The organism is Demequina sp. NBRC 110053 (genome assembly GCF_002090095.1).
GTDB lineage: Bacteria > Actinomycetota > Actinomycetes > Actinomycetales > Demequinaceae > Demequina.
Window position 1 is genome coordinate 1,745,406 of sequence record NZ_BBRJ01000002.1, and the last position, 55,251, is coordinate 1,800,656.

At 71.2% G+C, this 55,251-nt stretch carries 58 protein-coding genes, 1 tRNA gene and 1 other RNA gene (1 of these 60 cut by a window edge); 36 read left to right on the forward strand and 24 right to left on the reverse strand.

Annotation, left to right across the window (positions count from 1 at the left end; translation table 11 throughout):
- Positions 1-1,523, reverse strand: partial view of an alpha/beta hydrolase-fold protein gene (locus B7K22_RS08170; RefSeq protein WP_234983359.1) — the 5' portion only. 1,120 nt of this gene lie to the left of the window's left edge; only the first 1,523 of its 2,643 coding nucleotides appear in the window; it begins with the start codon at positions 1,521-1,523; its stop codon lies beyond the left edge, outside the window.
- A gap of 362 nt (positions 1,524-1,885) precedes the next feature.
- Between B7K22_RS08170 and B7K22_RS08175 the strand changes: the two genes are divergently transcribed.
- The 6 genes from B7K22_RS08175 to B7K22_RS08200 all read left to right on the forward strand — a co-directional run bounded on the left by B7K22_RS08175 (position 1,886) and on the right by B7K22_RS08200 (position 7,837).
- Positions 1,886-2,587: a GntR family transcriptional regulator gene (locus B7K22_RS08175; RefSeq protein WP_234983360.1), complete on the forward strand. Its 702-nt coding sequence runs from the start codon at positions 1,886-1,888 to the stop codon at positions 2,585-2,587.
- A 245-nt stretch (positions 2,588-2,832) separates the two neighbouring features.
- Complete coding sequence (locus tag B7K22_RS08180) at positions 2,833-3,798, forward strand: sugar phosphate isomerase/epimerase (RefSeq protein ID WP_084039428.1); 966 nt, start codon at positions 2,833-2,835, stop codon at positions 3,796-3,798.
- Positions 3,795-5,549, forward strand: a complete 1,755-nt coding sequence (locus B7K22_RS08185) for a dihydroxyacetone kinase family protein (RefSeq protein WP_084039429.1) — start codon at positions 3,795-3,797, stop codon at positions 5,547-5,549. The genes B7K22_RS08180 and B7K22_RS08185 overlap by 4 nt, the downstream gene beginning before the upstream one ends.
- On the forward strand, positions 5,546-6,007 hold the full coding sequence (locus tag B7K22_RS08190; protein WP_084039430.1) for a ribose-5-phosphate isomerase: 462 nt from the start codon (positions 5,546-5,548) through the stop codon (positions 6,005-6,007). The genes B7K22_RS08185 and B7K22_RS08190 overlap by 4 nt, the downstream gene beginning before the upstream one ends.
- Positions 6,004-6,957, forward strand: a complete 954-nt coding sequence (locus tag B7K22_RS08195) for a 3-hydroxyacyl-CoA dehydrogenase family protein (RefSeq protein ID WP_084039431.1) — start codon at positions 6,004-6,006, stop codon at positions 6,955-6,957. The genes B7K22_RS08190 and B7K22_RS08195 overlap by 4 nt, the downstream gene beginning before the upstream one ends.
- Before the next feature lie 10 nt (positions 6,958-6,967).
- On the forward strand, positions 6,968-7,837 hold the full coding sequence (locus tag B7K22_RS08200) for an SMP-30/gluconolactonase/LRE family protein (RefSeq protein ID WP_084039432.1): 870 nt from the start codon (positions 6,968-6,970) through the stop codon (positions 7,835-7,837).
- Positions 7,838-7,874: 37 nt separating this feature from the next.
- Here the strand turns inward: B7K22_RS08200 and B7K22_RS08205 are convergent, their stop codons facing one another.
- Positions 7,875-8,384 (reverse strand): MarR family winged helix-turn-helix transcriptional regulator, encoded by a 510-nt coding sequence (locus B7K22_RS08205; RefSeq protein ID WP_159448814.1) that lies wholly within the window; start codon positions 8,382-8,384, stop codon positions 7,875-7,877.
- 96 nt (positions 8,385-8,480) lie between these two features.
- Here B7K22_RS08205 and B7K22_RS08210 point away from each other — a divergent pair, with 96 nt between their 5' ends.
- Complete coding sequence (locus B7K22_RS08210) at positions 8,481-8,843, forward strand: DoxX family protein (protein ID WP_084039434.1); 363 nt, start codon at positions 8,481-8,483, stop codon at positions 8,841-8,843.
- Positions 8,844-8,847: 4 nt separating this feature from the next.
- Here the strand turns inward: B7K22_RS08210 and B7K22_RS08215 are convergent, their stop codons facing one another.
- The 4 genes from B7K22_RS08215 to B7K22_RS08230 all read right to left on the reverse strand — a co-directional run bounded on the left by B7K22_RS08215 (position 8,848) and on the right by B7K22_RS08230 (position 12,303).
- Entirely contained in the window at positions 8,848-9,444 is a 597-nt protein-coding gene (locus tag B7K22_RS08215; RefSeq protein WP_084039435.1) for a vancomycin high temperature exclusion protein, read from the reverse strand.
- 19 nt (positions 9,445-9,463) lie between these two features.
- Positions 9,464-10,372 (reverse strand): hypothetical protein, encoded by a 909-nt coding sequence (locus B7K22_RS08220; protein WP_084039436.1) that lies wholly within the window; start codon positions 10,370-10,372, stop codon positions 9,464-9,466.
- Positions 10,373-10,483: 111 nt separating this feature from the next.
- Positions 10,484-10,717: an acyl-CoA carboxylase subunit epsilon gene (locus B7K22_RS08225; protein WP_144276306.1), complete on the reverse strand. Its 234-nt coding sequence runs from the start codon at positions 10,715-10,717 to the stop codon at positions 10,484-10,486.
- Positions 10,714-12,303 (reverse strand): acyl-CoA carboxylase subunit beta, encoded by a 1,590-nt coding sequence (locus B7K22_RS08230; protein ID WP_084039437.1) that lies wholly within the window; start codon positions 12,301-12,303, stop codon positions 10,714-10,716. Before B7K22_RS08230 ends, B7K22_RS08225 begins: the two co-directional genes overlap by 4 nt.
- A 33-nt stretch (positions 12,304-12,336) precedes the next feature.
- Here B7K22_RS08230 and B7K22_RS08235 point away from each other — a divergent pair, with 33 nt between their 5' ends.
- Positions 12,337-13,194, forward strand: a complete 858-nt coding sequence (locus B7K22_RS08235) for a biotin--[acetyl-CoA-carboxylase] ligase (RefSeq protein ID WP_144276307.1) — start codon at positions 12,337-12,339, stop codon at positions 13,192-13,194.
- A gap of 16 nt (positions 13,195-13,210) precedes the next feature.
- Here the strand turns inward: B7K22_RS08235 and B7K22_RS08240 are convergent, their stop codons facing one another.
- Together B7K22_RS08240 and B7K22_RS08245 are read right to left on the reverse strand one after the other, a co-directional pair.
- On the reverse strand, positions 13,211-14,377 hold the full coding sequence (locus B7K22_RS08240) for a serine hydrolase (protein ID WP_084039438.1): 1,167 nt from the start codon (positions 14,375-14,377) through the stop codon (positions 13,211-13,213).
- A gap of 75 nt (positions 14,378-14,452) precedes the next feature.
- Positions 14,453-15,154, reverse strand: a complete 702-nt coding sequence (locus tag B7K22_RS08245; protein ID WP_371327663.1) for an SOS response-associated peptidase — start codon at positions 15,152-15,154, stop codon at positions 14,453-14,455.
- 86 nt (positions 15,155-15,240) lie between these two features.
- Here B7K22_RS08245 and B7K22_RS08250 point away from each other — a divergent pair, with 86 nt between their 5' ends.
- The 8 genes from B7K22_RS08250 to B7K22_RS08285 all read left to right on the forward strand — a co-directional run bounded on the left by B7K22_RS08250 (position 15,241) and on the right by B7K22_RS08285 (position 20,482).
- Positions 15,241-16,473 (forward strand): CpaF family protein, encoded by a 1,233-nt coding sequence (locus tag B7K22_RS08250; RefSeq protein WP_084039440.1) that lies wholly within the window; start codon positions 15,241-15,243, stop codon positions 16,471-16,473.
- Between the two features lies 1 nt (position 16,474).
- A complete protein-coding gene (locus tag B7K22_RS08255; RefSeq protein WP_084039441.1) occupies positions 16,475-17,335 on the forward strand; it encodes a type II secretion system F family protein in 861 nt (286 codons plus the stop codon).
- Positions 17,332-18,255, forward strand: a complete 924-nt coding sequence (locus B7K22_RS08260) for a type II secretion system F family protein (protein ID WP_234983361.1) — start codon at positions 17,332-17,334, stop codon at positions 18,253-18,255. The genes B7K22_RS08255 and B7K22_RS08260 overlap by 4 nt, the downstream gene beginning before the upstream one ends.
- Before the next feature lie 38 nt (positions 18,256-18,293).
- Positions 18,294-18,479: a hypothetical protein gene (locus B7K22_RS08265; RefSeq protein WP_084039442.1), complete on the forward strand. Its 186-nt coding sequence runs from the start codon at positions 18,294-18,296 to the stop codon at positions 18,477-18,479.
- Positions 18,451-18,849, forward strand: a complete 399-nt coding sequence (locus tag B7K22_RS08270; protein WP_084039443.1) for a TadE/TadG family type IV pilus assembly protein — start codon at positions 18,451-18,453, stop codon at positions 18,847-18,849. The genes B7K22_RS08265 and B7K22_RS08270 overlap by 29 nt, the downstream gene beginning before the upstream one ends.
- The gene (locus B7K22_RS08275; protein ID WP_144276308.1) at positions 18,842-19,357 is read left to right on the forward strand and encodes a pilus assembly protein; all 516 of its coding nucleotides are present in this window, start codon (positions 18,842-18,844) and stop codon (positions 19,355-19,357) included. The genes B7K22_RS08270 and B7K22_RS08275 overlap by 8 nt, the downstream gene beginning before the upstream one ends.
- Before the next feature lie 74 nt (positions 19,358-19,431).
- Complete coding sequence (locus B7K22_RS12460; protein WP_371327669.1) at positions 19,432-20,028, forward strand: pilus assembly protein TadG-related protein; 597 nt, start codon at positions 19,432-19,434, stop codon at positions 20,026-20,028.
- A 241-nt stretch (positions 20,029-20,269) separates the two neighbouring features.
- Positions 20,270-20,482 (forward strand): hypothetical protein, encoded by a 213-nt coding sequence (locus B7K22_RS08285; RefSeq protein ID WP_084039445.1) that lies wholly within the window; start codon positions 20,270-20,272, stop codon positions 20,480-20,482.
- A 118-nt stretch (positions 20,483-20,600) separates the two neighbouring features.
- Here B7K22_RS08285 and B7K22_RS08290 read toward each other — a convergent pair whose 3' ends face one another.
- Complete coding sequence (locus tag B7K22_RS08290) at positions 20,601-22,082, reverse strand: ion channel protein (RefSeq protein ID WP_084039446.1); 1,482 nt, start codon at positions 22,080-22,082, stop codon at positions 20,601-20,603.
- Between the two features lie 89 nt (positions 22,083-22,171).
- On the opposite strand from B7K22_RS08290, the gene prfB reads away from it, so the two are divergent.
- The 5 genes from prfB (at position 22,172) to smpB (ending at position 26,987) form a co-directional block, all read left to right on the forward strand.
- Complete coding sequence (prfB, locus tag B7K22_RS08295; RefSeq protein ID WP_084039447.1) at positions 22,172-23,284, forward strand: peptide chain release factor 2; 1,113 nt, start codon at positions 22,172-22,174, stop codon at positions 23,282-23,284.
- Between the two features lie 193 nt (positions 23,285-23,477).
- Entirely contained in the window at positions 23,478-24,170 is a 693-nt protein-coding gene (gene ftsE, locus B7K22_RS08300; protein WP_084039448.1) for a cell division ATP-binding protein FtsE, read from the forward strand.
- Positions 24,170-25,081: a permease-like cell division protein FtsX gene (gene ftsX, locus B7K22_RS08305; RefSeq protein WP_084039449.1), complete on the forward strand. Its 912-nt coding sequence runs from the start codon at positions 24,170-24,172 to the stop codon at positions 25,079-25,081. The genes ftsE and ftsX overlap by 1 nt, the downstream gene beginning before the upstream one ends.
- Positions 25,078-26,421 (forward strand): M23 family metallopeptidase, encoded by a 1,344-nt coding sequence (locus tag B7K22_RS08310; RefSeq protein WP_084039450.1) that lies wholly within the window; start codon positions 25,078-25,080, stop codon positions 26,419-26,421. Before ftsX ends, B7K22_RS08310 begins: the two co-directional genes overlap by 4 nt.
- A 101-nt stretch (positions 26,422-26,522) precedes the next feature.
- Positions 26,523-26,987: an SsrA-binding protein SmpB gene (smpB, locus tag B7K22_RS08315; protein ID WP_084039451.1), complete on the forward strand. Its 465-nt coding sequence runs from the start codon at positions 26,523-26,525 to the stop codon at positions 26,985-26,987.
- Positions 26,988-27,035: 48 nt separating this feature from the next.
- Here smpB and B7K22_RS08320 read toward each other — a convergent pair whose 3' ends face one another.
- From B7K22_RS08320 to B7K22_RS08330, 3 genes are all read right to left on the reverse strand, one after another.
- A complete protein-coding gene (locus B7K22_RS08320) occupies positions 27,036-28,928 on the reverse strand; it encodes an HNH endonuclease signature motif containing protein (RefSeq protein WP_084039452.1) in 1,893 nt (630 codons plus the stop codon).
- 122 nt (positions 28,929-29,050) lie between these two features.
- Complete coding sequence (locus B7K22_RS08325) at positions 29,051-30,019, reverse strand: serine hydrolase (RefSeq protein ID WP_084039453.1); 969 nt, start codon at positions 30,017-30,019, stop codon at positions 29,051-29,053.
- A 22-nt stretch (positions 30,020-30,041) separates the two neighbouring features.
- On the reverse strand, positions 30,042-32,684 hold the full coding sequence (locus B7K22_RS08330) for an MMPL family transporter (RefSeq protein WP_084039454.1): 2,643 nt from the start codon (positions 32,682-32,684) through the stop codon (positions 30,042-30,044).
- A 136-nt stretch (positions 32,685-32,820) separates the two neighbouring features.
- Here B7K22_RS08330 and B7K22_RS08335 point away from each other — a divergent pair, with 136 nt between their 5' ends.
- Positions 32,821-33,381: a TetR/AcrR family transcriptional regulator gene (locus tag B7K22_RS08335; RefSeq protein WP_084039455.1), complete on the forward strand. Its 561-nt coding sequence runs from the start codon at positions 32,821-32,823 to the stop codon at positions 33,379-33,381.
- 87 nt (positions 33,382-33,468) lie between these two features.
- Positions 33,469-33,836, forward strand: a transfer-messenger RNA (tmRNA) gene (gene ssrA / locus B7K22_RS08340).
- Positions 33,837-33,925: 89 nt separating this feature from the next.
- Here ssrA and B7K22_RS08345 read toward each other — a convergent pair.
- Entirely contained in the window at positions 33,926-36,145 is a 2,220-nt protein-coding gene (locus B7K22_RS08345; protein ID WP_144276310.1) for a hypothetical protein, read from the reverse strand.
- A 127-nt stretch (positions 36,146-36,272) separates the two neighbouring features.
- On the opposite strand from B7K22_RS08345, the gene B7K22_RS08350 reads away from it, so the two are divergent.
- Positions 36,273-37,229 (forward strand): aldo/keto reductase, encoded by a 957-nt coding sequence (locus tag B7K22_RS08350; RefSeq protein WP_200807377.1) that lies wholly within the window; start codon positions 36,273-36,275, stop codon positions 37,227-37,229.
- A 213-nt stretch (positions 37,230-37,442) separates the two neighbouring features.
- On the opposite strand, the gene B7K22_RS08355 is transcribed toward B7K22_RS08350, so the two are convergent.
- Both B7K22_RS08355 and B7K22_RS08360 read right to left on the reverse strand, forming a co-directional pair.
- On the reverse strand, positions 37,443-38,444 hold the full coding sequence (locus B7K22_RS08355; RefSeq protein WP_234983414.1) for a DUF389 domain-containing protein: 1,002 nt from the start codon (positions 38,442-38,444) through the stop codon (positions 37,443-37,445).
- A 108-nt stretch (positions 38,445-38,552) separates the two neighbouring features.
- Positions 38,553-39,626, reverse strand: a complete 1,074-nt coding sequence (locus tag B7K22_RS08360) for an acyl-CoA desaturase (RefSeq protein WP_084039459.1) — start codon at positions 39,624-39,626, stop codon at positions 38,553-38,555.
- A gap of 179 nt (positions 39,627-39,805) precedes the next feature.
- Here B7K22_RS08360 and B7K22_RS08365 point away from each other — a divergent pair, with 179 nt between their 5' ends.
- The 11 genes from B7K22_RS08365 (at position 39,806) to B7K22_RS08415 (ending at position 48,187) form a co-directional block, all read left to right on the forward strand.
- A complete protein-coding gene (locus B7K22_RS08365) occupies positions 39,806-40,771 on the forward strand; it encodes a calcium/sodium antiporter (RefSeq protein ID WP_084039460.1) in 966 nt (321 codons plus the stop codon).
- 78 nt (positions 40,772-40,849) lie between these two features.
- On the forward strand, positions 40,850-41,626 hold the full coding sequence (locus B7K22_RS08370) for an ABC transporter ATP-binding protein (RefSeq protein ID WP_084039461.1): 777 nt from the start codon (positions 40,850-40,852) through the stop codon (positions 41,624-41,626).
- Positions 41,608-43,209 (forward strand): hypothetical protein, encoded by a 1,602-nt coding sequence (locus tag B7K22_RS08375; protein WP_144276311.1) that lies wholly within the window; start codon positions 41,608-41,610, stop codon positions 43,207-43,209. The genes B7K22_RS08370 and B7K22_RS08375 overlap by 19 nt, the downstream gene beginning before the upstream one ends.
- Positions 43,210-43,330: 121 nt before the next feature.
- Positions 43,331-43,618: a DUF3039 domain-containing protein gene (locus B7K22_RS08380; RefSeq protein WP_084039463.1), complete on the forward strand. Its 288-nt coding sequence runs from the start codon at positions 43,331-43,333 to the stop codon at positions 43,616-43,618.
- Positions 43,619-43,665: 47 nt separating this feature from the next.
- Positions 43,666-43,953: an ATP-dependent Clp protease adapter ClpS gene (gene clpS, locus B7K22_RS12235; RefSeq protein WP_084039464.1), complete on the forward strand. Its 288-nt coding sequence runs from the start codon at positions 43,666-43,668 to the stop codon at positions 43,951-43,953.
- A complete protein-coding gene (locus tag B7K22_RS08390) occupies positions 43,950-44,609 on the forward strand; it encodes a DUF2017 family protein (protein ID WP_234983363.1) in 660 nt (219 codons plus the stop codon). Before clpS ends, B7K22_RS08390 begins: the two co-directional genes overlap by 4 nt.
- Positions 44,602-45,405, forward strand: coding sequence for a glutamate racemase (murI, locus tag B7K22_RS08395; protein ID WP_084039466.1), 804 nt, complete (start codon positions 44,602-44,604; stop codon positions 45,403-45,405). The genes B7K22_RS08390 and murI overlap by 8 nt, the downstream gene beginning before the upstream one ends.
- The gene (locus B7K22_RS08400) at positions 45,402-46,178 is read left to right on the forward strand and encodes an MBL fold metallo-hydrolase (protein ID WP_084039467.1); all 777 of its coding nucleotides are present in this window, start codon (positions 45,402-45,404) and stop codon (positions 46,176-46,178) included. The genes murI and B7K22_RS08400 overlap by 4 nt, the downstream gene beginning before the upstream one ends.
- A 133-nt stretch (positions 46,179-46,311) precedes the next feature.
- Entirely contained in the window at positions 46,312-47,046 is a 735-nt protein-coding gene (gene rph, locus B7K22_RS08405) for a ribonuclease PH (protein ID WP_200807378.1), read from the forward strand.
- A gap of 20 nt (positions 47,047-47,066) precedes the next feature.
- Entirely contained in the window at positions 47,067-47,675 is a 609-nt protein-coding gene (gene rdgB, locus B7K22_RS08410; RefSeq protein ID WP_084039468.1) for an RdgB/HAM1 family non-canonical purine NTP pyrophosphatase, read from the forward strand.
- A gap of 17 nt (positions 47,676-47,692) precedes the next feature.
- Entirely contained in the window at positions 47,693-48,187 is a 495-nt protein-coding gene (locus B7K22_RS08415) for a mismatch-specific DNA-glycosylase (RefSeq protein ID WP_255372179.1), read from the forward strand.
- Here the strand turns inward: B7K22_RS08415 and B7K22_RS08420 are convergent.
- A complete protein-coding gene (locus B7K22_RS08420; protein WP_084039469.1) occupies positions 48,184-48,726 on the reverse strand; it encodes an NUDIX hydrolase family protein in 543 nt (180 codons plus the stop codon). The two genes, B7K22_RS08415 and B7K22_RS08420, sit on opposite strands and share 4 nt — an antisense overlap.
- A 127-nt stretch (positions 48,727-48,853) precedes the next feature.
- Here B7K22_RS08420 and trxA point away from each other — a divergent pair, with 127 nt between their 5' ends.
- Positions 48,854-49,222 (forward strand): thioredoxin, encoded by a 369-nt coding sequence (gene trxA, locus B7K22_RS08425; RefSeq protein WP_084039470.1) that lies wholly within the window; start codon positions 48,854-48,856, stop codon positions 49,220-49,222.
- Positions 49,223-49,328: 106 nt separating this feature from the next.
- Here the strand turns inward: trxA and B7K22_RS08430 are convergent, their stop codons facing one another.
- The 8 genes from B7K22_RS08430 to B7K22_RS08460 all read right to left on the reverse strand — a co-directional run bounded on the left by B7K22_RS08430 (position 49,329) and on the right by B7K22_RS08460 (position 55,234).
- Positions 49,329-50,225 carry a metal ABC transporter permease gene (locus B7K22_RS08430; protein WP_084039471.1) on the reverse strand — a complete coding sequence of 299 codons (897 nt, stop codon included), beginning with the start codon at positions 50,223-50,225 and terminating at the stop codon, positions 49,329-49,331.
- Positions 50,222-51,154, reverse strand: coding sequence for a metal ABC transporter permease (locus tag B7K22_RS08435; protein ID WP_084039472.1), 933 nt, complete (start codon positions 51,152-51,154; stop codon positions 50,222-50,224). Before B7K22_RS08435 ends, B7K22_RS08430 begins: the two co-directional genes overlap by 4 nt.
- Positions 51,155-51,167: 13 nt before the next feature.
- Positions 51,168-51,941: a metal ABC transporter ATP-binding protein gene (locus B7K22_RS11910; RefSeq protein ID WP_144276312.1), complete on the reverse strand. Its 774-nt coding sequence runs from the start codon at positions 51,939-51,941 to the stop codon at positions 51,168-51,170.
- The gene (locus B7K22_RS11915; RefSeq protein ID WP_144276313.1) at positions 51,938-52,888 is read right to left on the reverse strand and encodes a metal ABC transporter solute-binding protein, Zn/Mn family; all 951 of its coding nucleotides are present in this window, start codon (positions 52,886-52,888) and stop codon (positions 51,938-51,940) included. Before B7K22_RS11915 ends, B7K22_RS11910 begins: the two co-directional genes overlap by 4 nt.
- Before the next feature lie 126 nt (positions 52,889-53,014).
- Positions 53,015-54,070 carry a permease prefix domain 1-containing protein gene (locus B7K22_RS08445; RefSeq protein WP_084039473.1) on the reverse strand — a complete coding sequence of 352 codons (1,056 nt, stop codon included), beginning with the start codon at positions 54,068-54,070 and terminating at the stop codon, positions 53,015-53,017.
- Positions 54,067-54,411, reverse strand: coding sequence for a PadR family transcriptional regulator (locus B7K22_RS08450; RefSeq protein ID WP_084039474.1), 345 nt, complete (start codon positions 54,409-54,411; stop codon positions 54,067-54,069). Before B7K22_RS08450 ends, B7K22_RS08445 begins: the two co-directional genes overlap by 4 nt.
- A 158-nt stretch (positions 54,412-54,569) precedes the next feature.
- Positions 54,570-54,651, reverse strand: a tRNA-Leu gene (locus B7K22_RS08455).
- Between the two features lie 112 nt (positions 54,652-54,763).
- Positions 54,764-55,234, reverse strand: a complete 471-nt coding sequence (locus B7K22_RS08460) for a peroxiredoxin (RefSeq protein WP_084039475.1) — start codon at positions 55,232-55,234, stop codon at positions 54,764-54,766.
- Positions 55,235-55,251 lie beyond the last annotated feature (17 nt).

Here is a 55,251-nt window from a genome sequence, read left to right on the forward strand (position 1 = left end):
TCACCGGCCTCGGTGCTGTCGTAGGTCATCTCCGAGACCTCGCCGCCCTCGCCCTCGGGCACGTCGCCCAGGTACGTGCCGCGAGTCGTGTCGCCCGCCACGTAGAAGGTGCTCCACGTGGGCTCGGATCGTACCCAGGTCGGGTTGGACTCATCCTTCACGGCCTGGCGGTCCACGATGAGACGGTAGTGGTACGCGCCGGGCTCGAGCGGCCCGAAGGTGCCTCGCCAGCGGTCGCCCGCCTTGTTCAGCTCGAGGCGGACCCAGTGGTTGCCCGGGCCCCAGTTGCCCCAGACCGTCACGTGCTCGGCGTCGGCGAACTCGGTGGTGGTCTCGAACGTCACGAACCCGTCGTCGGTGATCCACGGCGTCGGGGTGGTGCCGGGAGCGGGGAGGTCGAACTCCTCCTCGAGAGCGAGGTGCCCCTCGCTCATGCCATGGTCGTCCACGTCCTGGAACAGCCGAGGCGCGAAGTCGATCAGCGCCTCCTGCCACGCATCCCAGTTGTGCCCGTGGTCGGGGTTGACGCCATCGAACTCGTACTCGACGCCAGCGGCATCGAAGGTGTCCATCACGTTCACGGTGGCGTTGTACGCGACGTCGGTCTTGTTGCCGGTGTAGATGCGCAGCAGGTCGGTGCCGTCGTTGATCGCCTGCGCATCGGCATCGCCGATCCCGCCGAACAGGAACCCGGCGAACGAGCCGATGTGCGAGAACTCGCCGGGGTTGCCGAGGAGCGTGCTCAGGGTCCGCAGTCCCCCCAGGGACAGACCTGCGAGCGCCTCGTGGGAGTCCTCGGACGAGATGTGATAGCCGGCGCGCGCCGCGGGGATCACGTTCTCGAGCAGCTCGGCCTCGTAGTCGGAGACGTTGCCATTGGGCATGACGACGACCATGGGCTCGATGCGGCCCTCGAGCGCGAGGTTGTCGAGGATCTGCTTGGCGCGTCCGACCTCGACCCAGTCTCGATAGCTCTGACCGCCGCCGTGATTGAGATACAGCACCGGGTACGGATCGGCGCGGGCCTCGTCGTAGTCCGGCGGCGTCCAGACGAGCGCGGAGCGCTCCTCGCCGGCGACGGTGCTGTCGTAGGTGAGGGTGGTGACCTCGCCGCCCTGGTTGTCAGGAACGTCGGCGAGGAGCTCTGCGCCCTCTCCGGGAACGAAGAACGTGCTCCACTCGGGCTCCGACTCCACCGACGTGGGGTTCGTCGGGTCCTTGACGGTGTTGAAGTCGTCGGCCGTGATCTGGTAGTAGTACAGGCCCGGTTCCAAGGGGCCCATCGTGCCGGTCCAGCCGCCCGACCCGCCCGGGAGTCCGAGCTCGGCCCAATTGGCGCCGGGGCCGAAGTTGCCCTCGGCCACCACCTGTCCGACCTCGCCGAACTCGTCCTCCATGTACTCGCGGGGAACGTCGAAGCTGACGTACCCGCCGTCGGTGACCTCCACCCAGGGTTCGTCCTCCGCGAGCGCGGGCTGTGCCGCCGCGACGATCGCTGTCGTCGCCATCGCCGTGGCGGCCACGGCCGCCGCCGTCCTTCTCCGAGCCGGTGGGCGCGAGGCGCGCCCGTGATGCGCTACAGACATCACTGTTCCTCTCTGTCGTGTCGGGCGCCGGAGGCGTCCTTGCCTTCAGCGCGTGCCCACGACGAGGGCCGGTGTCCCGGCGAAAGCCGTGAGCGCGGGTAGGAACTCGCGGCGTCGCACGGCCGATTCGCCAAATTTACAACGTCGTAAATTCTTGCCCGCCACCATCGTGGCGGCGGTCATACCTGCTGTCAACCGGTGGGAGGAAGAAATTTCTCACGTTGTAAAAAATGACACGAATCGGACGGAATGCCCATCAGGCGAGTGGCCGCCGCAGCGGCCATCGCTAGCATGGCGAGGTGCCCGCACCAGGACAGCGCGCTCGGCCGAGCGCCATCGAGCCTCGCCTCATCGTCGATGAGGTCTACGCGCGACTCATGGCGCTGGTCATGGACGGGGACGTGCGTCCGGGCGACCCGCTGTCGATCGACGCGCTCGCTCGCGAGCTCGGAGTGTCGTCGACGCCGCTGCGCGAGGCGCTGGCTCGGCTCGAGTCGACCGGCCTCGTTCGCCGCTACGCGATGAAGGGCTATCGCGTGGCGCCGGTGCTGACGCCAGAGGAGCTGGCCGAGCTGGTCGACGTGCGGCTCGCGCTCGAGCCCGTCGCAGTCCGACGGGCGGTCGCGTCCCCGTCGCCCGAGCTGCAGCGGCGCCTGCGCGATGCCGTGGCGCGTCTCGAGGCGGCTCCTCGCGGCGACCACTTCGAGACGTTCCGCGACTATCTCGAGGCGGACGAGGCGTTCCACCGCGAGATCTTCGCCCATGCCGGCAACAGGTTCCTGACCCGCGCGTACGAGTCCCTCGGCAGCCAGGTGCAGCGGTTCAGGCTCTTCTCGGGCGAGGGCGTGACGGACGCGGAGCCCACCATCCACGAGCATGCGGCGATCCTCGCCGCGATCGAGGCAGGGGACGAGGACGGTGCCGTCGCTGCGATGGTGCGCCACCTGGAGGGCGTGCGCTCCCGGGCCATCGTCGACACCGAGCGCCAGCACCGGGACTGACACGGAGTCGCGACAGACACAGAGTCGCAGGAGCCACCTGCCGCTGAGTACGGCGGGGGCGGCGGTACACGTGGCGGCGGGACGCGCGGCGCCGGAACAGGTGGCAGCCCGTCGACCGGGGGCCGGAGGCGGACTTCCGTGCGCCCGCGCCCACGTCGACTTGCTGGCGCAGTGAATGCGGGACGCGCCCAGGAGAGCTGGACCGTGATCATGTATCGTGCATGATGTGTGATCGAGGAGGATCCATGCCACTGACCGCCCACGACTGGCCCATCGCGGCGAGCGTGCTCAACTTCGCGCCCGCAGACCCCGGACGGGGAGACTGGCCGGACCAGGCTGAGGACGTGCTCACCGAGGTCGCGGACGCCGGGTTCGACCACGTCGACCTTACCGACAGCTGGGTGCGCCCGGGCGACCTCGGTCCACGGCAGCTGGACGCGCTGTCCCAAGCCGCCGCATCGGCCGGCATCGCCATCCCCTCGATCTCCGCGATCCGTCGCAGCGTCATCGATGCCCGCGACGGGCTCGACAACCTCGCCTACTCCCACCGCACGCTCGATGCGGCGGCCGCGCTCGGCGTCGGCGTGGTCTCGTTCGGCCTGCACCAGGCCCTCACCCCCGCCCAGCGCGAGGCCCTGTGGTTCTGGAGGGTCGAGGGCCACCGCGACCCGGAAGACACCGAGATCTTCGCGCTCGCCGTGCGCCGGTTCCAGGAGCTGGGCCGCCACGCCGCCGATCTCGGTCTCCTGGTCTCGCTCGAGATGTACGAGCACACGTACCTCGGCACCTCCGCATCGGCCGTGCGGCTCGTGGAGGAGATCGGCATGCCCGAGGTGGGGCTCAACCCCGACATCGGCAATCTCATCCGTCTGCCGGGGCCCATCGAGGACTGGCGCGAGATGCTCGAGCGCACCCTGCCCTACACGAACTTCTGGCACGCCAAGAACTACTCGCGCGATGAGGACCCTGCGACCGGCATGGCGGTCGCCATCCCGTCCACGATGGAGATGGGTCTGATCAGCTACCGCGAGGCCGTGAAGCTCGCGCTCGCGCACGGCTTCCAGGGCGTCATCTGCCTCGAGAACTACGGCGGCGACGGGCTCAGCGTGTGCGCGACCAACCGAGAGTATCTGCGCCGCGTGCTGCCGCGGCGCGCCGACTACGCGCTGGGTGTCAGCCGCGTCGACCAGCAGGCGTTGGTGGCGGCATGACGCACATGCGGATCGACCCCGACACCTTCGTCGACCGCGCGCTGCGCGGCCTCACCCTCGCCTACGGCGACCTGGTCAGGCGCGTCGATGGCGGTGTGGTGCGAGCGCGCCCGTTGCCGGACGGCCACGTCGCGCTCGTGATCGGCGGCGGGTCCGGGCACTATCCCGCCTTCGCCGGCACCGTGGGGCCCGGCATGGCGGCGGGCGCGGTGTGCGGGCAGGTCTTCACCTCGCCCTCTGCTGACCAGGCCTACCGCGTCGCCGCAGAGGCGCAGGCCGGCGGCGGGGTGCTCTTCAGCTTCGGGAACTACGCGGGCGACGTGATGCACTTCGGTCGGGCTCAGGAGCGGCTGCGCGAGGAGGGCATCGACTGCAGGACCGTCCTGGTCACCGACGACGTGGCGAGCGCGCCCGTCGAGGCCAAGCACGAGCGCCGCGGCATCGCCGGCGATCACGTGGTCTTCAAGATCGCGGGCGCCGCCGCACAGCGCGGTGACAGCCTCGACGAGGTCGAGCGTCTCGCGCGGCTCGCGAACGATCGCACCGTCTCGATGGGGGTGGCGTACTCGGGATGCACGCTCCCGGGGGCCGACGAGCCTCTGTTCACCGTCCCGGAGGGCATGATCTCCGTCGGTCTGGGCATTCACGGCGAGCCGGGCGTGCGGGACGAGCCCATGCCGGACGCGGCGGGCCTCGCCGGCGTTCTCGCGCGGCCCTTGCTCGACGAGCGGCCCGCCCATCACGACGGCGCCGTGGCGGTTCTCCTCAACGGCCTGGGCGCCGTGAAGTACGAGGAGCTCTTCGTGCTCTACGGCGAGATCCACGACCTCCTCGCGGCGAGCGGCCTCGACATCGCGTACGCGGATGTGGGCGAGATCGTCACGAGCCTCGACATGGGCGGGGTGTCGCTCACGGTGGTGTGGCTCGATCACGAGCTCGAGCCCCTCTGGGCTGCCCCGTGTGAGACCCCCGCGTATCGCGTGCCCGCTGCCGGCGAGGACGCCGGTGCTCACGCAGGCCGCTCGCGGCACACCGCGGGTACCCCCACAGACGCTCCGCACAGCGACCTCTCTCCCTCACGCGCGGTCTCGACCTCCTCCCGTGCCGAAGGCGAGCAGGCGGTCGTCTCCGAGGTCGCTGTGCGGTGCCTCGCGACCGCCGTCGAGACGCTCCGCGCGAAGGCACGGGAGCTGGGCGAGCTCGATGCGATCGCCGGTGACGGCGACCACGGCAGCGGCATGGTGCGCGGTGCGAGCGAGGCCCTCGAGGCGGCGCGTGCCTGCGACGGCCCGGTGGATGAGGTGCTCGCCGCTGCCGGACAGGCGTGGGCGGATCGCGCTGGCGGCACCTCGGGGGCGCTGTGGGGAGAGGGGCTCCAGGTGCTCGGTCGGTCGCTGGGCCCGGCAGCCGCGACGTCCACGGCAGACGTCGCCCGCGCGGTGCGCGCGGCGGTCGAGGCCATCGCGCGTCTGGGAGGCGCGCAGACGGGAGACAAGACGATGCTCGACGCGATGGTCCCCTACGCCGACGCCCTCGACGCCGCGGCGGCGGCGGGTCTCGACCTGCCCGCCGCGCTCGCGCGCGGCGCGTCCGTTGCCGCGGCCGCCGCCGCGCAGACGGCGGAGCTGTCCCCTCGGAAGGGCCGGGCTCGCCCGCTCGCCGAGCGCAGCGTGGGCCATGCGGATCCGGGCGCGACGTCGTTCGCGATGCTGGCCGCCGCCGTCGTATCGCCAGAGGGGGTCACGCCATGAGCGGCCTGCGCATCGTGGTGGGCGGCGACGACGCCGGCTTCCGATACAAGACGGCTCTCGCGGAGGTGCTCAGGGCCGATGCGCGGGTCGCCTCGGTGACGGACGTGGGGGTGGGGGAGGACGAGCACACCCACTATCCGCACGTCGCGGTCGCCGCCGCGCGCGCCGTGGCCGACGGTCGCGCCGACCGTGCACTGCTCATCTGCGGGACGGGCCTGGGCGTCGCGATCGCGGCCAACAAGGTCCCCGGGGTGAGAGCCGTGACGGCCCACGACGCCTACTCCGTCGAGCGCTCGGTGCTGAGCAACGATGCCCAGGTGCTGTGCATGGGCGAGCGCGTCATCGGGCTCGAGCTCGCGAAGAAGCTCGTGCTGGAGTGGCTGTCGCACACCTTCGACCCGTCGTCCGCGTCCAAGGACAAGGTCGACGCCATCTGCGCATATGAGGAGGAACGATGATCACGTCGATCGCGGTCGTGGGGGCCGGGTACATGGGTGGCGGGATCGCTCAGGTGTTCGCGCTGGCGGGCAGGGACGTGGTGATCGCCGATGTGAGCGAGGATGCCGCACAGGCGAGCCTCGAGCGCGTGCGCCGCGAAGCGCAGCAGTTCGAGGCCGATGGGCTCTTCCCGGAGGGCGGCGCGGACGCGGTGGCCACCCGGATCGCGGCCGCCGCATCGATCGAGGAGGCATCGGCGAGCGCGGATCTCGTGATCGAGGCCGTGTTCGAGAAGATCGACGTGAAGCACGAGGCGCTGACGCGCATCAGCGAGGCGGCTCGCGCGGACGCGATCATCGGCTCCAACACGTCGACCATCTCGATCACCGCGCTCGCCGAGGCGGTCAGCGGACCCGAGCGCTTCCTGGGCGTGCACTTCTCGAACCCGGCGCCGTTCATCCCCGGCGTCGAGGTGATCCCCCACGAGGGCACCGACCTCGCGCACGCCGACGCAGTCGAGGCGCTGCTCGCGCAGTCCGGGAAGATGGGCGCGCGCATCACGGACGCCACGGGCTTCGTCCTGAACCGGCTCCAGTACGCGCTGTTCCACGAGGCCACCCAGCTCATCGACGAGGGGGTCGCTGACGCCGAGTCGATCGATGCGATCGTGCGGACCACCTTCGGCTTCCGCCTGCCATTCTTCGGGCCCTTCGCGATCGCCGACATGGCCGGGCTCGATGTGTACCGCTTCTGCTACGAGAGCCTGCAGTCCGCGTTTCCGGAGCGGTTCGCGACGCCCGTGGTGCTCGAGGACCTGGTCGAGGATGGAGCGCTCGGAGTCAAGAGCGGCCGCGGCTTCCTGAACGCCGCTCCCGAGTCTCTCCCGGAGCTGGTCGCCTACCGCAACCGCGCCTACGTGGCGATGCAGAAGCTGATCGACGAGCTCGGCCCCGCGCCCGTTCGCTACTAGGGTCGCACCCATGGAACCCGTGCCGACGCACTGGGCTCAGCCGCTCGATCTGGGGACGCACGAGCTCGCGGAGGGGCCGTCGTGGCACGCTGGCCGCGGCGAGCTCAGCTGGGTCGACATCATGGCGGGCGCGGTGCACACGTGGCGGCCCACGAGCGGCAAGCGCGACACGTACGCCTGCGGGCAGCCGGTGGGGTCGGCCATCCCTCGTGAGGCAGGCGGCTTTGCGCTCGCCCTGCGCGAGGGCGTGGCGATGATGGGGCCTGAGGGAGGCCTCTCGTGGCTGGCACGCGGCTTCGTCCCCGCCACGCACCGGCTCAATGACGCCCGGTGTGACGCGCGCGGGCGCCTGTGGGCGGGCTCCATGAGCCTCGATCCCGACGGTGGCCCAGGATCCGTGCACCGCGTGGATCCCGACGGCACGTGCACCGAGATGGTGACCGGGCTAGGACTGGCCAACGGCATGGGATGGAGTCCCGACGGTGCCGTCTTCTATCTCATCGACTCCACGGCGAAGGTGGTCCTCGCACTCGACTTCGATGTCGAGCGGGGCGAGGTCTCGCACCGCCGGACCTTCGTCGACCTCGGGGATGAGCGAGGCTTCCCCGACGGCCTCGCGGTCGATGCCGACGGTGGGGTGTGGGTGGCGCGGTACGGGGCCGGAGCCGTCGACCGGTTCGACGCGCGAGGAGTGCTGTCCGAGCGCGTGCACGTCCCCGCCCACCAGCCCACCTGCCCCGGCTTCGGCGGTGACGACCTCAGGACGCTCTTCATCACGAGCGCGCGGCAGGGCATGGACCGGCCGGAGTCCGACGACGGCGGTCTGTTCTCCACCCAGGTGGCGGTGCCCGGCCTGCCTGAGCACCGCTTCGCTGGCTGACGGGTGCGGGACTCGACGCCAGTCGCGGGCCCGACCCTCAGCGAGCGAGGTCCTCGTCGAGCTCCGCGCACTGCTCGGCCACCTCGCCCGGAAGCAGCGACGTGAGCAGCGCCGTGAGCGCTTCCTGGTGCTCGGCCGGAACCCTGTCGAGCAGCGTCGCGCGGATGATGCCGGTATACGCGTTACGCGACTCGTCGATGATCGAGGCGCCCTTGCCGGTCAGCACCGCCCAGCTTGCCCTGCGGTCGTGGTCGCAGGTCTCCCGCGTGACGAGCCCCGCCGCCTCGAGTCGCGTGATGGAGTGCGACAGCCTCGACAAGGAGGCGTCGGACGAGCGTGCGATCTGCGTGAGCTGCAGCCTGCCGCCGGGCTGGCGCGACAGGGCGTCCAGGACGGTGTACTGGAAGTGATTGAGCCCCGTCGCGGCGCGCAGCCGCTCGTCGAGGATGCCGGGGAGCGCTCCGATCACCGCCGAGAAGCGGCGCCACAGCAGCTCCTCGGAGCTCGAGAGCTCCGAGGATGCAGGGGCGCGTACCTCGGCGGTCATGGCACAGATTCTAACAACTTGACGCTTCAACGCGGGCCCCTCTAGCATCAAGTTGAGACGTCAACTATTGTCGAGAGCCCTCGCAAGGAGGCCAGCATGACCATCGCCTACTGGATCGTGGCCGGCATCGCCGCCGCGGCCTTCCTCTTCGCGGGCGGCTCCAAGCTCCTCCAGTCCGAGGACAAGCTCCGCGAATCCGGCGTGCTGCCCGAGCGTCGCACGCTCGGCGCCGAGCGCGGCATCGGGGCCGTCGAGGTGACCGGTGCGCTGGGCCTGATCCTGCCGCCGGTCACGGGCATCGCGCCCGTCCTCGCTCCCGTCGCCGCCGTGGGGCTCGCCGTCACGATGGTGCTCGCCATCGTCAACCACCGGCGCCACGGCGAGCCCGTCGTCGGACCGCTGCCGTTCCTGGCTCTCGCCCTCGCCGCGGCCGTGCTCGGGTTCCTCGTCTGGGCGTGAGCCCTCAGCCCCCGTCAGGTCCGACGCGGTCGCGACCGATCTCCACCGCGGCCTTCCACGTCGCTGGCACCTCGCGGGCATAGCCGAACAGCGTGTGATACCTCGGGATCACAGGGGCGTGCGCTCCCTGCACGTCGAGACCGACGGTGCGGCACAGCCACATCGCGCGCGGCAGGTGGAACTCCTGCGAGCACACGATCACGCTGGACAGTCCGAGCCCGTCGCGAGCGTTGATCGCCGATGCCCTGGTGTCGTGCCCCTGAGGGTCGCGCACGATCGCGCTCGCGGGGACGCCGAGCCCGAGCGCCGTGCGCTCCATCGCCTCGGTCTCGTCGAGGCCCTCGCGGTTGTGGCCGGCGCCGGTGAGCACGAGCGTCGACACGATCGCGCGCTCGTACAGCGTGGCCGCCGCCTCCACCCTCTGGCGCAGAAACAGGCTCGGCCGTCCGTCCTGCCACACCCGTGCGCCGAGCACGAGCGCCGCGTCGGCCTTCCGGAAGTGGCCGGTGAGGGCGGGGGCGCGCTCGCCCGCCGAGCTCACACGGGCGTAGATCTGAGGCGCGGTCGCGAGAGCCGCGAGGGCGGCGAGACGCCCGATCACGAGCCGTACCCCGGCGGCGTCACGGCGCCTCGCCGGCGAGCCGGTTGAGCAGCGTCACGAAGTCGTCCGGCGGCACGACCGTGAGGGCGCCATCGTCGCGCCGCTGCGTCAGTGGGGTGAGGGCCCCGGTGCGCCACCAGTACACGTGCGGGGAGATGGCACCGGGTTCCTGGGCGTAGGCGCCGCCCGCGACCTTCGCGAGCAGGTTCACCGCCGCGACCACGGAGATGTCGCGAACCACGTGGAAGTGCAGGTGGTGGCGGTCCGGTGCGATGACCACCGCGCCGTGGGGTGCGTCTCCCACGCGTGCGACCTCGTCCTCCAGCACGAGGATGCGGCTCCCGACGAAGAACGACTCGCCAGCGAGCGAGTGCACGGTGCAGCCGTCGACATCCTGCTGTTCGCGTGCGTCCACCTCGACTGCCCGCAGGTTCGCCATGCCCGCGGACCAGGCGGCGCGCAGATCGAGCCGGGCAAGGTCATCGGGGCCCACGGTCGTGACGGCGGACGGAGCGTCCAGTGTCAGCAAGGCGATGAGCGAGTCGCCCACCCGGCGCGAGTACGGGGTGAGCTCGTCGCGGATTCCGTCCGGCACGGCGGCGAGGTCCATGGCGCGGACGTAGCCCGCCCGCTCGATGTCGGCGAGGGTGACAGGCGTGGACGTGCTCCTCGAGTCCACCAGCGCGGCCACATGCGAGCGGATCGCGCCCGGTCGCTCGCGCGGGGGCAGCGAGGCGCACAGCATCGCGAGGTTGTGGAGCCCGTACACGCCGCCGTCGGCATCGGCGACGTGATCGCCGCGGTCGACGACCTCACTTCCGTGCTCAGCGAAGGCGGCGACGACGTCGCGGCGCAGGTGATCCGCTTCGCGGGTGGTCAGCGGCGCCAGGTGCGCGTCGACGGAGGGCTGGCGGCTGAAGAGTCCCATGGCGGCGAGGCTAACGCGAGCACCGGTGGTCGATCGTGCACTGGTGGGCGAGCCGGAGGGCACACGGAGCCGTGGCGCTGCCCATGCCGGACGTGCGCCGGGTGGGCGTCGTCACCTCAGCGAGTGACGCCATGCGCCGTCGCCGCGCCCCAGGGGGAGCGCGTCTCGCCTGCCGTGCATGGTGCGCGAGCGATCCATCCACGCGGACGTGGGCGCGCCGGGCGCCACGTCCTCGTCGCCGCTGGCCGCGACGGCGACCATGCCCGCGACCAGCGCCGCGAGCTCGGCGTCGTCGGGAGCGCCGCGAAGGATGCGCAGCCCGGAGGCGGCGTCGGCGGCGCTCACAGCGGGATGTTCCCGTGCTTCTTGGGCGGCAGGGATGCTCGCTTGGTGCGCAGCGCACGCAGCGAGCGGACGATGTGCGCGCGAGTCTGGGACGGCTCGATGACGGCGTCCACGTAGCCCCGGTCGGCGGCGTCGTACGGGTTGACGATCTGCTCCTCGTACTCGGCGGTGAGTCGCGAGCGCTCGACCTCGACGTCGCCGCCCTCCTCGGCCACCTTGCCCAGCGCGCGGCGCTGAAGGACATTGACGGCGCCGCCAGCCCCCATGACCGCGATCTGGGCGGTGGGCCAGGCGAGGTTCACGTCCGCGCCCAGCTGCTTCGAGGCCATCACGATGTAGGCGCCGCCGTAGGCCTTGCGGGTGATGACGGTCACGAGCGGCACGGTCGCCTCCGCGTATGCGTAGATGAGCTTCGCGCCGCGGCGGATGATGCCCTGGTGCTCCTGGTCGACGCCCGGCAGGAAGCCGGGCACGTCGACGAAGGTCAGCACGGGGATGTTGAACGCGTCGCAGGTGCGCACAAACCGCGCCGCCTTCTCCGAGGCGTTGATGTCGAGCGTGCCGGCCATGGACTGCGGCTGGTTGGCGACGATGCCCACCGACTGACCCTCGACATGGCCGAATCCCACGACCACGTTGGGCGCGAACAGCGGCTGGATCTCGAACAGCTCGCCGTCGTCGAGGACTGTCTCGATGACGGCCTTCATGTCGTAGGGCTGGTTGTCGGAGTCGGGGACGATCGTGTCCAGCGCGAGGTCGTCCTCCGTGGGCTCGAGGTCCGCCTCGCTGTCCCAGGCCGGCGGGTCCGACAGGTTGTTCTGCGGCAGGTACTGGAGCAGGTGCTGGACGTACTCGATCGCGTCGTCCTCGTCCGAGGCGAGGTAGTGGGCCACGCCCGACTTCGCGTTGTGGGCCTGCCCGCCGCCGAGCTCCTCGAAGGTGACGTTCTCACCCGTGACCGACTTGATGACGTCGGGCCCGGTGATGAACATCTGCGACGTGCCGTCGGCCATGACGATGAAGTCGGTGAGGGCGGGGGAGTACACGGCCCCGCCCGCGCTCGGGCCGAGGATGATGGAGATCTGCGGGATCACGCCGGAGCTGGCGACGTTGCGGCGGAAGATCTCCGCGAACTGCGTGAGCGCCGCGACGCCCTCCTGGATGCGGGCGCCGCCGCCGTCGGAGATGCCGATGAGGGGCACCCCTGTGCGCAGCGCAAAGTCCTGAATCTTCGTGATCTTCTGGCCGTGCACCTCGCCAAGAGAGCCGCCGAACACCGTGAAGTCCTGGGAGAACACCGCGACCTGGCGGCCGTCGATGGTGCCGTACCCGGTGATCACGCCGTCGCCGTAGGGACGGTTCGCGTCGAGCCCGAAGTTGCGCGAGCGGTGCCGGCTGAGGGCGTCCAGCTCGACGAACGAGCCCTCGTCGAGGAGCTGCTCGACGCGCTCGCGCGCGGACTTCTTGCCGCGCGCGTGCTGCTTGTCCTGGGCGATGGTCTCGCGCTGGGCGACGGCCTCGTCGAGCTTGCCGCGCAGCTGGTCGAGCGCGCCGGCGGTGGACTTCTTCGGCGTGATGTCGGACACGTTCCTCCCTTGTCTGCCCGATAGCCTAGCCGCGTGGAACTCCCGTCGCCCTCAACCGTCGCGCGCTCGCGCGAGCCGTTGAGGGCGAGGGACCTCGAGCCCATCGTGGGCCCCTCGCGGCAGCTGTCCCGGCTCGACGTGGTGGCCACGTCGCCCAGCACCAACACGGCGCTGCTGCGTGCCGTCGCCGATGCGCCGGGAGACTGGCCGGCGTTCAGCGGCATCGTTGCCGACCATCAGACGGCCGGGCGCGGACGCGCGGGCCGGTCGTGGGCGACGCCCCAAGGGGCGGCGCTGACGGTGTCGATCCTGCTGCGGCCCGAGGGGATCGCGCCGGCGGCCTACGGGTGGGCTGCGCTCGTCGCGGGCCTTGCCACGGTGCGGGCGCTGCGCGACGCCGGCGTGGGCGCGTTTCTCAAGTGGCCCAACGACGTGGTCGTGGAGGCCGGCGCCAAGGAGATCCCCGGCTGGGGCAGGTGGCGCAAGGTCGTGGGCATCCTGTGCGAGGCCGTGCCGGGTCAGCGCGCGGTGGTGGCCGGGGTCGGCATCAATGTGTCGCAGGCCGCGACCGAGCTGCCCGTGCCCCACGCGGCGTCGCTCGCGACGCTGGGAGCGACGGACTTGGACCGCGCGCGCCTGCTGCGCTCGCTCGCCGCTCACCTGCGCGACGGGGTCGCCGCCTGGGAGGGCGAGTCGGACGACTTCTCGATCAGGCCCGAGGTGGAGAGGGTGTGCGCGACCATCGGCTGGGACATCACCGTCGACGCGCCGGGTGGCACGCCCGTGAGCGGTCGGGCCGTGGGGCTCGGACCCTCCGGTGGGCTGCTGGTGGAAGCCGATGCGGGGGTCGTCGAGGTGCTCGCCGGCGACGTTCGCGTGCGGCGAGCCTAGGCGGGGCACCGTCTCGCTACGCGGCCAGCACGTCCCTCACCACTGCGCGCGCCTCGGCGCCCTGCTCCGCCCCGGCGGCGTCGTAGGCGCCCGTGAGGACCACGGCGACGGCATCGAGCGAGGGCAGCGCCATGACGTACTGCCCGCCGTTGCCGATGCCGCCGCGCCAGCCGGGACCCTCTCCCTCGGGTGCGAAGGAGCCGCCCAGGTACATCTGATAGCCGTAGGCGAGGCCCGGCGCCCAGGTCTGGCTGGCGTGGACCGCCGTCGCGCGCTCGAGCCACGTGTCCGGCACCACCGGCGGCGTGACCGCGGACCCGGCCCGCGCATCGGCTGCAAGCAGCACCTGCCCGATGCGCGCCAGATCGGGTGCGGTCAGGCGCAGCCCCGAGGCCGGCGAGGCGCGTCCGTCGCCGCCCGCGAGCCACTGCCAGTGCTCGATCCCGAGCGGTGTCAGCAGCCGCTCGTGCGCGAAGCGCGGCAAGGACACTCCGGTGCCCGCCTCGATCAGCGTGCCGAGCAGCGCGCTCGCGCCTCCGCAGTACCGCCACGTCCGACCCGCCGGCTCGACGCGGGGCCGGCTCAGGATGTAGGCGTCGCGGTCGCGCGCGAGCTCCATCGCGATCTCGCCGTTGCGCGCATCCGTGTAGGGCACCTCCTCGCGCCACTCGGTGCCCATGGTCATCGAGAGCACGTGGTGCACCGTGAGGTCCGCGCTTCCCGCCTCCTCCAGCAGCGGCCGATGCGCGGGCAGGCAGTCTGCCAGGTGCGCCTCGGGAGGGGGGACGAGTCCGTCGTCCTGCGCGATGCCGTACAGCAGCCCGGTGATGGTCTTGGTGACGGAGCGGACGTCGTGGAGTTGATCGGGGCCGTAGGCGATCGGACGGAGTCGCTCGCCGTAGCGGGCGTCGGGGCCGTGGCCGTAGTGCTCGGCGGCCACCCGGCCCCCGCGCGTGACGAGGACCGCGTGCGCCCTGTCGAGTGCACCGGAGGCGGCGAGAGCGTTCAGGCGTTGCGTGAGCTCCGCGTCGGGCTCGGCCTCCCACGCTGCACTGCGATGAGCGTCCGATCGCGCGGGCGCACGCACGGCCTCATCGAGGCTGTCGGGGGTGAACACCGATGGGCGCATGAACTGGCGCCACACGCGCGGAAGCTTGGTGAGCGGGATGCGGGCGCGGGCCATGCGCTCACCCTGCCACAGGGCGCCGGTACCAGCCCCGACCCGCTGAGATGGTTGCCGGGTCGCGCCTCGACGAGCTCAGTCGTCGACGGGCTCGATGTTCTCGGGCGCGTTGTTCTGGGGGCTGCCGACGGCCTTGCGCACCGGATGCGAGGCGAGATCCGGAGCGGGCATGGCGATGACGTCGAGCAGCGTGCCCTGGTCGGCGTCGCGGTCGAGCCAGGCCTCGAGAGCGTCCGGCTGCATCATGACGGGCTGGCGGTCGTGGATGTCGCGCATGTCGCCGCGCGCCGCCGTCGTGACGATGGTCGTGGTGACGAGCCACTCGGCGTCCTCGGCGGCCGCCTTGTCCTTCCAGAACTCATAGAGCCCCGCGAACGCGAGCGGCGCGCCATCCTCCGTGTGGATCCAGTACGGCTGCTTGCCGTCGGGACCCGTGTGCCACTCGAAGTAGCCGGAAGCGGGGACGGCGCATCGGCGCTTGGCGAAGGCCGTCCGGAAGGACGGCTTGTCAGCGAGGGTCTCCGAGCGGGCGTTGATCATGCGCGCTCCAATCCCGGGGTCCTTCGCCCACGAGGGCACCAGGCCCCAGCGCGCGGCCTCGAGTCGGCGGCCAGGGTCGTCGTCCTTGGGAGGAATGACGATCGCCACCTGCTGCGTGGGGGAGACGTTCCAGCTGGGGGCGAGGCGAGCGTCGTCCGCGACCGTCGCGATCGCGAAGTGATCGATGAGGTCCTGCTCCGCAAGGAAGTTCGCATACCGTCCGCACATATCTGTCATCGTGCCACTGACCACTGACGCGCGCATCGGCCGTTGTCCACAGCCGCCCTACCGCAATCTCCGGATCGTCGCTACTGTCAGGGCCTATGACCACGGGGGCGGTGGCAGGCATCGAGGCGGACGTGCGCGAGCGCATCCGCTCGACCGGCGCGGATCCGCGCCGGGACACCGCGCAGGTGCGGGCGTTCGTCGAGGAGGCGCTCGCGGAGTGGGAGCAGCGTTCGCTCACCGGAGCGGTGGCGCCGCTGGCCGATGCGCCCGGTACCGCCAAGGCCGTCATGGACGCCGTCGCGGGCCTCGGCCCGCTCCAGCAGTACCTGGACGACCCGCTGGTCGAGGAGATCTGGATCAACGGGCCACACCAGGTGTTCGTCGCGCGCGGCGGCGAGCCGGAGCTCACGACCACGATGCTCTCGGCCGACGTGGTGCGCGACCTGGTCGAGCAGATGCTGCGCTCGAGCGGGCGCCGGCTCGACCTCAGCTCACCCTTCGTCGATGCGACCCTGCCCGGCGGCGAACGGCTCCACGTGGTGATCCCTGAGATCACTCGCGAGCACTGGGCGGTCAACATTCGCAAGTACATCGCTCGGGCGACCAACGTCAACGATCTGATGCGGCTGGGCTCGCTGACTGCTCACGCCGCCGCCTTCCTCGCAGCGGCCGTCGACAGCGGGCTCAACATCCTCGTCTCCGGCGCGACCCAAGCAGGCAAGACCACGATGCTGGGCGCGCTCGCTGGCTCGGTGCCACCACGCGAGCGGATCGTGACATGCGAGGAGGTGTTCGAGCTGGCGCTCGCACACCGGGACGTGGTCGCGATGCAGTGCCGGCAGGCGTCGCTCGAGGGCACGGGGGAGGTGCCGCTGAGGCGCCTCGTGAAGGAGGCGCTGCGCATGCGCCCGAGCCGCATCATCATCGGCGAGGTGCGCGAGGCCGAGGCGCTCGACATGCTCATCGCCCTCAACGCCGGCATCCCCGGGATGGGCACCATCCACGCCAACTCGGCGCGCGATGCGATCACGAAGATGTGCACGCTGCCGCTGCTCGCGGGGGAGAACGTCTCCGACCGGTTCGTGGTCCCGACGGTCGCCTCGGCGATCGACGTGGTGGTGCACCTCGACCTCGACCTGCGCACGGGCGCGCGCCAGGTGCGCGAGATCGTGGGCGTGACGGGACGCGCCGAGGGAGGCGTGATCGAGACGTCCACGCTCTTCGAGCGGCGCGGTGGCGCTCTCGTGCGGGGCTCCGGCTTCCCGCCTCGCGAGGACCGGCTGGCATCGCGCGGCCACGACGTGACCCAGCTGCTGGGCGGGGCGTGACGTGGAGGCGTGGTGGGGGGTGGTGCTCGGCATCGGCGCGTACCTGGTGTGGTGGTCGTTCTGGGCACCGTCGCCCGCGCCCGAGCGACGGCGCGAAGGGTGGGCGGCGCGCACCCAGGACGCGCTGGTGCGCGCGGGCGCTCCCGGCGTCACGCCCGTCGCGCTCGTGCTGACATCGATCGGTCTCGCAGTGCTCGCCTGGATCGCCATCGCCGGGCTCACCGGCTCTGCGGTGATCGGCCTGTGCTTCGCCGTGATCGTGGCTCGTGGGCCGTTCGCGCTGGTAGCCAGCCGCGCGCGCCGTCGGGCCGTGGCCACCAGGGATCTGTGGCCCGACGTGGTCGACACGCTCGCATCCGGCATCCGCGCGGGACTGTCGCTGCCCGAGGCGATCAGCCAGGTGGGCACGCGGGGGCCCGACGAGCTCAGGGAGCCGTTCCAGCGCTTCGCCGAGGACTATCGGGCCTCAGGACGGTTCGCGGACTGCCTCGACGTCCTCAAGGCGCGGCTCGCGGACCCGGTCGCGGATCGCACCGTCGAGACGCTGCGCCTCACCCGGGAGGTGGGCGGGACCGACGTGGGTCGCGTGCTGAGGACCCTCGCGGCGTTCCTCCGGGACGACGCTCGCCTCCGCGGCGAGCTGGAGGCGCGCCAGAGCTGGACCGTCAATGCGGCCCGCCTCGCCGTCGCCGCCCCGTGGATCGTACTTGCGCTCTTGGCGACGCAAGGCGCGACGACGGCCGCCTACGACTCGCCCGTGGGCGTAGCGGTGCTCGTGGGCGGCGGGGTGTGCACGGTCGTGGCGTATCGACTGATGATGCGCGTCGGGCGACTGCCACAGGAGAGCCGGGTGCTGCGGTGATCATCCAGGCCGTCGTCCTCGGGACCATGTTCGCGCTCGGCGCGTCGCTCGTGGCCGCGTGGCTCCGAGCGCGCCGGCCCACTCTCGAACAGCGGATCGCACCGTTCGTCCGCGCACCGCTGGAGAACGAGGTCGCGGCGCGCGAGACGACGGTGACTCCCTTCCCCACCCTCGAGCGGCTGCTCGCGCCGGTCGCGCGGGACGCGACGCGGCTGCTCGAGCGCTGGGGCGTGAGCGCCAGGGATCTCGAGCGCCGCCTCGCGAAGGCCGGCCAGCGCACGACCCCCGATCAGTATCGAGCCCAGCAGGTGGCCTGCGCGGGCGCTGGCCTGGCGCTCGGGTGCGTCCTGGGCGGCGTGCTGATCGCGACCCGCGGCACCAGTGCCGTGGCCGCCGCCGTGCTGGTGATCGTCGCGGGCGCGGTGGGCTTCGTGACGCGCGACCTCGTGCTTACCTCGGCCGTTCGCAAGCGCTTGCGTCGCGTGATCGCTGAGCTGCCCACCGTGGTGGAGCTCCTCGCCCTCGCCGTGGCGGCTGGGGAGTCGACGCCGGCCGCGCTCGAACGCGTCGCGAAGACCAGCACGGGCGTCGTCGCGGGCGAGCTGGAGCGCGCCCTGGCGCGGGTGCGCGCAGGCGAACGCCTTCCGACCGCCCTTCACCGCATGGCCAGTGATGTCGGGGTGCCTGCGATGCACCGATTCGCGGGAGCCATCGCCACCGCCATGGACCGCGGAACCCCGCTCGCCGACGTGCTGCAGGCGCAGGCGCAGGACATCCGCGCGGCGGGCCATCAGGAGCTCCTCGAGGAGGGTGGCCGGCGAGAGATCGCGATGCTCGTCCCGGTGGTGTTCCTGGTGCTGCCCGTCACGGTGATCTTCGCCGTCTACCCAGGCGTGGTGGCCATCAATCTGGGCGGATAGCCCGCCAACGGCGCATAACCAAGGAGAAGGGGGCAGGCATGACACGGCTGCTGAGGTCGATCCGCGAGGTGACAGCGGGAGCGGAGTCCGACCGCGGAGATGTGCCCGGCTGGGTGCTGATCACATTGATGACCGCTGGGCTCGTCGCGCTGATCTGGGCGCTTGCGGGTCCGGCGCTGAGCGAGGTCTTCACCGATGCGATCGAGTCCGTCACTGGACCCTGAGCGGCAGCGCGGCAGCGCGACCGTCGAGTTCGTGCTGGTGGGTTCCCTGGTCGTGCTGCTCGGGCTCGCGCTGGTGCAGCTCGTGCTCGCGCTCCACGTCAGGAACACGCTCACGTCGAGCGCCTACGAGGGCGCCCGTACCGCCGCACAGGCCGACCGCGGGCTTGCCGACGGCGAGGATCGTGCGCGGTCGCTCGCCAGGGACGCCCTCGGCGGAATCGCGGTCGACACCGATGCGTGGGAGGCGAGCGTCGACGGCGCACCGGTCGCGGTGGTCGAGCTCAGCGCTCCCGCTCCCGTGGTCGGGATGTGGGGCCCCGGCACCTTGCGGGTCGAGGCGCGCGCTTTCGAGGAGTCCGGTGATGGCTAGCGACCCGTGCCGCCGGAGTGCCAGCGGCAGCGCCGACGCGTGTGTCAGGCGGCGCGACGACGCCGGCGGAGCGCTGGTCGAGTTCTTGGGGGTCACGGTCCTGCTGCTGGTCCCGCTGGTGTACGCGGTGATCGCGATCGCCCAGGTCCAGGCGGCGACCTACGCCGCCGAAGGAGCGAGCGCGGCCGCGGCGCGCGGCGCGGCGCTCGCGATCTCCGACGCCCTCGACGCGGGAGCCTCCGAGACCGAGGCGATCGCCGCAGCAGGGGAGGTGGCCGGCGCCATGGTGACGCTTGCGGTCGAGGACTTCGACGTGAACGGAGAGCAAGCGGTGGAGCTTGCATGCGGGTCCGGCGGCTGCGTCGGATCGGACGGCGAGGTCGTGGCCCACGTCGCGCTCACGGTGCCTCTGCCCGGGATTCCGAGCTTCCTGGCGGACGCCGTGCCGCTCGAGGTCGAGGTATCCGCGCAGTCGCGGGCGGACGCGGGGCTGCTGTGGACGCCGTGACGGTCGCCTCGGCGCGACCCGCGAGCAATGCCGATGCGGCGGCTGAGCAGTCCGCGACGCCGAGGTTTCCGACGGTGCGGGCGACCCGCACTGGTGGCGCGCCGAGTACGGCTCGTCGTGGGAACTCGGGACGCAGGCGCGAGCAGGCGCGGCCCGAGCTGCGCGGCCCCGCGGCCGCTGCGTGCCCGAGGCAGACTCGCGGCGCGCTCGCGCGGCGAAGGCAACGGGCTCGAGCTCTCGACGCACCGGAGGCTGGCAGCGTCTCGCTGTTCACCCTGGGATGGATGGTCGTGGCGCTCCTCGCGATCGCTGTCATGGTGGGTGCGACGCAGGTGCACCTCGCGCGTGTGAGGCTCGCGAACCTCGCCGATGAGCTCGCGGTCGCGGCGCTCGCCGACGCGCTTCAGGTCGCGTACGTGGAGGCGCAGCTCTCCGGCGGCACCATCCGCCTCGACGACGCCGCCCTGGCAGGGTCCGTGGCCGAGCGCCTCGCGCAGCACGATCCGCGCGCGTGGGTCGACGACGTCGACGTCATCGCTGTCGCGAGCCAGGATGACGCGACCGTGCAGGTGGTGCTGAGTCGTTCGGTCGCGCCGTTCGTGGGCTCCGCGGAGTGGTTGCCGGGCGGGACGGTCACCCTGACCGCGACGGGCAGTGCTCGCGCCAGTTGAGCCGAGGAGCGACGCGCCATGCGAGAGGTGGCGGCGAGGCACGCGGGCGGCCGTCCCCGTGGTCGGGGCCCCTCTCGACGCCGCCGAACTGTGCCCATGTCCGAGCCGATGCGGGTCGTCGCTGCTCGCGACGCGGTCAGAAGCACCGGGATGGCCGCCGCCGTCCCCGCCACCGCGCGCCCGGGGGAATGCGCGCTCGGCACGCTCGGTTGCCCCAGGGGTCGCAACGAGAGGAGCACTCATGTCCGCCGTGACCAGGAACATTTCAGCTGCCACCGTCGCCGCCATGCTCGCCTTGGGCATCTCCGCGTGCGGTGACTCCGATGCCGGCGACGTGGTCGATGAGGCCACCGCCGAGGTCAGCGAGGCCGCGGACGAGGTGGAAGACTCGGTCGACGATGCCGTTGACGAGCTCGACGAGGCTCACGACGAGGACGCCGACGACGGCGAGTAGTCGCGGACGGTGCGTGCGGCGCTCAGCGATCGCGCCCCGTCCGGAGAGCCAGCAAGGTCAGGCTCGCACGTCGCCGCGCAGCGCGGATCGCCACCCAGCACGGTTGCGCGCGGGTCCGTCAGTCGATGCGCTCTTCCTTCGCGGTGACATTGTGCGGGTCGGCGCCGTCCTCCTTGTCGTGGACCAGCATCTCGGGTCCGCCCGTGACCAGCAGCCACACCGGGAGCATCACGATGCACAGCGCCGCGAGCAGCGCGATCTCGCCCGACACCGCGACCGCGAGGAACAACGCGAGCCAGCCGTCGCGGCCGATCGCGAGCACCGCGCCGAGCACGCCGCACGCGAGCGCGATCTGCAAGGGCAGCTCGGGCGCCAGCGACTGCACCGCGAGTCCGGCCGCGGCGCCGATGAACACTGCCGGGAAGATGCGCCCGCCACGGAAGCCGGCGGCCGCGGCGACGGTGAGCGCGAGGGTCTTGATGACCGCGAGCCAGATCAGATGGGCGGTGCTGAAGGTGTCCGCCTGGCTCACGAGGTCGGCCGTCTGCTGAGCGCCCTTGAACAGCGTGATCGGCCCGCCGACCGCGCCCAGGATGCCCAGCACGAGGCCACCGATGGTCGCATACAGCACCGGGGTGCGCATGGTGCGGAAGAGTCGCCACAGGCGAGGCATCGCCCACGCGGCGCCGATCCCCAGCACCGCGGCGCCGAGTGCTGCCACGATGCCCCACAGCAGGATCTCGAGCGTCGGGCTCACGGGCCCCGGTGACTCCGGGGCGACGAGGGCGACGCCGAGCCAGTCGGCAGTCAGGGCCGCAGCCGCTGCGGCCGCCACGGGGGCGAACAGCCGGTCCCACAGCAGGCCTCCACGCTTCGCGGCGGCGACCATCTCCGTGAGCAGCAGCGCGGCGGCCACGGGGGAGCCGAACATCGCGCCCAGCATGCCGGCGGCGGCCATCATGAGCGCCATCTCGACCGTCACATGCCTGGCGAAGCGGCGCGTGAACCACACCGCGATGGCGATGGCGATGGCGATGATGGGGCTCTCGGGTCCCAGGCTCACGCCGCCGGCGAGGCCCAGGATGAGGGTGAGGGCGACTCCTGGCAGCGCACTCAGTGGCAGCGGCGGAGCGACGAGCTCGACCTTCGCGGGATCGTGACCGCCGTGGCCGGGCGCGTAGCGGATGATCAGGCCCACTGCGGCGCCCGTCGCGGTGAGCGTCCCGATGATCCACCACGCGGAGTCAGGTGCGACGCCCACCCACGAGGGCAGGTGGTCCCACAGCACGATCTCGAGCTCGTGGGCGACCTCGTCGATGCCCCACAAGAGCACTCCGGTGAACACGCCGATGAGCAGGGCGGGAGCGGTGAGGGAGATCAGCGTGCGCTGCACGGACCGATGACGGACCTCTCCGTCGTGGACGGACTCGCGCTGCACCGTGTCAGCCTGCGCCGTGCCAGCCTGCGCCGTGCCAGCCTGCGTCGCGGCCTCCTCGCTGCGACGGAGGTCGCCGGTGGCCGTCACGGGCGTCGCGCCCTCCGCCTCGGTTCGACTCGGGGCAGGCTCGGCCTGCTGCTCCGGCTCGCGCTCTCCGCTCATGGGTCGAGCATAGAAGCGTCGGCCCCCATCCGCGCTGGCACCTCGCACGACGGACCCCTTCCTTGTATCGGCCATTAGACTTGACCGCCGTGGCCACCGACTTCACAGCAGAGATCTCCGCGCTGCGCGCGACCTTCACTCAGATTGAGGCGGTGAGCGACCCGGACGCCCTGCGCGCGAAGCTCGCCGACCTCGAGCAGCAGGCCGCCGCGCCGGACCTGTGGGACGACCAGGAGAATGCGCAGAAGGTGACGAGCGCGCTGTCGGCGACCAAGGCCGAGCTCGACCGACTCACCGCGATGGGCGGGCGCATCGACGACCTCGAGGTGCTCGTCGAGCTGGGCGTCGAGGGCGAGGACGAGGACACTCTCGCGGAGGCCGATGCGGAGCTCGACAAGCTGCGCGCGGACCTGTCCGCCATGGAGGTCAGGACGCTCATGACCGGCGAGTGGGACGAGCGGAACGCGGTGGTCACCATTCGCTCGGGCGCCGGCGGTGACGACGCCACCGACTTCGCCGAGATGCTGCTGCGCATGTACCTGCGCTGGGCCGAGCGCCACGGACACGGCACCAAGGTGCTCGACACCTCCTACGCAGAGGGCGCCGGCATCAAGTCAGCGACCTTCGAGGTCAATGCGCCCTACGCGTTCGGCACGCTGTCGGTCGAGGCGGGCACGCACCGCCTGGCGCGCATCAGCCCCTTCGGCTCCGCCGACAAGCGCCAGACCAGCTTCGCGGCGGTCGAGGTGATCCCGCAGATCGAGTCCACCGACCACATCGAGGTCGCGGAGGCCGACATCAAGGTCGACGTGTTCCGGTCCTCGGGTCCTGGCGGCCAGTCGGTCAACACGACGGACTCCGCGGTGCGCCTGACCCACCTGCCGACGGGCATCGTGGTGTCGATGCAGGACGAGAAGAGCCAGATCCAGAACCGCGCGGCCGCCATGCGCGTGCTGCAGTCCAGGCTGCTGCTGCTCAAGAAGGAGGAGGAGGCAGCCCAGAAGAAGGAGCTCGCGGGCGACATCAAGGCATCCTGGGGTGACCAGATGCGCTCCTACTTCCTGTACGGCCAGCAGCTCGTCAAGGACCTGCGCACCGGGTACGAGGTGGGCAATCCGCAGGTGGTGTTCGACGGCGACCTCGACGGATTCATCGACGCCGGCATCCGCTGGCGCCGCCAGCAGCAGGCGGCGCAGGACTAGTCGGCGCGCGAACCTCCTGGTATCCCGCCGGCGGTGACGGACGAACGTGCCGCCACCCGCGCATCGGCGCTCCGTGCCGGCCTGTGGACGTGTGATCCATGTCGCAGGGAGGCCCCGGCGCGCCTGCGATAGTAGACCGCGCAGGCTTCATACTCTGCAGGAAGCGCGGGTCCGACCCCCCGCGCCCGGAAGCATGATTCGACTCGACAACGTCAGCAAGGTCTACACCCGCGGTGCACGGCCTGCGCTCGACAACGTCTCGGTGGAGATCGAGCGAGGCGACTTCGTGTTCCTCGTGGGCTCCTCCGGGTCCGGCAAGTCCACGTTCCTCAAGCTGATCCTGCGCGAGGAGCGCCCCACCGTGGGCGAGGTCTACGTGGCCGGACGCCACCTCAACCGGCTGTCGAGCTGGCGCGTGCCGCACCTGCGTCGCGAGATCGGCGCGGTCTTCCAGGACTTCCGGCTGCTCCCCAACAAGACGGTCTACCAGAATGTCGCCTTCGCGCTGCAGGTGATCGGCAAGAACCGCCGCGAGATCGACCAGAACGTGCCCGAGATGCTCGAGCTCGTGGGACTCGCGGGCAAGGAGCGGCGCCTGCCGCACGAGCTGTCCGGCGGAGAGCAGCAGCGCGTGGCCATCGCGCGCGCCTTCGTCAACCGCCCGCCGATCCTCCTGTGCGACGAGCCCACCGGCAACCTCGACCCCGGCACGTCGGTGGGCATCATGCGCCTGCTCGACCGCATCAATCGCACGGGCACCACGGTGCTCATGGCGACGCACGACGACGAGATCGTCGACCAGATGCGCAAGCGCGTGATCGAGCTCAAGGGCGGACATCTGGTCCGCGACCAGGACCGCGGCGTCTACGGGCTGGAGACGGTCTGATGCGGCTGCGATTCATCCTGGGCGAGGTCGCCAACGGCCTGCGACGCAACTCCACGATGGCGCTGTCCGTGGTGCTGGTCACGTTCGTGTCGCTCACGTTCGTCGGTGCCGCGGTGCTGACGCAGATGCAGGTGCAGCAGCTCAAGGACGCCTGGTACGGCCGCGTCGAGGTGTCGATCTTCATGTGCCCGCCCAACTCGCTGTACGAGCAGTGCGCGGGCGGCGCCGTCACGGCCCAGCAGGAGGCTGACATCCGCGCGGTGCTCGAGGAGGGCTCCGTCGCGGACCTGGTGGACGAGGTCTACTACGAGACGCGCGAGGAGATGCACGAGAACATCGTCGCCGCAGACGACACCGGCGTGTACTCGCAGCTCGAGGCCGAGGATCTGGGCCCAGCGTTCCGTGTGAAGCTCACCGATCCTGAGCAGTTCCAGGTGGTGGCGGACGCGACCTCGGGACTCGACGGCGTCGAGGAGGTCAAGGACCAGCGCGAGGTGTTCGACAACCTCTTCATGTTCCTCAACGCGGCGACCTTCGTGGCCGCTGGACTCGCGGCGGTGATGATGCTCGCCGCCGTCCTGCTCATCACCACCACCATCAGGCTGTCCGCCCTCAGCCGCAGGCGCGAGACCACGATCATGCGCATGGTCGGATCCTCGAAGAGCCTGATCCAGATGCCCTTCGTGCTCGAGGGCGCCGTCGCCGCCACCGCGGGCGCGCTGCTCGCGATCACCGGACTGTGGCTCGCGGCGCGCTATCTCATCGAGGACTGGCTGACGGGGTCGATCGCGTGGGTCGACTACGTGGGACGCGAGGACGTCTGGACCGTCGCACCCTGGCTGCTGGTGATCGCCGTCGGACTCGCAGGCGTCGCGTCGTTCGCGACGCTCGGGAGGTACACGAAGGCATGATCGCGGGCACTCGCAGACTGATCCTCACCGTCGCCGCCATCCTCGTGGTCGCGGTCATGTCCGGCTATGCCGTGGGCGCGGCCACCGCCGTGAGCGGCTCGCAGCTCGCGGCGGCGGACAAGCCGTCCTCCGACGACTACCAGGACCAGATCGACAAGACCGAGAGGGAGCGCGAGGCGGCGGCGCGCCGCTCCGAGGAGCTCGAGACGGCCTTGGAGACCACGGACGCCAAGATCGTGGAGGCGGACGCGAAGCTGCGCGAGCTTCAGGGCCAGCTCGAGACGGCGCAGGCGGAGCTCGAGGCCGCCAACCAGAAGGTCGAGGCGGCGATCGTGGAGCAGGGCATCGTTGCGGACAAGCTCGAGGCCGCCACGGCGCAGGACGAGGCCATCACCGAGCAGGTCGAGGAGGACGCCGAGCGCACAGCCGAGCTCGAGTTGCTGGTCGCCGCGATCGCTCGCGAGACCTACAAGGGCGGCGACGGCTCGTCGAGCCTCGACATCGTGTTCGGCTCCTCCGACACGCGCGAGGTGGTCGACGAGTTCACCGCCCAGGACTCTGCGGCCCGTGTCCAGGCGCACACGCTCGCGGAGCTCGACGAGATCGCCGCCGGCAACAGGCATCGCGGGGAGCGGCAGGCAGCCGTGCGCGAGTACATCGCTGAGCTCAAGGCGCAGGCCGATGCGCTCGTCGTCGAGCTCGAGGGCCTGCGCGACATCGCCGAGGACAAGAAGACCGCGGTCCAGGGCCTGCTCGACGAGCAGGAGGAGCTGCGGCGCTACCTCGAGTCGCAGCGCGAGGCATTCATCCGGCAGCAGGAGGAGAACGAGCGCCTGCAGGAGCGGCTGCGCTCGAAGGTGCTCGACCTGGTCGAGAAGAAGTCCGCTGCCGAGGAGAGGGAGCGCCGGGCCGCTCTCGCCGCTCAGGGCAGGCTGGGCAAGGGGACGCTCGCCTACCCCACCAAGAACGTCTACATCACGTCGAACTTCGGCTACCGCGTCCACCCCATCTACGGCTATCGCAAGCTGCACGCCGGCACCGACTTCCGCGCCTACTGCGGCACGCCCATCTACGCCGCGGCGTCGGGCAAGGTCGAGTGGGCCACCTGGCAGCCGGGCTACGGCAATCAGGTGCTGATCGACCACGGGTATGTCAACGGCAAGTCCGTCATCACCAACTACAACCACCTGTCGCGCTTCGCAGTGAGCTCGGGGCAGACCGTCGCCCGCGGAGATGTGGTGGGCTATTCGGGCAACACCGGCTCGTCGACCGCATGCCACCTCCACTTCGAGGTGTACATCGACGGCGTGGTGAAGAACCCGATGGGCTACCTGCCGTAGCGCCGCTCCTGGGCCGCGGCACGGCGCCGATGCGCTCATCGCCTACACTCGTACCTCGCGTCTGTGCATGACAGGAACGATGACGGTCGAGGAGGTGAGTCATGGCTGACGAGCTCAAGGTGATCGCGAGCAACCGCGCTGCACGCCACGACTACTTCATCGACAAGACCTATGAGGCGGGCCTGGTGCTGCGCGGCACCGAGGTGAAGGCGCTGCGCATGGGGCGCGCGTCGATCGGCGACGGGTACATCCACGTCGACCGGGGCGAGGCGTGGCTCGAGAACGTCCACATCCCTGAGTACGTGCAGGGCACCTGGACCAACCACACGCCGCGGCGCAAGCGCAAGCTGCTGATGCATCATGCCGAGATCGACGAGCTGATGATCAAGACGCGCGAGAAGGGCTTCACGATCGTGCCGCTGCGGCTGTACTTCGTGAAGGGCCGCGCGAAGATCGAGATCGGCATCGGCCGGGGAAAGAAGCACTACGACAAGCGCCAGGCACTGCGGGAGAAGCAGGACACGCGCGAGGCTGAGCGCGCCATGAGCCTGCGCCAGGCTCACTAGTCTCTGCGCCACGGACGACGGTTCGCCACGTCGTGACGCCACGATGCGTCAGAGCGCGGCGAGCGAACGCCGCACCCGGTCCTCGAGCGCGGACCGTTCTCGGTCACGTCGCCCGCGCCGAGATCTCCCGTGCCGCCCCTCAGGACGACCGACCACGCACGGCGCCGACGCCCGGTGCAGCAGGCGGCCCTGGGCTCCCGCCGTGCCGTGCTCGCCCTGCGACGCCGAGCCCGCGGCATCAGGGCGGCCCTGCGCGGAGCTCTCCCGGCCACCGTGCGTCGCGTGCCCACCGGGCACGTCCGGCTGCGGGCCGGCAGCAGAGCTCTCCCGTCGGTCCTCGCGCGTGCGATCGACGGGACTGGCCGCGTGCGTGGTGGAGTGACGTCGGCTTGCCGCGGCGCCGGTGGCATCGCGGCCCGCCCGCTCGAGTGCATCGAGGGAGGCGGCGGTGAGCGGCACGTGATTGTGGAGCATACGTCCGCCGGGCCGCCGACGGCGTTCGGGGTCGATGGTCGCCGGCGGGGTGAACCACACCTGCGTGGGGGTGGCGTCGACGAGCCAGCCTTGGCGGTGCAGGTCGTGGTGACATCGCGTGCACAGGAGCAGGCCGTTGTCCAGGTCGGTGCGGCCGGCCTCGCCCCAGGCACGAATGTGGTGGGCCTCGCACCACGACGGCGGCGCGCCGCACATCGCGCAGCCACCGTCCCGCTCCACCAGCGCGAGTCGCTGATCGCGGGTGAACGACCGCCGGTCTCGGCCCAGGTCCAGCACAGCGGAGTCCGCGGTCAACGTGACCGGCACGATGGTGCCGTCGCCGGCGATGCGTCGCGCGGTGGACGCCGAGACGGGCTGACCGAAGCCGTCCACGCTGGCCACGCCGTCAGATGTCTGACCCCGCCCGGCAGCGTCGATAGCGTCGACGGCGTCGGCGGCTTGCGTGCGGACCACCACGGTGACCGCGGACCGGGGCAGGACGCTGTCGTCGACGCCGATCATGTGGCGGGCGACGATCGCCAGCGCGTCGGCTCGCATCTGGGGCACGGTGCGCTCATCCACGGTGACGCCGGCGCGGTCGCGCTTGGCCTGCAGGGACTTGGCGACGAGCGCATCCAGCACGGTCTTGATGGGGGCGGCGGTCTCGATGTCGAGGCGCCCGTTGATGGAGACCATCCCGGCATCGTCCTCGCTCATGTGGAGGTAGCGGGCGGCGTGCTGCACGCGTTCGCGCTGCTCGACACCGGAACGGTCCAGATTCGCCTCCATCTGGCGGACCACCCGCGAGAGCTGCTTGAGGCTGAGCAGCGTGGCCTTGGCGACGAGCTCCCGCTCCGCGCGCAGCCACACTGCCCGGTCGGTGGTCTCCCAGACGCTCGTGAGCGTGCGAGTGATGAGCGCGGCGGCCTCGATCGACACATCCGCGGCCTCCACGGCCTCGCACAGCACGTGGAAGCGCGGCCCGGCGGCCTCCGCAGGCACGACGGGTGCCGCACCGCCGTCGTCGCGTCCGGGCACAGGCTGCGTCGGCTCCTCATCGCCAGCAGGCGGGGCGGCAGCGCCGGGCGCCTCGCCCGCCTTCCGCGCGTCGTCCAGCATGTCGCCCACGTCGATCAGCCGGCCGGCGTCGTGCTCGGAGCCGCCGGTCTGACCCGAGATGAGGTTGCGTGGCGACGGCTTGCCATTCCTGCGCGCCATGCCGCCGGGACCGTCCGCCTGGGTCGAGCGACGCGCCTGCGCCGATGACACCTTCGCGAGCATCAGGTCGAGCTCCCGACGCATGCGCCCCAACGCCTCGCCCCACGCGCGCAGCTCCTGCTGCGGCACGGCGTCCAGATCGACGCCTGCCAGGCCGACGCCCGACCCCAGCGCCGCCCGAGCGCGTGCCAGCACATCGGCGCCAGGCTTGGGGTCGGCGCCTGAGGCGGGCGCGGTGGTCGAGGTCATGCGTCCATCACAGCATCGAGGTCTGACACTCCGCGGAATCGCCTGGTAGACGACCGACAATGCCGAAGATGCTGCCCGGGCGGCCCCAGGCTTCCGACCGACGACCCGCCGCGCAGCGACGGCTACGCGCGCTCGCGGAGCGCGGCGAGCGCCCTGAAGCCCGCGGAGTCCACCCGCGCCGCCGTCGCGGACACGATCGCGACCCCCACCCCGGCCCCCCGATCCACCCCAACGAACGAGGCGAACCCGCCCGTCATGCCGTTGTGCCACGTCACGCTGCTGCCGCGGTCATCGATGGTGATCCACGCGGCGCCGATGCGCGACGAGCCCTGGGCGTCCGCGTCGGGCTGCAGCGCCGAGGCGCCGGGCGCGGAACCGGACACCAGCCCACGGAGGAGCGCCGCGAGGTCGGCCCCGGTGCTCCGCACCCCGCCGGCCGGCCCGATGGCCTCACCGGTCCACGGCTCGTGCGGCCGGCCGCCCTTGGCGCGCCCGCGCAGGGCGCCCGCGCGCAAGTCGGTCTCACGGGCCGGAACGTAGGTGCCCGTCATGCCCAGGGGCTCGAGGACGCGCTCTCGAAGGAGCGCGCCGTACGGCTGGCCCGCGCGGCGCGCGAGCGCGGCGCCCAACAGCTCGAATCCGAGGTTGGAGTAGGAGAAGCGAGGCTTGCCCACGGGAACGTCAGAGGCCAGGTCGAGCAGCTCAGCGACCGTGTCGCCGTAGGGGTTCTCGCCGCGCCTCCACATCCGCCAGGTGCGGCTCCACTGCGACCGCTCGCCGCCGTGGGGCTGGAGCCGCGGCAGGCCCGAGCGGTGCTGGGAGACCGCCCCAAGGGCGAGCGGCGCGTACGACGCCTCCGGCCGGCCGAGCAGCTCGCCAAGCGCTGTCTCCTCCGTCACCTCGCCGCGCTCGACCGCGTCCCGGTACAGCAGGCCGGTGAGGCCCTTCGAGACCGAGCCGATCTCCGCATCGGCGCTGTCGGGAACGCCGAACGCCCGCCACGCGGCCTCGCCGCCGCGTGTGGCGGCGAGGAGGACCCGGTCGTGACGGGCGTGCAGCAAGCGGTGGAGCGCGGCGAGATCGATGCTCATGCGACCACGCTAGGCAGGCGGCTCAGGACTTGGCGTCCTCCTCGGGGACGGTCTGCGACTCGGGAGAGTCGTCCGCGCGGTCGGCCTGGGAAGCGGCGTCGCCGGCGGGCACGGGGTGCTCCCGCTCGAGCGCCGAGCCCTCCACGTCGACGTTGGGCAGGAGCCGGTCGAGCCACCGCGGCAGCCACCATGCGCTGTTCCCGAGCAGGTGCATGATCGCCGGGATGATCACCATCCGCACCACGAACGCGTCGAGCAGGACGCCCACGGCGAGGCCGAATCCCATGGGCCGGATCATCGAGATGTGCGAGAACACGAAGCCGCCGAACACGGAGGCCATGATGATCGCGGCCGCGGTGACGACCGCTCGGCCGTGGCGCAGCCCGATCATCACCGATGCGCGCGCCGAGCTGCCGTGGACGAACGCCTCCCGCATGCCGGTGGTGATGAACAGCTGGTAGTCCATCGCGAGGCCGAACAGGATGCCGGTGAGCATGATGGGCAGGAAGCTCAGGATGGGACCCGGGCTGTGCACGCCGAATACGCCTCCGAGCCAGCCCCACTGGTAGACGGCCGTGACGGCTCCGAACGCCGCAAACAGCGAGAGGACGAAGCCGGCGGTCGCGACCAGCGGCACCAGGAGCGAGCGGAACACGACGATGAGGATGATCACGGACAGGCCCACCACCACGGCGAGGTAGACGGGCAGCGTCTCGTCGAGCTTCTCCGACAGGTCGATGTTGCCGCTGGCCTCGCCCGCGACGCCGACGGTCGCGCCGGAGATGTCGACGCCCTCGACGTCGCCGGGCTCGTCCAGGGGGGACAGCGCCCGCAGGTCGTGGACCAGCTGCTCGGTGGACTCGGAGGCCGGACCCTCCGTGGGGATCACCTGGAAGGCGAAGTAGTCGCGATCCGCGGAGACGCCTGCGGGTGCCACGCCCGCGACGGACTCGGTCTCCATGATCGTGTTCTCGAGAGCGACCTGGGCGGCGAGCTCGTCCTCCTCGGCCACGGCCTCGGGGAGGCGCGCGGTGACGAGCAGGGTGCCGTTGAGACCCTCGCCGAACTCCTCGTCGATGGTGGTGTACGCGATGTACTGCGTCGAGTCCTCGGGCTCCTGAGTGCCGTCGGGAAGTCCCAGGCGCATCGAGAACGAGGGGATCGCGATGACGGCGAGCGCCACGGCGGCGACGAGCGCGGACACGATGGCGCGGCCGGTGCCCATGGGCTTGGCCTCGGGCTCGCGGTGCTCAGGGGCGCCCTTGCGGGCTCGCGCCTTGCGCGAGAGCACCCGGTCGCCCATCCAGCCCAGCAGCGCAGGAGTGAGGGTCACCGCAGCGAGCACGGCGACCAGCACGCAGAACGCGGCGACCGTGCCCATCACGCCCAGGAAGGGAATGCCGGTGACGTTGAGCGCGAGCAGGGCGACGATGACGGTCGCGCCGGCGAACACGACGGCGTTGCCCGACGTGCCGTTGGCGAGGCCGATCGACTCGTTCAGGTGCATCCCGCGCGCGAGCTGCGTGCGGTGGCGGTTGACGATGAAGAGCGAGTAGTCGATGCCGACCGCGAGCGCGAGCATCACGCCCAGCACGGGGGTGACCGACTGCATGTCGACGGTGCCGGAGAACGCGAGCGACGCCGCCACCCCCACCCCGACGCCGATGACCGACGTCACGATGGGCTGGAGGGCGGGCAGGATCGCCCGCATCATGATGAGGAGCACGGCGAAGGCGAGCATGACGCCGACGATCTCGCCCACGCCCAGCAGGCCCTCGACGCTCGTGTCGAAGTCGGCGGAGAAGTTGACCTCGACGCCGTCGATGTCGGCGCCGCGCAGCTCCTCCATGATGGCGTCCTTGTCGGGCTGCGGGACCTCGAACACGGGGATCGCGAACCGGACGGCGGCGAGGGCGGTGGCGCCGTCCTCTGACACGGTCTGCAGCACGGCGGCGTTCTCCGCAAGCTGCGCGCCCAGCTCGAGCTGCTGCTCCTGCGCGGCGAGCTCGGCTCGGCCTGTCTCGACCTCCTCGCGCCCTGCCTCGAGCTCGGCCTGGGAGGCCTCGAGCTGGGCGCGCTGCTCGTCGATCTGGGCCTGCTGGGCGTCGAACTGCGCCTGCGCGGCCTCGTACTGGCCGGCCGCCTGCGCCTGCGCGATCGCGGCGTCGAGCTGCTCCTGACCCTGCTCGAGCTGCGCGAGTCCCGCGTCGAGCTGCTCCTGGCCCGCCTCCAACTCGGCCTCGGCGGCGTCGAGCTGCGCGCGCCCGTCCTCGATCTGCTGCGGCGCGGCCTCCATCTGCGCGGCCTGCTCCTCGCGGGAGGCCTGCTGCTCGAAGGGGTCGATGACGCTGTCGACCTCGTGCGAGCCGGGCAGCGCGGCGAGAGCCTCGCTGATCTGCGCCTGCTGCTCCTCGGTGAAGGGCGCGCCGTCCTCCGTGGCGAACACGACCCGACCCGTGCCGCCGTCGAGCCCGGGGATCTCGTCGGCGAGCTCGTCGGTGACGCGCTCGGTCTCGAGCCCGGGGATCGAGAAGCTGTCGGTGAGCTTGCCGCCGAACGCGACGAAGGAGCCGCCTGCTGCGGCCAGGGCGATGACCCAGACGAGGACGACGGCGAGGGGGCGGAGGGACGATGCGCGCCCCAGCCTGTAGAGCAGGTGTGCCACGAGAGCTGCCTTTCGGGCGTGGTGTGGTGGGAGGGGCGTCGGTGCCTGCAGCAAGTCTAGCGACGGCGCGCAACTTATCCAACACGTGTTGGCTAAGTAGTGCTCGGAGGGCCGATGCGGTGGCAGACTGGGCCGCATGGACGCGAGAGTGGTGCGGACGCGCCGCAGCCTGCAGCAGGCGCTCTTCGCGCTCGCTCGCGAGCGCGGCATCGATGACGTGTCCATCGGCGACATCGCCGAGCGCGCCGGCATTAACCGCTCGACCTTCTACCAGCACTACTCCGACAAGGAGACCCTGCTGGCCGATGCGCTCGACGCCGTGGCGGCGGAGGCCGGTGCTGACCTGGAGGGCATCGACCACTGGTCAGACGAGCCGCCGAAGGTCCTTGTCGACTTCCTCGCCCACGTCGACGCCCACGCCGCGCTCTATGCGCGCGTCTTCCTCGAGCCGGGATACGGCGTGGTGCTCGCGCGGCTCCGCGAGCACGTTCGGGTCGCGGTGCGCGACGTGGTCGACGGGTCTCCGCGCCCCCAGCGGGAGGTTCCCACGGACGTGATCGCCGCCGGTGTGGCCGGGTCGATCGTCGGGGTGCTCGGGGCGTGGCTCGAGCGTGAGCCTCGCGAGTCGCCGGCCATCGTGGCCGGGTGGGTGATGGCGGTCGTGCTCGGCCCGCCTGTCGAGCCGCCCACCGCGTGACGCGCGCGCGACCGGGGCGACCGAGCCCGCGCATCGGCCGTTGTCCCGTGCCCCTCACCCCGCGTACAATGGAGGCACAACTGCACAGGGGATGATCGGTTTCGACGTGTGTGCTTTCCTCAGGGGAAGCGGGCCGAGGACGTCACGTTATCTCGTTAACGCTCGTGGCAAACCAATAGGTGCCGATTCCAAGCGCACCGACTTCGCCCTCGCTGCCTAAGCGAGCCCCGAAGTCCGTCAGCCCAGGCTAGTTCCCGTCCTGGTTCCTGGCGTCATCTAGGGAACTTGCTCCACCGCCTCGTCGCCGGGCGGTGGGGGACTCTCAGGCGACTGGGGCTATCGCACAGCTTGTCTGAAGGTCGTGCGGGTCCGAGACACTGAGCATTCAGACTGCGCCCGGAGAAGACCTGTCGACGTACGCGCGGACGCGGGTTCGATTCCCGCCATCTCCACGCTTTCATCCCTGTTAGGTGACCGAGAGGCCGCCGTCAGCCCGCGCGGCCGACGGCGGCCCTTCTGTGTGCCGATGCGGCGTGAGCGCCCGCTACTCGCTCGCGTCCTCCGCGTCGGCCTCGTCGCCCACGGAGGCCACGCCGCGCCGCATCTGCAGGCCGTGGGAGCGCGCGAGGTCGGCGATCGCGCCGGCATCCTCGCGACGCACGCGCGCCGACCGCTCGACCCACAGCCAGTCCTGGCGCGGCTGCGCAGGGGCGATCTCGTCCGCGACCGGCATCAGCACGCGCACCTCGAGCGCTGGCTCGTGCACGGCGGCGGGAGGCATGTCGAGAGCGCGGAAGTCGCTGACGAACGCCTCGAGCGCGCCGCTGCCTCGTGCCTCCTCGAACACCATCAGCACCGCGTCGCGCGGCAGGCACAGCTGGTCGACGGCGGCGAGCACCCGGTCCCTCCCAGCCTTGAGTCCCATCGACACCGGCCCCCAGTAGGAGCTGTGGGGGTAGGCGCGCAGGAACTGCCCGAAGGTCGCAGGGCGCGCGCCGAGCGGAACGTCGCGCACCCAGGAGCCGAACCGCGACGCGAGCCCGCCTCCCACCAGGTCGTGGGTGAAGTACATGTTGGTCCACGACGTGCTCGCGAAGAGCGCGGACTGGTGGAGGCGCGAGGTGTCCTCGCCTCGCACGCCCGTCCACACCTTGTACCGCAGCGGGTGGTCGCGGCGGGCGGACTGGGTGCGCTGGGGCTGCGGCGGAGCCGTCGCGACGAATCTGTCGACCTTGGCCTCGGCGAAGGCCTCGGATCCCGAGGTCACCAGGATCTCCGCGTGCGTGAGGGGGCATGCGAGCGTGACGAGGTCGCTGACGATCCACCGTCCCGATCGGATGGCGGCGCCGTCCTCGAGGCGCTGCGGCGAGCGCAGCGCCTCGCTCAGCGTCGCGCGGTCGGCCGCGGCCTCCTCGAGGGTCGCATCCGTCACGACGTGGCGCTCGACCCGCCGCACCGCCGCCTCATACGGCCCGACGGACTCGCCGTCGCCGTCGTCGAGCGGGACGCCCGACAGCGGGATCTCCACGTCGGGGGCGACGGTGTTCCAGTAGGCGTGGAGTGCGTCGGCGGCGATCACGGTGCCCAGGCTGTGGCCTACGAGGACGATTCGGTCGTAGCGGTGACGCTGCGTCACGGCGTCGCGATCCTCGGCGATGGTGGTGAGGAGGTCGACCAGGCCCTTGCGGATGTTCTCGCGCTCGCTGATGTTGTCGGGCTTGCTCGACAGGTACCGGGCAGCATCGCCCAAGCTGCCCAGCGCGAAGCCACCTGCGACGACGGTCAGCACCGGAATGATCGCGCCCAGCAGCGACTGGGCGCCCGCGAGCGCGCCCCACATCTCGCCCCTATCGGGACTCCCGAGGTTGGTGGCGGCCACGGCGAGCGCGACCGCGGCGACCGCGAGGGCCATGGGCACCGCGAGCCGCACCCGCCACGCCACGGCGCTCGCGATCGCGGCCACCACGAGCACTCCCGCCGCCGCGCCGCACGCGATCGCCGCCACCGGCTGGCCGACGAACACCGCTCCCACGACGAACCCCACCGCGGCGCAGAGCCCGACGAGCAGCAGCGTCCTGACGGTGGTGAGGACGCCCGCGAACTGGGAGATCGTCACGGCGGTCAGCGCGCCGACCGCGGCGACAGCGCTCCCGGCGACGATGAGTCCCGGGTGCGCGCCCGACGTCGCCAGGGCGGCGACGAACGCGGCGATCACGCCCGTGACGACGGCGAAGGCCATCCCCAGGATCCTGGCCAGGCGGTCCACCCCGGACGACACGCGGTGATCGGGCCCGGGCCCGTAGGTCTTCATGAAGCCGTCCTCGAGCCCCGCCCGATCGGCCGCGATCAGCTTGAGCACGAACGATGGCAGGTGCCGCCATGCGGTGTCGCGGAAGCGGTACGCCCAGTAGTACTCGTAGAAGTGGGTGGTGCGCGACCAGCTGCGCGGCTCCGCATCCTCGAGTCCTTCGACGTCCTCGATCCGCTGCCGCATGTCGACGCTCACGATGCGACCGAACGACGTCCCTGCGAGCCGGTCGGGAAGCACGAAGCGGCGCAGGCCGGCCGTCGCGTCCACCACGCCGTCGCGGCCGTCGATCACCCCCGCGTCTCGCGCGGCGTTCTCCCGCAGGGGAGCGGGGGCCGCGCTGCGCGCCTGGGCCGGATCCGCGCCGCGTCCCACGAACGACAGCAGCGTGTCGAGCGGCTCCTGCTCGCCGATGCCGTGGACGACCACCACGGCGGTACGCGGCAACATGGCCATGACGGATCCCCCAGGCGTGAGATGAGGTGCGCACTCGAAGGCGAGCGCGAACGGCACCCATTCGAGCACACCTGGCCGCGGCCCGCACGGTGGGATGACGTGAGCGTCGGGAGGTAGCGTGGCGCACATGGAACAGCGACGCCTGGGATCAGCCCCGTTCACCGTCTCGGCCATGGGCCTGGGCTGCAACAACTTCGGCCGTGCCGGCACGGTCACCGAGACGCAGGAGGGCACGGACGCCGTCGTGCACGCCGCGCTCGACGCCGGGGTGACCTTCTTCGACACCGCCGACCTCTACGGAGGCGAGTGGGGCACGAGCGAGACGCTGATGGGCAATGCGTGGAAGGGCAGGCGGGACGAGGCGGTGCTGGCGACCAAGTTCGGGTACACCGAGGTCGCGACGCCGCTCGACGACCTGGGTGCCAAGGGTTCCCCCGCGTACCTGCGTGCCGCGTGCGAAGCCTCGCTCGAGCGCCTCCGGACCGATCGCATCGACCTGTTCCAGCAGCACCAGCCCGATCCGGCCGTGCCCATCGAGGACACGATCGGCGCGCTGGCCGAGCTGGTCGAGGAGGGCAAGATCCTGGCGTACGGCGTCTCCCAGTTCACCGCCGATCAGCTGCAGGCGGCCGATGCGGCGGTGGCGGAGCGAGGATTACCGGGCCTCGCATCGAGCCAGGACGAGCTGAGCCTCGTCGCTCGCGGGGTCGAGACGGACGGCCGCCTCGCGGCGGCCGAGCGCATCGGCGCCGGCTTCCTGCCGTTCTTCCCCCTCGCCAACGGACTGTTCACCGGCAAGTTCTCGCGCACGGAGATCCCCGCCGACTCGCGCATCGGCCGCCAGCGCCCGCACATCGCTCAGAATGCGGACTGGGACGCGATGGAGGCCTATGCCGCGCTGTGCGAGGAGTGGGGGGTGTCGATGCTCGAGGCGACGCTGGGCTGGTTCCTCGCCCGTCCGGTCGTGTCCTCGGTGATCGCCGGCGCGACGCGCCAGGAGCAGGTGACGCAGAACGCGGCGGCGTCGTCGTGGCGGCCCGATGACCAGCAGCTCACGCTGATCGACGCGCTGTTCCCCGCCTGAGTCCGCGCGTTTTCTCGGCCTCGGGGCATCGCGCCCGACCCCCAGCAGCCGGGCGCGACATCCCCCTGGTATCCCCCCTCGCCCAGCGGGCGGTGCACATGGCACGATCACGAGTATTGCATACGAGCATGCATGTACTCGGACGGTCTACTGGCGAGGCTCGATCACGGCCTCGTTCACGCGACGAGCCGCTCACGTGGCGGGCAGCGCCCGTCAGTTGCCGGCGAGGTCCCCTAGGCGGTGAGTCTCGACGGGCACCAGCTTCGCCACCACCGCGGTCGTGTCGATGCCCGCGGCCTCGAGAGCGTCCGCCAGGCCCCCGGGCGATGGCAGCGGCTGACTGCCCTCGAAGTTCACCACCAGGTCGGGCCCGCTGGCGTCCATCCCGATGTACTCGACGCCCACGGACTCCGCCCAGGCGCGGGAGGTGCCGTCGACCGTGTCCTGCGTGGTCTGCTCTGCGCGCAGGTGCACAGCAGAGATCGCCAGCGGCGCCGCGATCACGAGCGCGACCGCCGACAGCGCGACCACTCGGCTCCACGTGCTCTCGTCGCCGTGACGCGGATCGTCTCGAGGCACGCCCTCGCTGGCGCTGCCGGCCGGCTCCCCCAGGGTGAGTGAGGCTCGCACGCCCAGCACCGCCATCGTCACGGTCCCCGTGGCGAGGGTGGCCACGGCGTTGGCGCCGAACAGCACGAGCGCATCCCAGGCCTGGGCGTGCTGACCCGACTGCAGCGTCAGGCCGGCGACGGCCAAGGCCGGCACCAGCGTCACCGCGATGGCCACGCCGGGGACCGAGTTGGAGATGTCGTCACGCACCAGCGCGATCGCGGCGACCACGCCAGTGAGCAGCCCGACGACCAGGTCGAACATGTCCGACGTGACGCGATCCGCGACCAGCGGATTGGTCGCGGCGGAGACCTCGGAGCCGGTGAGCAAGCCGATGAGCACGCTGACGCCCACGGCCGACGCGGCGCCAGCGAGCACGAGCGCCACCGACCGCAGCGTGTTGCGCCGCTGGGTCAGCACCGTCGCCAGCATCACTCCTGTCATGGGGGTGATGAACGGCGAGATGATCATCGCGCCGATGAGGGCGGGAAGGGACTCCGTGAGGATCCCTGCAGCCGCGAGGGCGCTGGACAGGATCATGAGCGCCCAGAACTTGGAGTACCGCTTGACGTTGTCGTCGTGCTCGAACAGCACGTCGCGGCGCATGCGCGCCACGGACTCCTCGCTGGCCTTGAAGTCGCTCCAGACGGTGATGGGGCGATTGTCGCCGGTCAGGCTGGCGGGCGCGAGTCGCGCCCCTCCCGAGTGCGCGTGTCAGCGTCCCATCGCGACGCGCTCGGGGCAGTCGAACGGGTCGCGCGCGGCGAGCCCCACTCGGTTGAGGTAGGCGATCACGATGGCGTAGGACTCGACCAGGCTGGTCTCGGTGTACGGGACGCCGTGGGTCTCGCAGTACTCGCGGACGATCTCGCGAGCGCGGCCCAGGTGAGGGCGCGCCATGTTGGGGAACAGGTGGTGCTCGATCTGGAAGTTGAGCCCGCCCGTGAGGATCGACATCGCCCAGCCGCCGCGGATGTTGCGGCTCGTGAGCACCTGCTTCGACAGGAAGTCGAGCTTGGCGTCGTGGTCGATGATCGCCATGCCCTTGTGGTTCGGCGCGAAGGACGCCCCCATGTAGACGCCGAACACAGCCATCTGCACGCCCACGAATGCGAAGGCCATCCCGAGCGGCAGCACCCAGAACACCGCGCCCAGGTAGACGACGAAGTGCGCCGCGATCATCGACAACTCTGTCCAGCGCTGGCGCGGGGTGCCGCGCGTCACCAGCGACACGATCGAGCGGTAGTGGAGGTTGAGGCCCTCGAGCGTGAGGAGCGGGAAGAACAGCCAGCCCTGGCGCTGGGTGATCCAGCGGATCGGGCCGCGCGCCTCGCGCGCGTCCTCCTCGAGGAAGGAGATGGTGTCCTTCTCGATGTCGGGGTCCGCCCCGCGCTTGTTGGGATTCGCGTGGTGGCGAGAGTGCTTGGTCATCCACCACTGGTGGCTGATGCCCACCACGCCCGCGCTCAGCACGCGCCCCAGGCGGTCGTTCGCCGGTCCGGACGCGAACACCGTGCGGTGCGAGGCCTCGTGGCCCAGGAACGCCACCTGGGTGAGCACGATGCCGAGCGCCGCCGCCATGAGCAGCTGGAACCAGGAGTCGCCCAGCAGTACGAAGCCAGTGACCACGCCGCCGAAGGCGAGCACCAGCGCGGCGCCGTAGCCGGCGTAGAAGCCGTAGGCGCGGCGGAGCAGGCCGGTGTCGCGGACGGTCGCCGCGAGCTCGGCGAAGCGGTGGGTGATGGGGTTGGACGGGATGCGCGGGGCCGTGGCCGGCGTGTTCGTCATGCGTCTCCAGATCGGGGGCGTACGACTTCCCAGCCGAGGTCACGAGCAGGTCGCTCATCTTGCGGATGTCGCAAGGCTACGCGACCGTAGGTTCGATGTCACACCCCCGCGCGGGGGAGGCCGACTCGGGCCCGCGTTCCAGCCGCGTCCGCACGTCGGGCTTCGCTAGGCTCGTGGCCATGCTGGTCCCCATCATCGCCACGCTGCTCGGGCTCGCGGCCCTCGCCTGGAGCGCCGACAAGTTCGTCGCGGGCGCCGCCTCGGTCGCAAAATACTTGGGCATGGCGCCGTTGCTGATCGGCATGATCGTGATCGGCTTCGGCACCTCCGCGCCCGAGCTGGTCGTATCCGCGTTCGCGGCGGCAGGCGGCGACCCCGAGCTCGCGCTCGGCAACGCGTTCGGGTCCAACATCGCGAACATCGGCCTCATCCTGGCGATCACCGCGCTGCTCCTGCCGATCATCGTCAAGCGCGGGATCCTCCGCAGGGAGCTGCCGCTGCTGCTCGTCGTCACGCTGGTGGCGTGGCTGCTCCTGAGCGACGGCACGCTGTCCACGGGTGACGCCGGCGTCCTGCTCATCCTCCTCGCGGTGCTGCTCACGTGGCAGATCCTGTCCGCGCGACAGGCGGAGGCCGACCCGCTGGTCCACGACGTCGAGGAGTCGACCGATCTGCGCGGCATGTCGCGCAAGGCTGCCTGGACGTGGCTCATCGTCGGGCTGGTGCTCCTGGTGATCTCCTCGCGCGTGCTCGTATGGGGAGCCGTCGAGATCGCCGAGGCGCTCGGCTGGTCCGACCTCGTCATCGGCCTGACGGTGGTCGCGATCGGCACTTCAGCGCCCGAGCTGGCCTCCGCCATCATCGCCGTCCGGCGTGGAGAGAACGACCTCGCGCTCGGCAACGTCATCGGGTCGAACCTCTTCAACACCCTCGGCGTGGTGGGCATCGCCGGCCTCATCGCACCCGCCACCGTCAGCTCCGAGCTGCTGTATCGCGACATCCCCATGGTCGCGCTCATGACGGTGCTCGTGCTCGCCTTCGGCTTTCGATGGCGCCGCGACGGGCGCATCAACCGTCTCGAAGGCGCGGTCCTCCTCGCTCTATGGATCGGTTACACGGCCTACCTGCTTCTCAACCCGTCGTAGCGCCCGCACCCGCCACGCGCGAGTGGACCTGCCCGCTCCGCCAGGCCCCTCGCCCCGTCCCGGCCGTACTCTGGCCGCATGCCGGATATCCAGCCAGCGAGCGCATCGGCGCTGTCCCTGCGCGGACTGACCAGACGGTTCGGCGCGACTGTCGCCGTCGCCGGCATCGACCTGGAGATCCCGTCCGGCTCGTTCTACGGCGTGGTGGGGCCCAACGGCGCAGGCAAGACCACGGCGCTGTCGATGGCGACGGGGCTGCTCGAGCCGGACGCCGGCGCCGTCATCGTGCACGGGGTGGACCTGTGGGCCGACCCTGAGCGCGCCAAGCCCATGCTCGGAGTGCTTCCCGACGGGCTGCACACCTTCGACCGCCTGACTGGCGCCGAGCTGATCAGCTACGCCGGCCTGCTGCGCGGGCTGCCACGCGAGGTGGTGCGTGAGCGGCGGGACGACCTGCTCGCCGCGCTCGACCTGCGCCAGGCAGGCTCCACTCTCGTCACCGACTACTCCGCTGGCATGACCAAGAAGATCGGGCTCGCCTGCGCGTTGGTGCACGCTCCGAGAGTGCTCGTCCTCGACGAGCCCTTCGAGGCCGTCGACCCCGTCAGCGCCGGCGCCATCCGGCGCATCCTCATCTCGTTCGTCGAGTCCGGAGGGACGGTCGTCATGTCCTCGCACGTGATGGCGCTCGTCGAGAGGCTGTGCGACCACGTCGCGGTCGTGGGGTCGGGGCGAATCCTCGCGGACGGAACGCTCGAACAGGTGCGTGCAGGGGTCGACCTCGAGGAGCGGTTCGTCGGACTCGTGGGCGACGTGGAGGACGGGCGGGACCTGGCGTGGTTGCGACAGTCCTGAGCCTCAAGTACCGCGTAGTGCTCCATCAGCTCCAGCGGGAGTGGTGGCGGGCGCTGCTGCTGGTGGGAGGAGCGATCTGGTCGCTCTCGCTCGTGCCGGCCGTGCTGTGGGCGCAGTACGCGCTCGCGCGCGAACCCCTCGACGTCCGTGCGGACATCCTGGTGGGGGCGGGCGCGCTCTGCGCCATCGGGTGGGTGATCGCGCCGCTGCTGGTGACCGGTCTGGACGACACCCTCGACCCCGGGCGGTTCGCGATCCTCGGCGCGTCCTCGCGGCAGATCATGCCCGGCCTCACGGTCGCCGCGGCGCTCACCGTGCCGGCCGTCTTCTTTGGCGTGATGTTCCTCATCCTCGCCCGATCGTGGCGCCACGACGGCGCATGGGTGATGGCCGCGGCGGTCGCGGGGTCCGTCCTCACGGTGACCGTGATGGTCGTCGGCGCACGCATCGCGGTCGCGTGGGCCGCACGGGCGATGTCCTCCCGTCGCGCTCGTGGGCTGTCGCTCATCGCGCTCATCGCCGCCTTCGGCGCGATCGCGCCGGCCATCTGGCTGAGCCTGCGCGATGGACTCGAGTCGGCGGCAGCGAACGAGCTGCCCGTGATGCTCGACTGGCTGGGACGCACCCCGCTCGGAGCCGGCATGGCCGCGCCGGGAGCGCTCGCCAGGGGCGACGCCTGGGGCGCGGCCTGGCGACTGATGCTCATGGCGGCGGTCGTCGTGATCCTGCACGGCGCATGGCGCGCGAACGTCGCCTACACGCTCGTGCACCCGTTGCACCGCGGCGGAGGCGTGCAGCGGAGGTCTGACGCGATCCTGGGCGGCCCTCGTCAGCGACCCGAGCGCCAGGGCGGCGCGGGCCGCGAGATCGCGCGAGCGGTCCGCTCCCGCGCGCTGGTGTACTGGGCGACGGACGTGCGCTACCTCGTGAATGCCTTCGGAGTGGTGGCGCTGCCCGTGCTGATCTTCGTGATCGTGGTGCCCGTGCTGGGGCTCGACGCGCGGTGGGCGCTCGCGGCCCCGGTCGTGCTTGCGGCGTCCATCGGCTGGGGCAGGCACAACGACGTCGCCTACGACTCGACGTCGCTCTGGATGGACGTGGTGGCCGGGCGCATCGGCCGGCACGTGATGGCCGGGCGCGCCCAGGCAGTGCTGGTGTGGGGCGTGCCAGCCGTCGCGGTCGCGGCCGCGGCGATCGTCGCCTGGGGGCGCTTCTGGCCGGCGATTCCTGGGCTGCTCGGGGCCTGCGCGGGAGCCCTCGGAGCGACCCTCGGGGTGTCGGCGGTCTCGTCGGTGGTCCTCCCGTACCGCGCCCCTGGGCCGGGCGAGAACCCGTTCGGAGCAGAGGTGGGATCGCTGGGAGCGAGCCTGGTCTCGCAACTCGTGTCGGGCGCCGCGATGCTCGCGGTGCTGCCGTTCGTGACATTGCCGTTCATCCTCTCGCTCACGCACGATGGCCGCTGGGGATGGCTGGCCCTGGTGACGGGCGTCGGGATCGGGATGGGCGCGTGCGTCGCGGGTGTGCGCGCGGCCGGCTCGCTCTACGACAGGCGCTCGGGCCAGCTCCTCACCGCAGTCGCCTGACCTTCCGCTACGTGCGCGAGTTGGGCCCACTTCGCTCGTCTAAGGCCCTAGATGAGCGAAGTGGGCCCAACTCGCGCATCAGGAGAGGGGGTGGGGAGACCGGCGACGTAGACTGGCGCGCATGAGCGAGACCCTCGACCCGCAGCCCGACACCGGCGCGCCCCAGGGCGGCACCGCGACCATCGAGCGCGTCGAGCAGCGCGAGCTCGCGGAGCCCGGCGACGCCGAGCGCTTCGCGCACTACGTGAAGAAGGACAAGATCATGGAGTCGGCGCTGTCGGGCGAGCCCGTGATCGCGCTCTGCGGCAAGGTGTGGATCCCCGGCCGCGACCCCAAGCGCTTCCCGGTGTGCCCGCAGTGCAAGGAGATCCTCGACGCCGCGTTCGGCAAGGGCGACGGCGAGGACTGACGCCCGACCTCCCCACCTGGCCCGCGCATCGGCCCTACCCTAGAAGCGTGTCCACCCAGGAGGAGCTCGAGCGCGAAGGCGCCGTCGCACTGCAGACGGCCGATGCGTGGGTCACCATCGTCTGGAACGACCCGATCAACCTCATGAGCTATGTGACGCACGTCTTTCAGACGTACTTTGGCTTCTCGCGCCACGATGCCGAGGCGCGCATGCGCGAGGTGCACGAGAACGGCCGCTCGGTCGTGTCAGCGGGCGGGCGCGAGAGGATGGAGGTCGACGTGCAGGCGATGCACGGCTATGGGCTGTGGGCCACGCTGCAGCGGAGCGGCGAGTGAAGGGGTTCGTCGCGCGTGACGGCGCCGCGGTCGCGGAGCTCGACGACGAGGAGCGGATGGTCATCGCGCGCATCGTCGCGGACGTGGGCCTGCTGCTGGGCGGCGAGCAGTTCGGCATGGACGCGCCCGTCGATCGTGACGCCGGCCTCGACGACGCCGACGAGATCCTGCGTCACCTGCGCGGGCTCGAGGAGGCGCTCGCCGAGCCCGACGATCCCGCAGTGCTGCGTCTGCTGCCCAACGCGAGCCGCGAGGACCGCGAGATCGCCGACGAGTTCCGCCGCCTCACCGAGTCCGACCTGCGCGACCTCAAGGTCGCCCGGCTGCGCACCATGTGGGAGCAGTTGAGCGAGGACGGGCCCGAGTGGGAGGTCGCGAGCGGGGACGCGATGGCGACCGCGGCGGCTCTGACGGACCTGCGCCTGGTGCTGGGCAGTCGCCTGCAGCTCGACAGCGACGAGGACGCCGAGCGCCTCCACACGGAGATCGACCTCGCGACGCACGCGCTCGACACCGACGACGACGAGACCCTGCCGGTGGACCCCGAACGGGTCTGGCTCGGCATGCTCTACCAGGCGCTCACCTGGCTGCAGGAGTCGCTCGTGCAGTACTCGATCAGCGCCGAGGACGCCTCCTCGGAGGGCGCCCATGAGTGATGCTCCCATCGGCGTCTTTGACTCCGGCGTGGGCGGGCTGACCGTGGCCCGCGCGATCATGGATCAGCTGCCGCACGAGTCGATCCACTACGTCGGCGACACGGCGTACGGCCCCTACGGCCCGCTGCCCATCAGCGACGTGCGGCGCCACGCCCTCGACATCATGGACGCGCTGGTCGAGGACGGCGTGAAGATGCTCGTGATCGCCTGCAACACGGCCTCGGCGGCGGTGCTGCGGGACGCGCGCGAGCGGTTCTCGCGCGAGCGCGGCGTGCCCGTGGTCGAGGTCATCGTGCCCGCCGTGCGCCGCGCCGCCGCGCTCACCAAGTCCGGGCGGGTGGGCGTCATCGGCACGACCGCGACCATCACGTCCGGCGCGTACGACGACGCGCTCGCGGCCGCGCCCGACATCTCGGTCCATTCGCAGGCGTGCCCGCGGTTCGTCTCGCTGGTCGAGGAGGGCATCACGTCCGGACCCGAGGTGATCGACGTCGCTCGGGAGTACCTGGCGCCGCTCCAGGCCGCCGACGTCGACACCCTGATCCTGGGCTGCACCCACTATCCGATGCTCCAGGGCGCGATCGGCTACGTCATGGGGCCCGAGGTGACGCTGGTCGACTCGGCGACCGAGACGGCAATCGACGTGTACCGCGCGCTCACGGCCTCCGGCCTCGAACGGCCGGCCGATGCGCGTGCCGAGCACCGCTTCTTCGCCACCGGGGAGCGGAGCAGGTTCGAGGCGCTCGCGCAGCGCTTCCTGGGACCGGTGGTGACGGAGGTCGCGGCGCTGTCGTGACGGTCGAGCTGACCATCGTGGGGTGCGCCGGCTCGACGGCCGGCCCCGACTCGGCGGCGTCCTGCTACATGGTGTCCCATGCCGACGCGGACGGCCGGACCTGGCGGCTCGTGCTCGACCTCGGCTCGGGCGCGATCGGGCCGCTGCAACGGTACTGCGACCCCGCCCGCGTCGATGGCGTGCTGGTGTCGCACGGCCACCCGGATCACTGCGCCGACCTGGGCGCGCTCGATGTGCTGCGCCGCTACGGGCCGTCGCGCGACGAGGACCCGCCGCGCATCCCGTTGCTCGGGCCGGAGGGGATCGACCGGCGCATCGGCGATGTCAGCGGCGACCCGGCCGACCGAGGCGCTGCGACCTACGACTTCCGCCCGCTCGCGCACGGAGACGTGACGCGCATCGGGCCGTTCACGATCGAGGCCGCGCGCGCGAATCACCCCGTGCCGGCGCTCGCGTTTCTTGTCTCAGCGGGTCGCTCGACGCTGCTGTACACAGGCGACACGGACCGCTGCGCCGAGGTGGACGCGCTCGCGGCCCGGCCGGGCGTGAGTCTCATCCTGGGGGAGGCCGGCTGGGCGCACCGTGAGGTCAACCCGCCTGGAGTCCACATGAACGGCGACCAGCTGGGCCGCATGGCGGCGCTGTCCGGGCGGGCCGCGCTCGTGGTCACGCACGTCGCCTCGTGGGTCGACCCCGAGCCCACCCTCGTCCAAGCACGCGCACACGCCCCGGGCGCTGTGCTCGCCCGCCCGGGCGAGACCCACGCGTTCTGACCCCGCGGGGCGTCCCGAGGGTCAGAGGGCTATGCGACCCGCGGGGGGCCGCATTCGAGGGCTTCGCGCGGGCGATCCGACGTTCGACCCTCGCGGACCGTGCGGCAACCCGGGCGCCGATAGGCTCGAGTCCATGACCGACATCACCCGCGCCGATGGCCGCACCCCCGACCAGCTCCGCCCCGTCTCCTTCGAGCGCTCCTGGCTCGACAGCGCCGAGGGCTCGTGCCTCGTGTCGTTCGGCGGCACCAAGGTGCTGTGCGCGGCGTCCTTCACGGAGGGCGTGCCCCGGTGGAAGAAGGGCTCCGGCGAGGGCTGGGTCACCGCCGAGTACGCGATGCTCCCGCGCAGCACCAACACCCGCAACGACCGCGAGTCCGTGCGCGGCAAGATCGGGGGCCGCACGCACGAGATCAGCCGCCTGATCGGCCGGTCGCTGCGCGCCATCATCGACGTGAGGGCCCTCGGCGAGAACACCGTCGTGCTCGACTGCGACGTTCTCCAGGCGGACGGCGGGACCAGGACGGCGGCCATCACCGGAGCGTACGTCGCGCTGGCCGATGCGGTGGCATGGGTCAAGCAGCACGGCGCGATCAAGCCGGGCAAGGAGCCGCTCACCGGCTCGGTGTCCGCCATCTCGGTGGGCATCATCGACGGCACGCCGATGCTCGACCTGCCGTACGTCGAGGACGTGCGCGCGGAGACCGACATGAACGTGGTGATGACGGGCGACGGCGGGTTCGTGGAGGTGCAGGGCACCGCGGAGGGCGCGCCGTTCTCCAAGCCCGAGCTCGACGAGCTCCTCGCGCTCGCGACCGCCGGCAACGCCCAGCTCTCCCGCCTGCAGGCCGCCGCGCTGGCGGGCTGACGTCGTGCGAGACTGACGCCATGGCACGCCTCGCGATCGCGACCCGCAACTCCCACAAGGTGGACGAGATCTGGGCGATCCTCGAGCCGCTGCTGCCGCACCTGCACCGCGAGGACGTCGCCTCCGCGCTGGACCTGGACGCGCCGTCGCCCGTCGAGGACGGCGTGACCTTCGAGGCGAACGCGCTCATCAAGGCGCGGGCGCTCGCGGCGAGCACCGGGGTGCCGGCGCTCGCGGACGACTCCGGCATCGCCGTGGACGTGCTGGGCGGCTCGCCCGGGATCTTCTCGGCGCGTTGGGCGGGGTCGCACGGGGACGATGCGGCCAACCTCCGGCTTCTCCTCGACCAGCTGGCAGACGTGCCAGACGAGCACCGTGGAGCGGCGTTCGTGTGCGCGGCGGCGCTCGTGACGCCCGATGGTCGCGAGTACGTCGAGGTGGGCCGCATGCCGGGCGAGCTCGCTCGCGAGCCGCGCGGCGACGGCGGGTTCGGCTACGACCCGATCTTCGTCGCCGAGGGCCAGTCGGTCACCAACGCGGAACTCGATGCGGACGCGAAGAACGCCATCTCGCACCGCGGCGCGGCGTTCAGGGCGATGGCGCCGCACGTCGTGGCGGTGCTCGGCTGAGCGTCCTTCCCGACTACCTGGGGCCGGGCGTGCGGGTGGTCTTCTGCGGCACCGCGCCGGGCCTCGCGTCCGCCTCCGCGGGTCACTACTACGCAGGCCCCGGCAACCAGTTCTGGACCTTCCTCCACCAGGCCGGCTTCGTGTCCTCGCCGCTCGCCCCTGTGGACGACGCGCGAGTGCTGGAGCACCGCATCGGCCTCACCGACCTCGTCAAGACGATGGCCCAGTCGCACGACCGCGGCCTCCCCTACGACGCTGAGGCCTTGGAGGCCAAGGTGAGCGCGCATCGGCCGTCGTGGCTCGCCTTCACCTCGAAGGAGGCGGGCAAGGCGGCGGCGCGACACGCGGGCGAGCGGCCTCCGGGACTGGGTGAGCAGGCCTGGACGTTCGGCGGCGCACGAGTGTTCGTCCTGCCCAGCCCGTCCGGTCGCAACCAGGGCCGACGAGACTACGACGGACGGGCGACCCGCCTCGAATGGTGGCGCGATCTCGCCGGCGAGGTGAATCGCTAGGGCAGCATGCCGCAGTGGGCGAGAGCCTGGCGCAGCAGGTGGTGCTGCCCGCCGGTCATGTCGCTCGCGACGTCCTCGCTCGCGGCCTCCTCAGGAGTGAGCCACACGATGTCGAGCGCGTTCTGGCTGGGCTCGCAGTCGCCGTCGACGGGCACCACGAAGGCGAGCGCGACGGCGTGCTGGCGGGAGTCGTGCAGGGGCCCGAAGCCCTCGGTGGGGAAGTACTCGGCGACGGCGAACGGCGTGGGGCTCGCGGGGATGCGCGGCAGCGCGACGGGACCCAGATCCTTCTCGAGGTTGCGGATCAGTGCGTCGCGGATGCGCTCGTGATACAGCACGCGGCCCGCGACCAGCGCGCGCGAGATGGCGTCATCGTCGGCGCGCAGCAGGAGCCCGACCTCGGTGATCTCGCCCGACGCGCCCACGCGCACGGGGACAGCGTTCACGTAGAGGATGGGAAGCTCGCCGCGCACCTGCTGCAGCTCGCGATCGCTGAGCCATCCGGACGGCTCGGGGGGCAGCTCGGCCATATCAGTCATGACTCCTTTCTACCTCCCCTCGGCGCGGTGGTCAGGACGCGCGCCGCGAGGTGGCACGCTGGTCGGAATAGGTTCGCGAGCGACTGCGTTACGCGAGCACGGGGAAGCGACTCAGGAAGGAATCCCCATGAGCACTGTTGAACTGACCACTGACAGCTTCGAGCAGACCGTGACCAAGGACGGCATCGTCCTGGTCGACTTCTGGGCGGAGTGGTGCGGACCCTGCAAGCGGTTCGCGCCCATCTACGACCAGTCCTCGGAGGCGAACCCCGAGATCGTCCACGCGAAGGTGGACACGGAGGAGCACCAGGAGCTCTCCGCGCAGTTCGGGATCACTGCGATCCCTACGCTGATGGCCTTCCGCGACGGCATCATGGTCTACAACCGCGCTGGCGCGATGGCCGGCCCCGACCTCCAGAACCTCGTGAAGGCCGTCGAGGGCCTCGACATGGATGAGGTCCGCAAGCAGGTCGCCGAGCAGGCGGCCGCTCAGTAGGCCCGACTCGTCCTCGGAGGCGTCCTTCCCCAGCAGGGGAAGGGCGCCTCGCTGCATTCCCCTCGCGTTCGCGCGCGATGGGGGAGCGCCGATGCGCGCGTCGGCGTCAGCGCAGAGGTGCCGCCTGGCGAGCGGGGGCGGTCGCGCCGGCGCGCACGCGCCGACGCTGCGTCAGCCGGGTGGCGCCCAGCACCACGCAGAAGAGGACGCCGAAGAGCACGGCCATGCCAGCGCTGGTCGCGGCGTCGAGGACGTACGCGAGCCAGAAACCCGCGAGCGCGCCCACGGCCGCGATCGTCACGGTGAGCACGAGCATGGCCGGAAGCGTCCTGCTCACCAGGTACGCGGTCGCGGGCGGCACGGTGACGAGGGCCAGGACGAGGATGGCGCCCGCCGCGTTGAAGGCCGCGGTCACCGTGAGAGACACCAGGAACATGAAGGCGGTGTTGACCAGTCCCGTGCGGATGCCCTGGCTCGCGGCGAACTGCGGGTCGAAGGTCGTGGCCTTGAGCCGCGAGTAGAGGACGGCGATCACGCCGACGTTGAGAGCCAGCATCCCGAGCATCACGTAGAGGTACGTCGGGCCGATCGACACCGTGCCCACCGTGAGCTGGTCCCAGGCTGCCAGGTTGAGGTCGCCGACGAGCACCGCATGGGTGTCGAGGTGGACGTTGGCGAAGCTCGCGCTCACCAGGATGACGCCCACGCTGAACAGCGCCGGGAAGATCAGGCCCTGCGGGGCGTCGCCCGCGATGAGGCCGGTGCGCGTGAGCCACTCGCTGCCGAGCACGACCAGCAGTCCCGCGAGCGCCGCGCCGACGATGAGCAGCGGCGAGTCCAGATCCCTGGTGACGACGTAGCCGAGCACGATGCCTGGCAGCACGGCGTGGCTGATGGCGTCCACCAGCATCGAGCTCCTGCGCAACACGATGAACGTGCCCGGCAGAGCGCATGCGAGCGCGGTGACGACCGCGAGCAGGGCGGTGCCGACGACGAAGCTCATCGCGAGCCCTCCTCCATGGCGAGCTCACGTGTGACGGCGGCACGGGCGCGACGGCGGGCGAGGGCGCTCGTCACGAGCGAGCGGCGCGGGGACGCGACCAGCGAGATCACCAGGATCGCGAACAGCGTCAGCACGATGACCGGCCCGGTGGGGATATTGCCGAGCGCGATCGACACGTACGCGCCCACGCCGCTGCCGACGCCGCCGATGGCCCCCGACAGCGCGACCATGCCTGGCAGGGTGCGCGTCCATTGTCGGGCTGCTGCTGGCGGGGTGACGACGAACGCCACCATCAGCACGAGTCCCACGGCCTTCACACCGATCACGACGGCGACGACGATGGTGGCGAACATGACGGCGTCGATCGTCCGCGCCCCGAAGCCCAGGACGCTCGCGTGATCGGGGTCGAGGGTCCGCAGGGTAAACTCCTTCCACATGACGAGCATCACGGCGAGCGCGATGCCGCCCACCGAGATCGAGGTGACGAGATCCGCCACCGTCATGACCGAGGCGTTGCCGAACAGGTAGTCCTGGATCCCGCCCTTGCCGGGGAAGGACCCGTTGGCGATGACCCGCATGAGCAGCATCCCGAGGCCGAAGAAGACGCTGAGCGAGACGGCCATCGCGGTGTCGATGCGGATCTTCGACACCCGCGTGGTGCCGTTCGCGAACAGGGCCGCCAGCGTGCCGACGACGACGGCGCCGATGATGAGGACGGGCATCGATCGGCCGTCCCATCCCAGGGCCGCGGCCACCAGGAAGGCGATGAGCGCGCCGGGGAGGGCGGCGTGGGAGATGACGTCGGAGATGAGCGACTGCTTGCGCAGGTACGCGAAGCTGCCGAGCGCGCCGGACACCACGCCGATCGCCATGGTGCCGAGGAGCACCATGCGGAAGGTGTGGTCGCCGAGGAACTCCGCGGGAGTCATGAGCGGGGCCGGTTCACGCGATCAGGTCCAGGAAGGTGTCGTCGCCGGTCGTGACGTCGTAGGTGGTGCGAATGTTCTCCTTGGTGAAGACCTCCACCGTGGGGCCGGAGGCGACGATGCACTGGTTCAGCAGCGTGACGTGGTCGCAGTAGTCGGTGACGGTCGCGAGGTCGTGATGGACCATGACGACCGTGGTCCCCTGCGCTCGCAGCGCATGGAGGACGGTGACGATCGCCCGCTGACTCTTGGCGTCGACACCCTGGAAGGGCTCGTCCATGAAGTACAGGTCGGGTGCCTGGACGAGCGTGCGGGCGAGGAAGACTCGCTGACGCTGTCCGCCGGACAGCTCGCCGATCTGACGGTGGGCGAGGTCGGCCATGCCTGTCGTGCGGAGTGCGTCGACGGCGGCGTCGCGCTGGGCCTTGCCTGGCCGCTTGAGCCACCCGAGCGAGCCGTACGTGCCCATGGTGACGACGTCGAGCACGGTGGTGGGGAAGTCCCAGTCCACGCTGGCGGACTGCGGCATGTAGCCCACCCTCTGGCGCGCTCGGGACAGCGGTCCGCCAAAGAACTCGGTGCGGCCCGTGAGCGGCGGCACCAGTCCCAGCATCGCCTTGATGAGCGTCGACTTGCCCGCGCCGTTGGGCCCCACGACGCCCATCACCACCCCGGCCGGCACGCGGAGGTCGACCGCGCGCAGCACGGGTGTCTCCCGATACGCGACCGAGAGCTGATGGGTCGCGCACGCGAGCGGGGCGGTGGATCCCGGCGGTGGGGGTGCGGTCACGGCGCCGCCTCCGTCCCCAGGGCCTTCGCGATGGCCTCGGCGTTGTGGCGGAACACCCCGAGGTAGGTGTCGACGCCCTCGTCGGCTCCGAGCGAGTCCGCGTACAGCTCCTCGCCGGACACCCTGACGTCCCACCCGAGCGCGGTGACGGCCTCGCTGAGGCTGGTGATGGCCTGAGGGTTGGCCTGATTGTCCTGGAAGATCACGGGCACCTCGTGGTCCGCGATCAGCCGCGCGAGGTCGGACAGCTCCCCTGCGCTCAGCGCCGCCTCGGTCGACACGAAGTCCGTGGCGTGAACGTCGAGATCGTAGGTGTCGCCAAAGTAGGCGAAGGCATCGTGGCCCGTGATGAGGATGCGCGGCTCGGGGATCGACGCCAGGAGCGCCGCGGCCTCCGCGGCCGCTGCCGCGATCTCCTCCTGGAAGTCGGCAGCGTTGGCGGCGTACGCATCGGCGCGCTCGGGGTCGGTCTCGCCGAGCTTGTCCGCGACGTACCCGACCACGAGCGACCATGCCTCGGGGCTGTTCCAGACGTGAGGGTCGTGAAGTGGCTTGCCGTCCTCGTCGGTCTCGGGCCACGGCAGCAGCAGATCCTCCGGAAGCAGCTCGGCCACCGCGAGCTGCCGGTCTCCCAGGCTCGAAAGCTGGTCGCTCACCTGCGCCTCGAGGTGGAGGCCGTTCCACAGCACCACGTCGGCGCTCTGGATCGCCTGCACGTCCTTGGTCGAGGGCTGGTACGTGTGCGGGTCGCCTCCAGGTCCCACCATCGTGATGACCTCGGCCTCCGGAGCGATGGCCGCGACCGCATCGGCGAGATAGCCGGTGGTCGCGTACACGCTCATGGTCGCGTGTGCGTCCTCCGACTCAGGCGAGGCGCAGCCCGCCGCGGCGAGCGACGCCGCGATGGCGGCGGCGAGCTGTGCGGCGGGGCGGGGACGCGGGTTCATCGACGAGCGGCGCCTCTCATTGCGCGTGTGATTTCGGCGGCGTGTGGGCTTCTGACGCTATCACTCGAACAGCAAAGTTCGGCACACCGAAAACCTCTCGCCTGCACGCCGCGAGCGCGTCCCTCCTCAGCGGCGCGATCCCCGGTAGGCGGCGATCGCGTTCACGCCGCCTGCGATCGCGCCGAACAGCACGGCCCCGATGGGCCATACGATCCACGACCGGTCCCACGCGTCGCCGATGAAGCCCCATGCCAGGAAGATCGTAGTGAGCAGCGGCCAGTAGATCGCGGCGATGATGCCCATGACGCTTGTCTCGTCGTCGTCCCCGTCGACACCCTCCGGGCTCGAGCCCTCCTCGAGCTTCTCGGCTGCGGTGCGCGCCCAGGTCCGGGGGAGGAACACGGCGAGCCCGGCGGCCACCATCGCGAGCGCCCCGCCCACCCCGACCGTTGCCCAGAACTGGTGGTGGGGTGTGCCCTCCGTGACGAGCGTGGTGACGAGGATGGGAGCGACGGAGAGGATCCACACCGCGATCGCGACCTGCAGTGATCGTGTCAGGTGGGTCTCGTGACGCGAGGAGAGATCCCGTGCCCAGGCGGTCACCTCGGGGCTTGCGCTGAACTCGTCGTCCACGATCCGCTGCGGCGCGCCCGACATGCGCCCACTGGAGATGATGATGAGGACCCCGACGGCGACCAAAGTCAGCAGGATGAGCAGCCCGATGAGCGAGGCAGTCTCCTCGTTCCACGGCCCCACGCCGGCCTGGGCTGCCCCGGACCCGACGATGAGGGCGATAGGCGACAGCACGAACAGCGCGACCGCCAGCCCGATGCGCCGGCTGCTCACGCGCTGGGCGTCGGCGAACGACTGGGCCTCGTCGAGTGTGATGGCCGCATACGACGGCGCGGCGGGGCCACTCGGGCCTGCCGACCCGGCCACCGCATTGGCCCCGGTGCCGGAAGAGATGTCCGCTGAGATGCCGAGGACTGGGGCGACCTCCTCGAGGTTGCCGAAGTCGCGGATCACCTGCCCGACGGCCTCGTTCTCGGTGCGCCCCTCGGCGATCAGCGACGTGTACGCGTCCTCCATCATGCCCCTCAGCTCGGTCTTCGCCTCGAGCATGCGCGGAGTCTGCGGGTAGGTGCTGAACATGGTGTCCAGGTAGGCGAAGATGACGTTCACGGGGTGCCTCCTTGAGCGGTTCCGGTGACGAACCGGTCCACGACGGTCTTGGTGTGGTGCCACTCCTCGGTCTTGAGCGCGACATGCGCGACTCCAGCCTCGGTGATCCGGTAGTAGGTGCGCGGCTTGCCCGTCGGGGAGACGCCGGCCGACGCGCTCACGAGCCCTCCGGCCTCGAGGCGCTTGACGGCCGAGTACAGCGTGGTCTGCTTGATCGAGTAGTCGTCGCCGCCGATCGCGGTGATGCGCTGGGCGAGCTCGTAGGCATACGACGGACCCTCGCGCAGCAGGGACAGGACCATGAGGTCCACATAGCCCCTGATGGCGTCTGCACTGATCACGAGCGCGCCTCTCGTTCCTCGCCGGCGGATGCTGGCTCTCGCATACTACGACTGTAGTAGTACGCGTGTCCAGCCATCGACGTGGGGCCGGCGCCGGCAGACGCCGACGGCCCCCGATCGCGAGCGTTCTGCTCGCCGTCAGGGGCCGTGCGAAGACGTGCGCGAGGGGGGACTTGAACCCCCACGTCCGAGGACACTGGAACCTAAATCCAGCGCGTCTGCCAATTCCGCCACTCGCGCGCGGGACTCAGGATACGGCGTGCATCAAACGCCCACGTCACGGCCGACGCGCTCGCTGGGGCCGGAGAAAGTACCAACCGTGGAGCGTGGGGTGGTGTAGGGGCGGGAGCCGTCAGTCGATGCCGAGCTCGCGGCGTAGGCGCGCGACGTGGCCCGTCGCCTTGACGTTGTACTGCGCGAGCTCGACGGAGCCGTCGGGGTCGACGACGACGGTCGAGCGGATCGAGCCCTCGACCACCTTGCCGTAGTTCATCTTCTCGCCCCAGGCGCCGTACGCCCGCTGTACCTCAAGGTCGGGGTCGGACACGAGCGTGAAGGTGAGGCCCTCGGCCTCGCGGAACTCCGCCAGCTTCTCGGGGGAGTCCTTCGAGATGCCGACCACCTCGTAGCCGGCTGCCTGCAGGGCGCTCAGCGAGTCGCGGAAGTCGCAGGCCTCGGTCGTGCAGCCGGGCGTCATGGCGGCGGGGTAGAAGTACAGGATCACGTGCTTGCCGCGCTGGTCGGACAGGGTGAATGATCCCTGGTCGGTGGTCGCGGTGAAGTCGGGTGCGGCGTCGCCCTGGGCGAGTCGGGTGTCAGTCATGGTGACAACCTAACGTC

Coding starts and splice junctions, on each gene's coding strand:
- B7K22_RS08180 (WP_084039428.1), top strand. CDS start 2,833: ATGCCACTGACCGCCCACGACTGGCCCATCGCGGCGAGCGTGCTCAAC.
- B7K22_RS08185 (WP_084039429.1), top strand. CDS start 3,795: ATGACGCACATGCGGATCGACCCCGACACCTTCGTCGACCGCGCGCTG.
- B7K22_RS08190 (WP_084039430.1), top strand. CDS start 5,546: ATGAGCGGCCTGCGCATCGTGGTGGGCGGCGACGACGCCGGCTTCCGA.
- B7K22_RS08195 (WP_084039431.1), top strand. CDS start 6,004: ATGATCACGTCGATCGCGGTCGTGGGGGCCGGGTACATGGGTGGCGGG.
- B7K22_RS08200 (WP_084039432.1), top strand. CDS start 6,968: ATGGAACCCGTGCCGACGCACTGGGCTCAGCCGCTCGATCTGGGGACG.
- B7K22_RS08205 (WP_159448814.1), bottom strand. CDS start 8,384: ATGACCGCCGAGGTACGCGCCCCTGCATCCTCGGAGCTCTCGAGCTCC.
- B7K22_RS08210 (WP_084039434.1), top strand. CDS start 8,481: ATGACCATCGCCTACTGGATCGTGGCCGGCATCGCCGCCGCGGCCTTC.
- B7K22_RS08220 (WP_084039436.1), bottom strand. CDS start 10,372: ATGGGACTCTTCAGCCGCCAGCCCTCCGTCGACGCGCACCTGGCGCCG.
- B7K22_RS08240 (WP_084039438.1), bottom strand. CDS start 14,377: ATGGCCCGCGCCCGCATCCCGCTCACCAAGCTTCCGCGCGTGTGGCGC.
- B7K22_RS08245 (WP_371327663.1), bottom strand. CDS start 15,154: ATGACAGATATGTGCGGACGGTATGCGAACTTCCTTGCGGAGCAGGAC.
- B7K22_RS08250 (WP_084039440.1), top strand. CDS start 15,241: ATGACCACGGGGGCGGTGGCAGGCATCGAGGCGGACGTGCGCGAGCGC.
- B7K22_RS08265 (WP_084039442.1), top strand. CDS start 18,294: ATGACACGGCTGCTGAGGTCGATCCGCGAGGTGACAGCGGGAGCGGAG.
- B7K22_RS08270 (WP_084039443.1), top strand. CDS start 18,451: ATGCGATCGAGTCCGTCACTGGACCCTGAGCGGCAGCGCGGCAGCGCG.
- B7K22_RS08275 (WP_144276308.1), top strand. CDS start 18,842: ATGGCTAGCGACCCGTGCCGCCGGAGTGCCAGCGGCAGCGCCGACGCG.
- B7K22_RS08285 (WP_084039445.1), top strand. CDS start 20,270: ATGTCCGCCGTGACCAGGAACATTTCAGCTGCCACCGTCGCCGCCATG.
- B7K22_RS08290 (WP_084039446.1), bottom strand. CDS start 22,082: ATGAGCGGAGAGCGCGAGCCGGAGCAGCAGGCCGAGCCTGCCCCGAGT.
- ftsE (WP_084039448.1), top strand. CDS start 23,478: ATGATTCGACTCGACAACGTCAGCAAGGTCTACACCCGCGGTGCACGG.
- ftsX (WP_084039449.1), top strand. CDS start 24,170: ATGCGGCTGCGATTCATCCTGGGCGAGGTCGCCAACGGCCTGCGACGC.
- B7K22_RS08310 (WP_084039450.1), top strand. CDS start 25,078: ATGATCGCGGGCACTCGCAGACTGATCCTCACCGTCGCCGCCATCCTC.
- smpB (WP_084039451.1), top strand. CDS start 26,523: ATGGCTGACGAGCTCAAGGTGATCGCGAGCAACCGCGCTGCACGCCAC.
- B7K22_RS08320 (WP_084039452.1), bottom strand. CDS start 28,928: ATGACCTCGACCACCGCGCCCGCCTCAGGCGCCGACCCCAAGCCTGGC.
- B7K22_RS08325 (WP_084039453.1), bottom strand. CDS start 30,019: ATGAGCATCGATCTCGCCGCGCTCCACCGCTTGCTGCACGCCCGTCAC.
- B7K22_RS08335 (WP_084039455.1), top strand. CDS start 32,821: ATGGACGCGAGAGTGGTGCGGACGCGCCGCAGCCTGCAGCAGGCGCTC.
- B7K22_RS08345 (WP_144276310.1), bottom strand. CDS start 36,145: ATGGCCATGTTGCCGCGTACCGCCGTGGTGGTCGTCCACGGCATCGGC.
- B7K22_RS08350 (WP_200807377.1), top strand. CDS start 36,273: ATGGAACAGCGACGCCTGGGATCAGCCCCGTTCACCGTCTCGGCCATG.
- B7K22_RS08355 (WP_234983414.1), bottom strand. CDS start 38,444: ATGCGCCGCGACGTGCTGTTCGAGCACGACGACAACGTCAAGCGGTAC.
- B7K22_RS08360 (WP_084039459.1), bottom strand. CDS start 39,626: ATGACGAACACGCCGGCCACGGCCCCGCGCATCCCGTCCAACCCCATC.
- B7K22_RS08365 (WP_084039460.1), top strand. CDS start 39,806: ATGCTGGTCCCCATCATCGCCACGCTGCTCGGGCTCGCGGCCCTCGCC.
- B7K22_RS08370 (WP_084039461.1), top strand. CDS start 40,850: ATGCCGGATATCCAGCCAGCGAGCGCATCGGCGCTGTCCCTGCGCGGA.
- B7K22_RS08380 (WP_084039463.1), top strand. CDS start 43,331: ATGAGCGAGACCCTCGACCCGCAGCCCGACACCGGCGCGCCCCAGGGC.
- murI (WP_084039466.1), top strand. CDS start 44,602: ATGAGTGATGCTCCCATCGGCGTCTTTGACTCCGGCGTGGGCGGGCTG.
- rph (WP_200807378.1), top strand. CDS start 46,312: ATGACCGACATCACCCGCGCCGATGGCCGCACCCCCGACCAGCTCCGC.
- rdgB (WP_084039468.1), top strand. CDS start 47,067: ATGGCACGCCTCGCGATCGCGACCCGCAACTCCCACAAGGTGGACGAG.
- B7K22_RS08420 (WP_084039469.1), bottom strand. CDS start 48,726: ATGACTGATATGGCCGAGCTGCCCCCCGAGCCGTCCGGATGGCTCAGC.
- trxA (WP_084039470.1), top strand. CDS start 48,854: ATGAGCACTGTTGAACTGACCACTGACAGCTTCGAGCAGACCGTGACC.
- B7K22_RS08430 (WP_084039471.1), bottom strand. CDS start 50,225: ATGAGCTTCGTCGTCGGCACCGCCCTGCTCGCGGTCGTCACCGCGCTC.
- B7K22_RS08435 (WP_084039472.1), bottom strand. CDS start 51,154: ATGACTCCCGCGGAGTTCCTCGGCGACCACACCTTCCGCATGGTGCTC.
- B7K22_RS11915 (WP_144276313.1), bottom strand. CDS start 52,888: ATGAACCCGCGTCCCCGCCCCGCCGCACAGCTCGCCGCCGCCATCGCG.
- B7K22_RS08460 (WP_084039475.1), bottom strand. CDS start 55,234: ATGACTGACACCCGACTCGCCCAGGGCGACGCCGCACCCGACTTCACC.